This window comes from Aeromonas sp. HMWF015 (assembly GCF_963878965.1).
In the GTDB taxonomy this organism is placed as follows: Bacteria; Pseudomonadota; Gammaproteobacteria; order Enterobacterales; family Aeromonadaceae; genus Aeromonas; species Aeromonas veronii.
Genome location: NZ_CAWNZT010000264.1, coordinates 1 through 42,371 on the forward strand (window position 1 = coordinate 1; position 42,371 = coordinate 42,371).

The 42,371-nt window shown below is 57.1% G+C and carries 39 protein-coding genes, 1 tRNA gene and 1 riboswitch; of the genes, 13 read left to right on the plus strand and 27 right to left on the minus strand.

Annotated features, from left to right (window positions below; genetic code table 11):
* Together AACS18_RS13695 and tadA are read right to left on the minus strand one after the other, a co-directional pair.
* On the minus strand, nt 1–1,782 hold a 1,782-nt coding region (locus AACS18_RS13695), incomplete at its 3' end, for a phosphate ABC transporter permease (protein WP_108614423.1).
* A 202-nt stretch (nt 1,783–1,984) separates the two neighbouring features.
* The gene (gene tadA / locus AACS18_RS13700) at nt 1,985–2,536 is read right to left on the minus strand and encodes a tRNA adenosine(34) deaminase TadA (protein ID WP_108614424.1); all 552 of its coding nucleotides are present in this window, start codon (nt 2,534–2,536) and stop codon (nt 1,985–1,987) included.
* Nucleotides 2,537–2,791: 255 nt separating this feature from the next.
* On the opposite strand from tadA, the gene AACS18_RS13705 reads away from it, so the two are divergent.
* From AACS18_RS13705 to aceA, 4 genes are all read left to right on the plus strand, one after another.
* A tRNA-Pro gene (locus AACS18_RS13705) sits at nt 2,792–2,868 on the plus strand.
* Nucleotides 2,869–3,091: 223 nt separating this feature from the next.
* Nucleotides 3,092–3,232 (plus strand): hypothetical protein, encoded by a 141-nt coding sequence (locus tag AACS18_RS13710; protein ID WP_181363448.1) that lies wholly within the window; start codon nt 3,092–3,094, stop codon nt 3,230–3,232.
* 688 nt (nt 3,233–3,920) lie between these two features.
* The gene (gene aceB / locus AACS18_RS13715; protein ID WP_108614384.1) at nt 3,921–5,528 is read left to right on the plus strand and encodes a malate synthase A; all 1,608 of its coding nucleotides are present in this window, start codon (nt 3,921–3,923) and stop codon (nt 5,526–5,528) included.
* A 73-nt stretch (nt 5,529–5,601) separates the two neighbouring features.
* The gene (gene aceA, locus AACS18_RS13720) at nt 5,602–6,915 is read left to right on the plus strand and encodes an isocitrate lyase (RefSeq protein WP_005344572.1); all 1,314 of its coding nucleotides are present in this window, start codon (nt 5,602–5,604) and stop codon (nt 6,913–6,915) included.
* Between the two features lie 106 nt (nt 6,916–7,021).
* Here the strand turns inward: aceA and hda are convergent, their stop codons facing one another.
* From hda to upp, 3 genes are all read right to left on the minus strand, one after another.
* Entirely contained in the window at nt 7,022–7,723 is a 702-nt protein-coding gene (gene hda / locus AACS18_RS13725) for a DnaA inactivator Hda (RefSeq protein ID WP_013723920.1), read from the minus strand.
* Nucleotides 7,724–7,825: 102 nt separating this feature from the next.
* A complete protein-coding gene (locus AACS18_RS13730) occupies nt 7,826–8,845 on the minus strand; it encodes a DUF2066 domain-containing protein (RefSeq protein WP_108614385.1) in 1,020 nt (339 codons plus the stop codon).
* Between the two features lie 150 nt (nt 8,846–8,995).
* A complete protein-coding gene (gene upp, locus AACS18_RS13735; RefSeq protein ID WP_005334115.1) occupies nt 8,996–9,622 on the minus strand; it encodes a uracil phosphoribosyltransferase in 627 nt (208 codons plus the stop codon).
* 177 nt (nt 9,623–9,799) lie between these two features.
* Here upp and purM point away from each other — a divergent pair, with 177 nt between their 5' ends.
* Together purM and purN are read left to right on the plus strand one after the other, a co-directional pair.
* Entirely contained in the window at nt 9,800–10,837 is a 1,038-nt protein-coding gene (purM, locus tag AACS18_RS13740) for a phosphoribosylformylglycinamidine cyclo-ligase (RefSeq protein ID WP_108614386.1), read from the plus strand.
* Nucleotides 10,834–11,472, plus strand: coding sequence for a phosphoribosylglycinamide formyltransferase (gene purN / locus AACS18_RS13745; RefSeq protein WP_108614387.1), 639 nt, complete (start codon nt 10,834–10,836; stop codon nt 11,470–11,472). The genes purM and purN overlap by 4 nt, the downstream gene beginning before the upstream one ends.
* Before the next feature lie 239 nt (nt 11,473–11,711).
* Here the strand turns inward: purN and AACS18_RS13750 are convergent, their stop codons facing one another.
* The 5 genes from AACS18_RS13750 to AACS18_RS13770 all read right to left on the minus strand — a co-directional run bounded on the left by AACS18_RS13750 (nt 11,712) and on the right by AACS18_RS13770 (nt 17,664).
* Complete coding sequence (locus AACS18_RS13750) at nt 11,712–12,473, minus strand: Nif3-like dinuclear metal center hexameric protein (protein WP_108614388.1); 762 nt, start codon at nt 12,471–12,473, stop codon at nt 11,712–11,714.
* A 141-nt stretch (nt 12,474–12,614) separates the two neighbouring features.
* The gene (locus tag AACS18_RS13755; protein ID WP_108614389.1) at nt 12,615–13,958 is read right to left on the minus strand and encodes a sigma-54-dependent transcriptional regulator; all 1,344 of its coding nucleotides are present in this window, start codon (nt 13,956–13,958) and stop codon (nt 12,615–12,617) included.
* Nucleotides 13,955–14,989 carry a sensor histidine kinase gene (locus AACS18_RS13760; RefSeq protein WP_108614390.1) on the minus strand — a complete coding sequence of 345 codons (1,035 nt, stop codon included), beginning with the start codon at nt 14,987–14,989 and terminating at the stop codon, nt 13,955–13,957. The genes AACS18_RS13755 and AACS18_RS13760 overlap by 4 nt, the downstream gene beginning before the upstream one ends.
* A gap of 106 nt (nt 14,990–15,095) precedes the next feature.
* Nucleotides 15,096–16,517, minus strand: a complete 1,422-nt coding sequence (locus tag AACS18_RS13765; protein ID WP_042052960.1) for a sigma-54 dependent transcriptional regulator — start codon at nt 16,515–16,517, stop codon at nt 15,096–15,098.
* 268 nt (nt 16,518–16,785) lie between these two features.
* Nucleotides 16,786–17,664: a DUF2726 domain-containing protein gene (locus tag AACS18_RS13770; protein WP_108614391.1), complete on the minus strand. Its 879-nt coding sequence runs from the start codon at nt 17,662–17,664 to the stop codon at nt 16,786–16,788.
* Between the two features lie 196 nt (nt 17,665–17,860).
* Here AACS18_RS13770 and AACS18_RS13775 point away from each other — a divergent pair, with 196 nt between their 5' ends.
* The 3 genes from AACS18_RS13775 (at nt 17,861) to ppx (ending at nt 22,000) form a co-directional block, all read left to right on the plus strand.
* Nucleotides 17,861–18,376, plus strand: coding sequence for a glycine cleavage system protein R (locus AACS18_RS13775; protein WP_108614392.1), 516 nt, complete (start codon nt 17,861–17,863; stop codon nt 18,374–18,376).
* 74 nt (nt 18,377–18,450) lie between these two features.
* A complete protein-coding gene (gene ppk1 / locus AACS18_RS13780; RefSeq protein WP_005350671.1) occupies nt 18,451–20,520 on the plus strand; it encodes a polyphosphate kinase 1 in 2,070 nt (689 codons plus the stop codon).
* On the plus strand, nt 20,510–22,000 hold the full coding sequence (gene ppx / locus AACS18_RS13785) for an exopolyphosphatase (protein WP_064336818.1): 1,491 nt from the start codon (nt 20,510–20,512) through the stop codon (nt 21,998–22,000). The genes ppk1 and ppx overlap by 11 nt, the downstream gene beginning before the upstream one ends.
* Before the next feature lie 60 nt (nt 22,001–22,060).
* On the opposite strand, the gene mgtE is transcribed toward ppx, so the two are convergent.
* The 14 genes from mgtE to AACS18_RS13855 all read right to left on the minus strand — a co-directional run bounded on the left by mgtE (nt 22,061) and on the right by AACS18_RS13855 (nt 36,675).
* Nucleotides 22,061–23,404, minus strand: coding sequence for a magnesium transporter (gene mgtE / locus AACS18_RS13790; RefSeq protein ID WP_069555279.1), 1,344 nt, complete (start codon nt 23,402–23,404; stop codon nt 22,061–22,063).
* A gap of 122 nt (nt 23,405–23,526) precedes the next feature.
* Nucleotides 23,527–23,696, minus strand: a riboswitch (M-box (ykoK) riboswitch).
* 183 nt (nt 23,697–23,879) lie between these two features.
* The gene (gene flgL, locus AACS18_RS13795) at nt 23,880–25,088 is read right to left on the minus strand and encodes a flagellar hook-associated protein FlgL (RefSeq protein WP_108614393.1); all 1,209 of its coding nucleotides are present in this window, start codon (nt 25,086–25,088) and stop codon (nt 23,880–23,882) included.
* Nucleotides 25,089–25,092: 4 nt separating this feature from the next.
* On the minus strand, nt 25,093–27,096 hold the full coding sequence (locus AACS18_RS13800) for a FlgK family flagellar hook-associated protein (protein WP_108614394.1): 2,004 nt from the start codon (nt 27,094–27,096) through the stop codon (nt 25,093–25,095).
* A 3-nt stretch (nt 27,097–27,099) separates the two neighbouring features.
* On the minus strand, nt 27,100–28,173 hold the full coding sequence (flgJ, locus tag AACS18_RS13805; protein ID WP_108614395.1) for a flagellar assembly peptidoglycan hydrolase FlgJ: 1,074 nt from the start codon (nt 28,171–28,173) through the stop codon (nt 27,100–27,102).
* A 43-nt stretch (nt 28,174–28,216) separates the two neighbouring features.
* Nucleotides 28,217–29,314 carry a flagellar basal body P-ring protein FlgI gene (locus AACS18_RS13810; protein ID WP_005350664.1) on the minus strand — a complete coding sequence of 366 codons (1,098 nt, stop codon included), beginning with the start codon at nt 29,312–29,314 and terminating at the stop codon, nt 28,217–28,219.
* A gap of 8 nt (nt 29,315–29,322) precedes the next feature.
* Nucleotides 29,323–29,994, minus strand: a complete 672-nt coding sequence (gene flgH / locus AACS18_RS13815; protein ID WP_042080192.1) for a flagellar basal body L-ring protein FlgH — start codon at nt 29,992–29,994, stop codon at nt 29,323–29,325.
* A 14-nt stretch (nt 29,995–30,008) separates the two neighbouring features.
* Nucleotides 30,009–30,797: a flagellar basal-body rod protein FlgG gene (gene flgG, locus AACS18_RS13820; RefSeq protein WP_108614396.1), complete on the minus strand. Its 789-nt coding sequence runs from the start codon at nt 30,795–30,797 to the stop codon at nt 30,009–30,011.
* A gap of 15 nt (nt 30,798–30,812) precedes the next feature.
* The gene (gene flgF, locus AACS18_RS13825; protein WP_005334159.1) at nt 30,813–31,559 is read right to left on the minus strand and encodes a flagellar basal-body rod protein FlgF; all 747 of its coding nucleotides are present in this window, start codon (nt 31,557–31,559) and stop codon (nt 30,813–30,815) included.
* A gap of 145 nt (nt 31,560–31,704) precedes the next feature.
* Entirely contained in the window at nt 31,705–33,042 is a 1,338-nt protein-coding gene (gene flgE, locus AACS18_RS13830) for a flagellar hook protein FlgE (protein ID WP_021231059.1), read from the minus strand.
* A gap of 10 nt (nt 33,043–33,052) precedes the next feature.
* Nucleotides 33,053–33,793 carry a flagellar hook assembly protein FlgD gene (locus AACS18_RS13835; protein WP_042052947.1) on the minus strand — a complete coding sequence of 247 codons (741 nt, stop codon included), beginning with the start codon at nt 33,791–33,793 and terminating at the stop codon, nt 33,053–33,055.
* A gap of 15 nt (nt 33,794–33,808) precedes the next feature.
* Entirely contained in the window at nt 33,809–34,228 is a 420-nt protein-coding gene (flgC, locus tag AACS18_RS13840; protein ID WP_005350658.1) for a flagellar basal body rod protein FlgC, read from the minus strand.
* Nucleotides 34,228–34,626, minus strand: a complete 399-nt coding sequence (gene flgB / locus AACS18_RS13845) for a flagellar basal body rod protein FlgB (RefSeq protein ID WP_108614397.1) — start codon at nt 34,624–34,626, stop codon at nt 34,228–34,230. The genes flgC and flgB overlap by 1 nt, the downstream gene beginning before the upstream one ends.
* A 295-nt stretch (nt 34,627–34,921) precedes the next feature.
* Complete coding sequence (locus tag AACS18_RS13850; RefSeq protein WP_005350656.1) at nt 34,922–35,746, minus strand: CheR family methyltransferase; 825 nt, start codon at nt 35,744–35,746, stop codon at nt 34,922–34,924.
* Nucleotides 35,747–35,763: 17 nt separating this feature from the next.
* Nucleotides 35,764–36,675, minus strand: a complete 912-nt coding sequence (locus tag AACS18_RS13855) for a chemotaxis protein CheV (protein WP_005334174.1) — start codon at nt 36,673–36,675, stop codon at nt 35,764–35,766.
* Between the two features lie 144 nt (nt 36,676–36,819).
* On the opposite strand from AACS18_RS13855, the gene flgA reads away from it, so the two are divergent.
* The 3 genes from flgA to AACS18_RS13870 all read left to right on the plus strand — a co-directional run bounded on the left by flgA (nt 36,820) and on the right by AACS18_RS13870 (nt 38,328).
* Nucleotides 36,820–37,503, plus strand: a complete 684-nt coding sequence (gene flgA, locus AACS18_RS13860; RefSeq protein ID WP_076492058.1) for a flagellar basal body P-ring formation chaperone FlgA — start codon at nt 36,820–36,822, stop codon at nt 37,501–37,503.
* 91 nt (nt 37,504–37,594) lie between these two features.
* On the plus strand, nt 37,595–37,915 hold the full coding sequence (gene flgM / locus AACS18_RS13865; RefSeq protein WP_005334177.1) for a flagellar biosynthesis anti-sigma factor FlgM: 321 nt from the start codon (nt 37,595–37,597) through the stop codon (nt 37,913–37,915).
* Nucleotides 37,912–38,328 carry a flagella synthesis protein FlgN gene (locus AACS18_RS13870; protein ID WP_181363449.1) on the plus strand — a complete coding sequence of 139 codons (417 nt, stop codon included), beginning with the start codon at nt 37,912–37,914 and terminating at the stop codon, nt 38,326–38,328. The genes flgM and AACS18_RS13870 overlap by 4 nt, the downstream gene beginning before the upstream one ends.
* A 36-nt stretch (nt 38,329–38,364) precedes the next feature.
* On the opposite strand, the gene yfcE is transcribed toward AACS18_RS13870, so the two are convergent.
* Together yfcE and AACS18_RS13880 are read right to left on the minus strand one after the other, a co-directional pair.
* Nucleotides 38,365–38,907, minus strand: coding sequence for a phosphodiesterase (gene yfcE / locus AACS18_RS13875; protein WP_100646290.1), 543 nt, complete (start codon nt 38,905–38,907; stop codon nt 38,365–38,367).
* 10 nt (nt 38,908–38,917) lie between these two features.
* Nucleotides 38,918–40,555: a peptide ABC transporter substrate-binding protein gene (locus tag AACS18_RS13880; RefSeq protein ID WP_181363450.1), complete on the minus strand. Its 1,638-nt coding sequence runs from the start codon at nt 40,553–40,555 to the stop codon at nt 38,918–38,920.
* A 156-nt stretch (nt 40,556–40,711) separates the two neighbouring features.
* Between AACS18_RS13880 and AACS18_RS13885 the strand changes: the two genes are divergently transcribed.
* Complete coding sequence (locus AACS18_RS13885) at nt 40,712–41,611, plus strand: DMT family transporter (protein ID WP_108614399.1); 900 nt, start codon at nt 40,712–40,714, stop codon at nt 41,609–41,611.
* A 16-nt stretch (nt 41,612–41,627) separates the two neighbouring features.
* Here the strand turns inward: AACS18_RS13885 and rsuA are convergent, their stop codons facing one another.
* Entirely contained in the window at nt 41,628–42,320 is a 693-nt protein-coding gene (gene rsuA, locus AACS18_RS13890; protein ID WP_005359501.1) for a 16S rRNA pseudouridine(516) synthase RsuA, read from the minus strand.
* Between the last annotated feature and the right edge of the window lie 51 nt (nt 42,321–42,371).

The following is a 42,371-nucleotide window of genomic DNA, read 5'->3' on the forward strand; positions in this document are numbered from 1 at the left end:
GCGCTGGTCAAACTTGATGCCCATTTCGTGAGTCAGCCAGATGCGCGAATCGCCGTGCATAAAGGCATTCTCGATGAGCGGGCTCAGGGCGAAGGCCCCCCAGCCAATCAGCAGCAGCACCGGGATCAGCAGGATGGCGTGCCACCCTTCAGGCAGCCAGGACTTGCCGCGCTCCGGCAGATAGTTCCAGAGCAGTGCAGTCAGCAACATCCCCATAGGCAGCAATATCAGCAGCAGGATCACCCCGGGCAACGCACCCTCGATGATGGGCGCCAGCCACAGACCCGCCAGGAAGCCCAGGATAACGGTCGGCAGCGCCGCCATGATCTCGACCGTCGGCTTGACGTATTTGCGCAGCCCCGCCGACATGAAGTAGGCGGTATAGATGGCACCGGCCACGCCGAGCGGCACAGCAAACACCATGGCGTAGAAAGAGGCTTTCAGCGTACCGAATACCAGCGGCACCAAACTCAGCTTGGCTTCAAAGTCGTTGCTGGCGGAGGTGGATTGCCAGACATACTGGGGCTCCGGATAGCCTTCATACCACACCTGTTGCCAGAGGGCAGACCAGGTCACTTCGGGGTGTTCGTTCTCCACCGAGAAGAGCTTGAAGGTATTCCCTTGCTGCATCAGCAACAGGTTGTGACGGGGGGATATGGCCAGAGCAGAGAGTTCGCCCCCTTCCACCGTCTCGGTCAGCAGCTTGGTCTCGCCGGTGGCGTGGAAGAAGCTGATGATGCCGTCCTTGTCGGCACTGATGAAGCCTTTGCGAAAGTGCTCGGGAGTCAGCAGATCCACTGCGCCATCACCCTTGAAGTCACGAATTTGGGTGAACTGGCGTTTGCCATCCTTCGCCACTTCGAACCACTGGGAGATGACGCCGTTGTCATTACCCACCAGCAGTGAAGAGGCGCCGGAGAGCAGCTGAACCCGGGTCACATTGGCGTTGGGGGCATTGATCTCCAGCACGTTGCGCAGGGAGATTTCGCTCAGGTTATGAATGTCATAGACGGAGAGGCGATTGCCCTCGCGCACGAACAGGATCCGCAGATTGGGGGTCAGCAACATCTGATCCACATGGCGCGGCAGGGAGGGAATCGTGTAGTTTTCACTGCTCCACTCAATCTCGCCGGAGATGAAGTTCTCCTCACCGCTCATCACCGTCATCACGCCACGACCATCTTCGGTCACGGCGGCGGTCGCCATCTTGTCCTTGGTGGCTTCGAACACCATCAGTTGCAACGCCTTCCCTTGCGGGTCGATCACCACCGGCTCTTCGCCGAAGGGATATTGCAGGCTGGGTTCAATCACCCGCACATCGTTGGGATAGGAGACCTTGAACGCTGGCTGGACCACCTGCGCCTTGCCATCAGCAAAGCCGTAGGCGATCAGCCGCTGACCCGGTGCCGGGGTCGCTACCGTGGTGATGTCGCCAGCAACCTGGGCCTGACCCAGTGACTGGCCGACCTTGATCTTGTCATCTCCCTGCACCGCAAAGAAGTTGACCTGCCCTTTATCGCTGAAGCGATAGCCGATCTCGTTCTGCTCTTCCACGCCGAGCCAGGCGGTCTTCCCTGCGGCAGGCAGGGTAAACGAGGCGGTCGGCTCCATGGAGGCGCCATTGAAGATGGGTTTCACCACATAGAGCAGATAAAAGAAGATAAGCAGCAGCGCCACCAGTACCAGGGCTCCGCCTGTGGTAACGCCATATTTGGCCAATTTATCCTTGATCCGGCGTTTTCTACTGCCCGCCATGACCAGGTTTAACGATTCCGATGACATGCAAGACCTCAATGTAAGCTAGGCTTCGCGGCATTATATGGCGGTTGCATGACAGTTTTGTTACATCGAGAGCGCTTTAACAGAGGTTGTTAGCGGAAAAAACGCGGGGATTATGTCGAAGGAAGGTGAACGCAATATATTGTTTATAAAGGGATATTTATGAAGATAATCAGCAGGGCAGCCTACGCTGCCCCCGAATGATTCAGGAAAGGGCATCGTTTGATTGTTGCTGCGCCAGTTTGGCCGCCTTTTTCTCGGCGCGGCGGCGCTTGAAGAAGGCCGACAACTGAGCCGAGCAGGCATCGGCCAGCACACCGCCGGTCAGCTCGACGCTGTGATTGTGGCGCGAGTCCTGCAAGATCTCGAACACCGACCCCGCGGCACCGGTCTTGAGATCTCGGGCGCCGTAAACCACCCGCTTGACCCGGCTATGGATCAGCGCACCGGCACACATACAGCAGGGCTCCAGCGTCACATAAAGAGTGGTGTCGAGCAGCCGGTAGTTCGCCAGCTGCTGGCCCGCCGCCCGGATTGCCATCACCTCGGCATGGGCACAGGCATCGTGTTCGCTGATGGAGCGATTCCACCCCTCGCCCACCACCTGACCATCCAGCACCAGTACGGCACCGACCGGGATCTCGCCAATCCCTTCGGCCCGGGCAGCCAATGCCATGGCATGACGCATCCACTGTTCGTCCTGCTCGGGCTGACTCTGTGCCTGGCTCGGTATTTCTGGGACCTCTGATGGTTTCACGCCCATCCCCTCTTTATATTGTTCAATTGTGCTGTTTGCATTCCCGCTATCCACACCTGCCAGATGATTCCATAGATAGCAGGCATGATAGCTCGCGGTGGCAGGGCGGCGATTATGCCAAATCTGCACGTCAGACCCAAGCCGCATCCCGACTGAACAATAAAGAAGCAATCGGCATCTCTATGATAAAAAAGGAGTTGCACCCGTTTAGCCATGCTATTAGACTTCCTCCCCGTCAGCCGAGTCTGACTCCGTCGGTGTGTAGCGCAGCCAGGTAGCGCATCTGCATGGGGTGTAGAGGGTCGGAGGTTCGAATCCTCTCACACCGACCATTTTCCCCGAGAATAGCCCAGTCAAACGACTGGGCTATTTTTTTGCCTCCGATTTACCCTCCTGACAACGCCAGCCTACCAAGAACAAAAAACACTCAGAACCACTTGAATCTTTTTGCCGAACTCATTAAGATGCGCAACTTTCCGCCGGTAGACAACACAGGGAGGTGGAAAAACAAGTGAAGGGATCACTGTCCGGCTTGCGTGCAACACAGGACCAGGCATGAACCAGAACACCGATTTCGCACCCGCCATTACGCTTTATTCCGTTCCTCACGACACCCCTTGCCACACCGAAAACGAAAATGAACAGGTCATCCAGCTGGATGTGATCGATCTGGCCGAACCGGATGATGACTATTGAGCACGGCCAGATGGCCGCTCAATCACTGGGGCATCGCCTGTTCAACACACTCAGTTTCACACCCTTGGCGAGAAATCTGCAAAAAACGACAAACTGCTAATTCTATCAAGGATGGCAGTATTATTGACTGATGCGTCTCCCCCTTCCCTCTCCAGCATCCCCCCCGACAATTGATACAAACCTACGTTATTGCGCTTCACTTTCCATCGTTGCAACCGCTGGTGCCAACAGAGCCTGCATCACCAAGCCAAGTTTAAAACGCACGTTCACTAACTAGGTCTAGCAATAGCAAAACATTCATTGCCACATTCAAACGCACTTTATACGGCTGTTTTGGCAAAGCCTGGAGTTAGGTCGGGATTTGTTTTTGCATTTGTAATTTTATTACGTAATAAGTTACATAACGAGGCGCAGGGTAACGGCCCAAATTAGCCGTTGTTCGATGGGAAAAAGCAGGAGCATAACCATCTGCGTAGAGTTTTTATACCAATCAAATAAAGCAATAAAAAACATCAACTTAACCATATAGAAAAAACAGGCGTTTAAAAAAAACTGTTGACGTAATCAACAATATTTCGCACCTTATCAATCGTGTTACCCCGTTGTTGCGGGAACGTTTCAGGAACAGGGATTCGACTTTAGTCGTAGTTAGTAAGTTCAAAATGTAATTCTCAAAGGAGTGAACCTTATGTCGGCACCGGCTCAGACCCACTGCAGCGCCCGCCTTCGCATCCAGGGCGAGATGCTGCCCGAATACGCGCAAATTCTGACGCCGGACGCGGTGGCTCTGGTCTCCGAACTGGTGGAACGTTTTGCTCCCCAAAGAGGGGAATTGCTGAAACAACGTGTGGCACGCCAGGCCCGTATCGATGGCGGCGAGCTACCGGACTTCCTGCCGGAAACCGCCCACATCCGTGAAGGTGACTGGACTATTCGCGGCATTCCCGCCGACCTGCAAGACCGCCGTGTGGAGATCACCGGCCCGGTCGAGCGCAAGATGGTGATCAACGCCCTCAACGCCAACGTCAAGGTGTTCATGGCAGACTTCGAGGACTCACTGGCTCCCGCCTGGAATAAGGTGATCGAGGGCCAAATCAACCTGCGCGATGCGGTCAACGGCACCATCTCTTACACCAGTCCGGAAGGGAAGGCTTATACCCTGAACGCCAATCCGGCCGTCCTCATCTGCCGGGTGCGTGGTCTGCACCTGCCGGAAAAACATGTCACTTTCGATGGCGAGCCCATCCCAGGCGGCCTGTTCGATTTTGCTCTCTACTTCCTGCACAACTATCAGGCGCTGCTGGCCAAAGGCTCGGGCCCCTACTTCTACGTGCCCAAGTTGCAGAGCCATCTGGAAGGGCGCTGGTGGAGCGAGGTGTTCGCCTGGACCGAGGACAAGTTCGGTCTGCCACGTGGCACCATCAAGGCCACCGTGCTGATTGAAACCCTGCCAGCCGTATTCGAGATGGATGAGCTGCTCTATCAAATGAAGGATCACATCGTTGCGCTGAACTGCGGCCGCTGGGACTACATCTTCAGCTATATCAAAACCTTGAAGAACCATCCGGATCGCGTCCTGCCCGACCGCCAGGTGGTGACCATGGACAAGCCGTTCCTCTCCGCCTACTCGCGGCTGCTGATCAAGACCTGCCACAAGCGCGGAGCGCTGGCGATGGGCGGTATGGCTGCCTTTATTCCGGCCAAGGACGCAGCCGTCAACGAACAGGTGTTTGCCAAGGTCAAGGCCGACAAGGAACGCGAAGCCAACAACGGCCACGACGGTACCTGGGTCGCCCACCCTGGCCTTGCCGACACCGCCATGGCGGTGTTCAACGCCACCATTGCGGCTGGTGCCAAGAACCAAATCGGCGTGCTGCGCGAGCAGGATGCCCCCATCACCGCCGCCGACCTGCTGGCACCCTGTGAGGGCGAGCGCACCGAGGCAGGGATGCGCACCAATATCCGGGTTGCCCTGCAATATCTGGAGGCCTGGATCAACGGCAATGGTTGCGTGCCCATCTACGGTCTGATGGAAGATGCCGCCACCGCCGAGATCTCCCGCACCTCCATCTGGCAGTGGATACGCCACGGCAAGAGCCTGTCGAACGGCAAGGTGGTGACCAAGGCGCTGTTCCGCCAGATGCTGGCCGAGGAGCTGGAGGTGGTCAAAGCCGAGGTGGGCACCACGCGCTGGCAGACAGGACGCTTTGCCGAGGCAGGCGAACTGATGGAAGAGATCACCTGCGCCGATACCCTGATCGATTTTCTGACGCTGCCCGGTTACGAGCGGCTCTGAATCACGGGCCCCCAGCGGGGCTCGCCAATAACAAGTCAATGGAAACGTGAAATCAATGAAAGAGGGAACTGATATGGCACTGACCCGTGAGCAACAGATCCAGGCTATCGAGAAAGACTGGGCGGAAAACCCCCGCTGGAAAGGGATCAAACGCGGCTACAGCGCCGAAGATGTAGTGAACCTGCGCGGCAGCTTGCAGCCGGTGCACACCCTGGCCCAGCGTGGAGCCGACAAGCTGTGGGGTCTGATCCACGGCGACGCCAAGAAAGGCTACGTCAACTGCCTCGGCGCCCTGACCGGCGGTCAGGCGGTGCAGCAGGCCAAGGCGGGGATCGAGGCGATCTACCTCTCCGGCTGGCAGGTGGCGGCGGACAACAACTTGTCCTCCACCATGTATCCGGATCAGTCCCTCTACCCGGCCAACTCGGTGCCGTCCGTGGTGGAGCGCATCAACAACTCCTTCGCCCGTGCCGACCAGATCCAGTGGGCCAACAAGGTAGGGCCGCAGGATGAGGGCTTTATCGACTACTTCCTGCCGATCGTGGCCGATGCGGAAGCCGGTTTCGGCGGCGTGCTTAACGCCTTCGAACTGATGAAGGGAATGATTGAAGCGGGCGCCGCTGGCGTGCACTTCGAAGATCAGCTGGCATCAGTCAAGAAGTGCGGTCATATGGGCGGCAAGGTGCTGGTACCGACTCAGGAAGCGGTGCAGAAGCTGGTTGCCGCTCGTCTGGCAGCCGATGTATGCGGCACCACCACCCTGGTGATCGCCCGTACCGATGCCAACGCCGCTGACCTGCTGACCACCGACGCCGACCCGTACGATGCAGACTTCCTGACTGGCGAGCGCACTGCTGAAGGGTTCTACAAGGTACGTGCCGGTATCGATCAGGCCATCGCTCGCGGTCTGGCTTACGCCCCCTACGCCGACATGGTGTGGTGTGAAACTGCCAAGCCGGATCTGGACGAAGCGCGTAAATTTGCCGAAGCAATCAAGGCCAAGTTCCCGGATCGCATCCTGGCCTACAACTGCTCCCCGAGCTTCAACTGGAAGAAGAATCTGGACGATGCCACCATCGCCCGCTTCCAGCAGGAGCTCTCCGACATGGGCTACAAGTACCAGTTCATCACCCTCGCGGGTATCCACAACATGTGGTTCCACATGTACGAGCTGGCCTACCAGTACGCCCGTGGCGAAGGGATGAAGCACTACGTCGAGATGGTGCAGGAGCCGGAATTTGCCGCCGCCAGCCGTGGCTACACCTTCGTGGCACACCAGCAGGAGGTCGGTACCGGTTACTTCGACAAGGTGACCACTGTCATTCAGGGGGGCCAATCATCGGTCACCGCGCTGACCGGCTCCACCGAAGAAGATCAGTTCCACTGATAGGCAGAACTGTTTTGAAATAGCAAAACCCCGGCCTGAAGCCGGGGTTTCTGTTTATCTGCCATTCAAACGAAAGTCAGGCCACAACCGCACACCGCAGAGAGAATCAGAGCTCGAGGATCTCTTTGACAAAGGGGATGGTGAGCTTGCGCTTGGCGCGAAATGAGGCGTTGTCGAGCTGATTGAGAGTGGTGAGCAGGGTTCGCATATCGCGGGAGAGTCGGTTGAGCAGGAAGCGGCCCACATCGATGGGCAATTTGAAGCCCCGCAGCTCGGCACGCAGCTGCAGGGCACTGAGCTTGCCTTCGTCATCCAGTTCTTCGAGATGGAAACTCACCCCCCAGTCGAGGCGCGAGGCGAGATCTGGCAGCTGCAGCCCCAGTTTGCGCGGTGCGCTGCAGCCGGTGACCACCAGCGTCCCCTCGCCCTTCTCCTGCCAGCGGTTATAGAAATCGAACAGCGCCCGCTCCCACACGGCATTGCCGGCGATCGCCTCAAGGCTGTCGAGACAGACCAGCGGCAAGCTTTCGAGGGCATCGAGCATGCTGGGGTCGAGCTGTTCAAACTGATCGAGGGAGAGATAGGCCGCCGCCGCATCGCGGGCGTTGACCTCGGCACAGGTGGCGTGGAGCAGATGAGAGCGTCCGGATCCCTTGGCTCCCCAGAAATAGAGGAAAGGCGATCCCTGACCGATGGCCGCATTCTTGAGGGCGGTGATCAGATGAGCATTGTTGCCGGGATAAAAACTGACGAAGGTTTCATCATCCGGTAGTTGTACGGCTAAAGACAGTTGGGCCGGTTGCTTCACTCGTTGGGCTTTGACTGTGACATTTGTGGCTAAGTGTATCATCGCAAAGGCAGATAGAGAACCGCCCGGACAAGCCGGGCGGTCTACAAAAGCCTTATAAAATCAGGGCTGCGACCATTGGTAACGCAAACCGCTGCCATTATCGTCAACCTTGCGCAAACGACTCTCGAGCTGCAGTGCCCGCACCAGTTCGGCCTGATCCCCTTGCAGGGTAAAGTTGAAGGTGACCTGGTCCCCCTCCAGCTTGCCGATCGCCACCTTGCTGACGTTGGCCATCCCCTGCAGCATCTTCTGCACGGCGATCATGCTGTCCACTTCGGAGAGGCCATCCACCACCAAGGTCTGGCTGGTTGCCGGACCAGAAATGCGGGCACCGTAGTTTTTCACCAGCCAAGCCGCCAGGGTATCGGCAAACCCTTGCGCCACTTCGGCCTGAGTGCCGGTGCTATTGCCACGGGTCAGCTCGGTCACTTCACCGGCCGCTTTGGGGCCGTAGAGTCCCCAATCGATGCTCCACTTGTCACCTTCCGGTGTCAGCTTGCCCAACACCACCATCTCGGCGCCATAGCGCTGGCTTGCCTGCAAAATAGGGTCGGCAAAGCGTCCCCAGACGTCAGTGGCACTGACCGCCATGTTGTCATCGAGATCCATCAGCGGAATGCTGATGGGTAGCCCCAGCGTCTGGGCCTGCTCGCGCAAGGCTTGCGCCCAACCATCGCTGGATTGATCCGCCAGCAAGCGACGCTCACCCTGATCCACCACCAGCCAGATGGCCATCTGGGGACGCGCAGGGCCAAGCAGGGCAAACTGGCTCTCGGAGACCAGGCTGTTGACCTTGTCACTCTTGAACTCGGCTTTCAGATACTTTAGGGAGTCCTGATCCTGATAGCCATAGCTTTTGACATAGTCGCCCGGGGCCGCCAGCGCCTTGACCACCACCGGCTGGGTGAGGATGTCGCGCTTGCCGGTCACCTTGATCAGCACCTGACCCAGTGCCTGCCCTTGAGCGGCCACCATGTCGCCACTGGTCGGGGCCTTGCCCTGATATAGGTCGGTCACCTGAGCGGCCGAGGCCATGAATGACAAGCCGCAGCAGAGGGCGGTCACAACACGTTTGAACATGAACAGAGTCTCGAAATGGGAGAGTGTGCTTATGGTAGCGGCAAGGCGCATCCTGCGGCAAGGCTGGCACAAGCGGCCACAAACAGCAGAGCCGGCGATGCGCCGGCTCCGATCACCCCTTCCACATGGGAAGCAGGTTAAGGTGTCAACTTACTTGGTACCGAAGATCTTGTCGCCGGCATCGCCCAGACCCGGCACGATGTAGCCTTTCTCGTTCAGCCCCTGGTCGACAGAAGCGCAGTAGAGCTCTACGTCAGGGTGAGCGGCTTCCAGCGCCTTGATCCCTTCCGGCGCGGCAACCAGTACCAGCACCTTGATGGATTGGCAGCCTTTCTTCTTCAGCAGATCGATAGTGGCGATCATGGAGCCGCCAGTGGCCAGCATCGGGTCAATGACCAGCGCCAGACGCTCTTCGATGTTGCTGACGATCTTCTCGAAATAGGGAACCGGTTGCAGGGTCTCTTCATCGCGGTAGATACCGACCACGCTGACGCGGGCACTCGGCATGTGCTCCAGCACGCCATCCATCATGCCAAGGCCGGCACGCAGGATAGGTACAACGGTTACCTTCTTGCCTTTGATCTGGTCAACTTCTACTGGCCCATTCCAGCCATCGATGATAACCTTCTCGGTTTCGAAGTCAGAGGTCGCTTCATAGGTCAACAAACTGCCCACTTCTTTGGCCAGTTCACGGAAACGCTTGGTGCTGATATCGCCTTCGCGCATCAGACCGATCTTGTGTTTGACCAGGGGGTGTTTGACTTCAACGACTTTCATTATTATCTCCTCTAACCTGCCGCAAAAAAAATCGCGGAATCATACAACAAAAGCCACCGCTTGTAGAGCATTTCCGCGCAAAAACGCGCAAACGATTTCCTTTCTGGTTTTTCACCGCCACTGTTAGAATACGCCCCGAATTTTACCCTCCACTTCTTTACATGACGGGGAATACTCGTGACTGACAAAACCTCACTGAGCTACAAGGATGCTGGCGTAGATATCGATGCCGGCAATGCACTGGTTGAACGTATCAAGGGCGTGTCAAAACGCACTCGTCGTCCTGAAGTCCTTGGTGGTCTTGGCGGCTTTGGGGCCTTGTGTCAAATCCCTGCGGGCTACAAGGAGCCGGTACTGGTCTCCGGTACCGATGGTGTGGGCACCAAGCTGCGGCTGGCCATCGACCTGAAGAAGCACGACACCGTGGGCATCGATCTGGTGGCCATGTGCGTCAATGACCTGATCGTACAGGGCGCCGAGCCGCTGTTCTTCCTCGACTACTATGCAACCGGCAAGCTGGACGTGGACACCGCAGCCGCGGTAGTCACCGGGATCGGTGCCGGTTGCGAGCAATCAGGCTGTGCCCTGGTGGGCGGCGAGACCGCCGAGATGCCGGGTATGTATGAAGGGGAAGACTACGACATCGCCGGTTTCTGCGTCGGTGTGGTGGAGAAGAGCGAAATCATCGACGGCAGCAAGGTCGGTGAAGGGGATGCCCTGATCGCCCTGGCTGCCAGCGGCCCTCACTCCAACGGCTTCTCCCTGATCCGTAAAATTCTGGAAGTCTCCAAAGCCGACGTGCATCAGCCGCTGGGTGACACCACTCTGGCCAACGCCCTGCTGGAGCCGACCCGCATCTATGTGAAACCTGTGCTCAAGCTCATCAAGGAGTGCGAGATCCACGCCCTCTCCCACATCACCGGCGGTGGCTTCTGGGAGAACATCCCCCGTGTCCTGCCCGCCAACACCCAAGCGGTGATCGATGAGCAGAGCTGGCAGTGGCCGGCGGTGTTCAGCTGGCTGCAGCAGGCTGGCAACGTCACCCGTCACGAGATGTATCGCACCTTCAACTGCGGCGTCGGCATGATCATCGCCCTGCCCGCCAACCAGCTGGAGAAGGCGCTGACCCTGCTCAAGGCAGAAGGCGAGAACGCATGGCACATCGGTCATATCGCCAAGACAGCAGACGGTGAGGAGCAGGTCGTCATCAAATGATGCGGATCCTCGTCCTAATCTCTGGCAGCGGCAGCAACCTGCAGGCGCTCCTCGACCACTGCGCCAGCGGCAAGATTGCCGGTGAAGTGGTCGGCGTTATCAGCAACAAGGCCGATGCCTATGGTCTGGTTCGCGCCAAAGAAGCGGGGGTGGCGACCTCCATTCTGGCCCAGCAGCAGTTTGCCAGCCGGGAGGAGTATGACGCCGCCCTGCTGGCGCTGATGGCAGACTATCAGCCGGATCTGGTGGTGCTGGCCGGGTTTATGCGGATATTGAGCGGCGATCTGGTGCGCCATTTCGCCGGCAGAATGATCAATATCCACCCCTCCCTGCTGCCCAAGTATCAGGGCCTGCACACCCACCAGCGCGCTATCGATGCCGGTGATAGTGAGCATGGCGCCAGCGTCCACTTCGTCACCGAAGAGCTGGACGGGGGCCCGGTTATCCTGCAGGCCCGCGTGCCCATCTTTGAAGGGGACACTGCGGACGAGGTAGCGGCACGGGTACAGGCGCAGGAGCACAGCATCTACCCGCTGGTGGTGCGCTGGTTCTGCGAAGGCAGGCTGCAGATGGTAGATGGCGCCGTGCAACTGGATGGCGCCCTGCTGGGCCCCGCTGGCTACGCCTGCGAGTAAGCAGACGTCTTGTCGAAATGTGAAAGAGGAGGCCGATGGCCTCCTTTTTATTTCCTGAATTTTCCCACCACAGGCACAGGCTTAAACCTGTTCACGACCTGCAGCGAGAAACCGTCAACAAGGTTACAAGCTGCCCAGGAACCGGAGCGTATAGACATACGTGAGCACTCTTTGCTGTCTACATAAGCGAGCAGCACATGAGCCTTGATCACGGTTTCGTAGCCAGATCGTGGACAGGTTTAGACCGGATTGTCGATATCGATAAAGGTGACATCCAGCCCATGCACGGTCGCCAGCCACTCCCCCAGCGCCTTGACGCCGTAACGCTCGGTGGCGTGATGGCCCGCGGCGTAGAAGTGCATCCCTATCTCGCGGGCGGTGTGAATGGTCTGCTCGGAGGCTTCACCGGAGATAAAGGCATCGATGCCCTGCTCCGCCGCCAGATTGATGTAACTCTGACCGCCGCCGGTGCACCAGGCCACGGAACGGATAAGCTCGGGGCCGCTGTCGCCACAATAGAGTGGTTCGCGACAAAGGCGCTCGGCAATCAGCTTGGCAAAATCGCGGCCGCTCATCGGCTCTTCCAGCTTGCCCACCATGGCAACGCTCTTGCTGTTCCACGGCTCCAGACCGCGGCATACCTTGATGTCGAGCAGCTTGGCGAGCTGGGCGTTGTTACCCACCTCGGGATGGACATCCAGCGGCAAATGGTAGGCAAACAGATTGATATCGTGGGTCAGCAGGGTCTTGAGACGACGCTGCTTCATGCCGGTGATCTGGGCCGGTTCACCGCTCCAGAAGTAGCCATGATGGACCAGAATGGCATCGGCTTCGGCAGCCACCGCCGCGTCAATCAGCGCCTGACTGGCAGTGACACCGGTCACTACCTTGCGAATACGTTCGCGCCCCTCCACTTGCAGGCCGTTAGGGCAGTAATCCTTGATGGCGTGCGGTTCGAGCAGATGGTTCAGTACGGTTTCGAGTTTTCGATGAGAGATCATAGGGGTCCCTTATTAAGGCTCGGTCCCCTGCTTTACCAATAAAAACAGGGCCCAGGCTCAAAGCGCCAAGGGCCCCATGATAATCGAGCCGGGCCGCCAAGACCATGACAGCCCCCACACAGTGCGGTTTCCCTCCCGGCCTCAGGCTGGCAGATCGATCCCCGCCTCCCGCATCTGGGCCAGTTTGTAGCGCAGGGTGCGCGGGCTGATGCCGAGTCGGTCGGCCACCGCCTTGCGGCTGCCGTTACAATCTTGCAGGGTGTCGAGGATGATCTGGTGCTCCTGCTGCTTGAGCTCGCTGCCGAGGCGATCGCCGCCATAGCTGCGCTCCACGCTGACAAACTCCATCTCCTGCTCGTCCAGCTCCTCCAGAATGAGGTGGTCACAATCAATGATCCCGTCGGGGCTGAGGATCAGGGCACGCTGTACCACGTTATCCAGCTCCCGCACATTGCCGGGCCAGGGGTGGGCCAGCAACCGCTCCCGCGAGGCATCTGTCAGCTGTGGTGTCGGCAGCCCCTGCTGACTGGCATGGAGCGCCAGCAGGTGCTCCGCTAGCGGCAGAATATCCCCAGGCCGCTCACAGAGGGCAGACCAGCGCAGCGGAAAGACGTTGAGGCGATAGTAGAGATCTTCGCGAAACAGGCCATCCTGCACCGCTTTTTTCAAATCCCGGTTGCTGGTGGCGATGACCCGCACATCCAGCGGGATCATCTTGCGACTGCCGAGCCGCTCCACCTCTTTCTCCTGCAACACCCGCAGCAATTTGGCTTGCAGCCCCTGATCCATCTCGGTGATCTCGTCAAGCAGCAGGGTGCCTCCCTGCGCTTGTTCGAACTTGCCGGGGCACCCCTGCACCGCGCCGGTAAATGCCCCCTTCTCATAGCCAAACAGGGTCGCCTCCAGCATGTTTTCCGGAATGGCGGCGCAGTTGATGGCGACGAAGGGCTGCTCGGCGCGGCTGGAGTTGTCATGAATGTAACGGGCCAGCACCTCTTTACCCGTCCCGCTCGGGCCGGTCACCATCACGGTCGCTTCGCTTCTGGCCACCCGGGTCGCCAGCTGGAACAGCTCGGCAGTTTTGGGGTCCCCGTAAACCACGGCGCGCTTCTCCACCTTCTGGGCGGGCACATAGCGGCTGACCTGATTGAGCAGCACCTCCGGTGAGAACGGCTTGGCCAGATAGTCGATGGCCCCTTCACGCATGGCGCGCACCGCGCCGTCGATGTTGGCGTAGGCGGTCATCAGCAGCACAGGTATCTGCGGATATTGCTGGCGGATGGTGGCCAGCAGGGTGAGGCCGTCCATCCCCCCCATTTGGATATCGGAGATCACCATGTCAAACGGCTGACGGGAGAGGGCCAGCAGAGCCCGCTCGCCGCTGTCCGCTTCACGGCACTCATAACCGCCGAGCAAAAGGGTATCCACCAGCGCTTCGCGCAGGCCATTGTCATCTTCAACTACCAGGATCCTGGCCTGTGTCATGCTACACCTCCAAGCTGCATCGGTTGCTGGTGCAGGGGGAACGACAGAGTAAAGCAGGTGCCTTCACCAGGAACCGAGGCCACACCGACCTCCCCCTGATGGGCACGCACTACAGATTGCACCACCGCCAGACCGAGACCAGTGCCCTGGGAGCGAGTGGTAAAGAAGGGTTCGAATACCTGACCGAGCTGATGGGAAGGGATCCCCTTGCCATTATCGATGACCCGCATCTCCACCCGGGCACCACTGCGCACCGCGCTGACCAGCAGCGAGGTGGCCCCTGCCTGCTGGGCATTGGCAATCAGGTTGTTGATGGCTCCCGCCAACGCACTGCTGTTGGCCAGCAGACAGAGATCGGGCTCCGGCGCCTCCATGTGCAACTCGCAGCCCTGCTGCTGGCAGAAGGCCTCGGCTCCGGCCTGCACTTCGGCCAGCAGCCCTTGTACCGAGATGGGGGTGACCACCTGATTGTCGCCATTGCGGGCAAACAGCAGGATGTCGTTGATCTGCTTCTCCAGATCCTGCAAACGGGCCATCAGCTTTTGCTGAAACTGAGAGCGAGATTCCGGCTTGAGGGTGCGGTTGGCCAGATTGGCGGCATAGAGCATGGCGGCAGAGAGCGGAGTACGGATCTGGTGGGCGAGCGAGGCCGCCATATTGCCCAGCGCCGACAGCCGCTTCATGTGGTTGATGCGGTCTTGCAGTTTACGGGTTTCGGTCAGGTCATTGATAAAGACCAGCTGGCCGGGCTGATCCGGCAGCGGTTGGGTCGAGAGCTGCACCCGGCGCCCGTCACGCAGGGAGATCTCGTGGCCATCATCCTCGCGCGGCTCGAAGCAGCGGGCAATGATGTGGCGCCAGAGCTCCCCTTCCAACGGCTCCCCCAGCAGGGAGATGGCCGCCGGATTCGCGCGGGTGACCACCCCTGCCCCGTCAAGCAGCAGCACCCCGGTGGGGAGCGCCTTGAAGATGGCATAGAGCTGGCTCACTTCGTGGGACTGGAGTGGCATGTCCTGCTGCTGGATTGTCATAAACCTGACCTCAAACTGGCTATTGGGTCAGGTTATTCAATTTCCATGCCACTAAATTATATTAACTAAAACAATGGATTGCGTATTGGTGTCAAGGCTTTGACCATTAGACGTCCTTGCTCATCCCGTACTTTTTCATCTTCTCTACCAGGGTGGTACGGCGCATACCGAGCAGATCGGCGGCGCGGGCCACCACCCCGTCCTGAGACTCCAGCGCCTGACGGATCAGCTCCACTTCGAGGTCGGCCAGCATCTCTTTGAGGTTGACTCCCTCCTCCGGCAACTGCATGGTGCGGGCCGAAGCGAGGGAGTGATCCAGCTCGGGCGGATCCTGAAACACCGCCGCCAGCGCATCCCGCTCATCCATCTCGGTCAGCCGCTCATCCCGCGGCTCGCTCGGCAGCAGACGATAACGGCTCGGCAGATCGGCCACATCGACGATCTGGTGCGGGTAGAGGATCAGCAGCCGCTCCAGCAGGTTGGAGAGCTCGCGCACGTTGCCGGGCCAGGGGTACTGCATCAGCGACTCCAGCGCACGCTGGGTCAGCCGGATAAAGCCATGGTGCTGCTCGGCATGGCGGTTGAGCAGCTCCTGCAGCAGCAGCGGAATGTCGTCGATACGATCCCGCAGCGGCGGCGTCTCAATGGGGAAGACGTTGAGGCGGTAGTAGAGATCTTCACGGAAACCCTGAGTGCGGATCATCGCCTCCAGATCCCGGTGGGTAGCCGCTATGATGCGCACATCGGCCTGAATGGGTTTGCCGCCACCGACCCGGTCGAACAGCCGCTCCTGCAATACCCGCAGTAGTTTGACCTGCATCGGCATCGGCATGTCGCCGATCTCGTCGAGGAACAGGGTGCCCCCCTGCGCCAGCTCGAAGCGACCGCGACGAGCCGCGATGGCGCCGGTAAACGCCCCCTTCTCGTGGCCAAACAGTTCACTCTCCAGCAATTCGGCCGGAATAGCGCCGCAGTTGATGGGCACGAAGGGGCCTTGGCTTCGGGAAGAGAGTTCGTGGATAGCGCGAGCCACCACCTCTTTACCGGTACCAGACTCCCCGAGGATCAGCACGTTGGCATCGGTCTCGGCCACTTGGCTGATGAGGCGGCGTACCTCCTGGATCCCCTTCCCTTTACCCACCAGCAAGCGCAGCAGGGCCTGACCCTTGTCATGGGTCTGCTGACGAGGATGCAAGGAGACGAACGCCTGACAGAAGTGCAAATGACGGGTAAGGGATTCATAGGTAAAGGGCGAGAGCGCGACCCCGATAAAATTGCTGTTGGGCAGATCGGCCTCAACCAGCGAGAGGAAGGGGGTACGGGGGAAGGCTGCCAGCAGCTCTGACAAGGGACGGTCGGTCAGCTCACCCACCAGCACCCCTTGCAGCGGACCGGAGGATTCGATGGCTACATCCATATCGCTTTGTGCCACCTCCTGCCACGGGATCCCCATAAACGAGAGCACGGTTCCCAACTGTTGGCGCCGCTGCGCATCGGCATCAACAATCAACACGCCCATCTCCACCATATCCATTCCTCGCGATGTCCTGAACTAACTTATTGTTTTATTTGATGATAAAACAGCTACCAACTGTCTTTTTGCTGGCACACAAAGTGCCAAAATTCCGACACATTGTCAAAAATTGTCGTATTCAGGCTAAGTGTATCGACAGAAACGGGAGATTAGATAAATTTTGCCGAGGAATTTTCTGCATTGGCGCCGTTAACAAACGCAGCCAATAGCGGAAAGAAAACTGCCCTCGTCAGAGGGCAGCATGGGGCACGGTGAAGCGCTCTCAGTGGCGATTATGGTGGTGCGGCGCCGCGTAACGACACTCGGGAAAACGGCTGCAAGCCAGAAAGAGTCGACCGGCGTGGGGGCCTTTTTTCGCCACCCTCTCCACCAGCGGCGCATCGCAGCGGGGGCAGTGGTGTACCTCGTGCTCTTCATCATCCTCCACATCGGCGAACAGGCTATCGACCAGCTCACCCTCACTCTGTGGCGCCTCCACCATCCCCTCGGGCTGGATGGCGGGCTCGCGGAGCGACGCAGGCGAGATAGCCTCGGCATGGGCAGTGCGGCCACGCATCCCGGCACCGACATCCACGCCGTCCAGCAGCAGAGGGTTGAAGGTGGGCTCGCGGCGCGCCCCGTGCGGCAGATCGTCGATCACCGGTTCGCTGGTTTTGACCAGCAGCGGCAAGATCTGTTCGCGCAGCTCTTCCACCAGATAGCTGGCACTTGCCGGGATCTGCAGCAACGGCAGACCGGCGCTGTCGCAGGCGGTTTTCAGAAAGAGATCCCGTGCCTTGCGCTTCTGGTGACGGTGGGAGCTGTCATCGAGTTCGATGGCACAGATAAAGGAGAGATCAGCGGGGTGGCAAAGCAGATAGTCGAAATGCTTGGCGCTGATCTTGTTGAAATACTGCTGCCATTTGCTTTTGCCGATCCCGGCCTGCGGCGTCAGCACATCGGCCACCCGCACCTTGGCAAAGACCCGAGCCTTGTCACCCACCGCCAAATCCAGCACCCCAAGGAAGGATCGCTCGGCGGGACTGAACAGGGTCTCCTGCACATCATAGGGCAGGCGCTTTTGCTGTCTGCCTCTGCTCCAGAAGATCGCCAGCACAAGCAGCGCCAGCAACAACAATCCCGATAGGACAAGGGTATTCATGAGAGCACGATCCAGTTCACGACACGAAAGGGGAATTACTTTACCACAGCCGCCACGGAGCAAGGCAGCAGACCCGTGTATGGAAAGTGAAAAGTCCCGTCTTTTTATCTATTTGTCAGCAGGCGGGGGTTCATATGACCAGTCCCAGCAGGCACAATAGGGATAGAGCAAGAAATCCCATTTCAAGGAGAGCAGGATGCAAAAGCAATTGGTGGTCACCGTGATCGGTGCAGACAAACCCGGGATCGTCGAGAGTCTGGCTGCCGTCATCAGCCGCGAGCTGGGCAACTGGCTGGGCAGCGCCATGAGCGAACTGGCGGGACAGTTTGCCGGTATCCTCCATGTCTCTGTCCCCGATGAGCACTATCGCAGCCTGTGCGAAGCACTGGCCCTGCTACCGGGTCTGACCATCAGCTTTGCCGAAGGGACACCGACCACCGAGCCAGCCCATCAAGTCATGATGACGGTGACCGGCAACGACCGCCCCGGTATCGTCCATGAAGTAGCCAGCATCCTGCGCCAGCTCGAGATCAACGTGGCCGATCTCACCACTGGCTGTGAACCGGCTCCCCACTCCGGCGCCCCGCTCTTCTATGCCCATGCGCTGGTTGCCCTGCCCGACGGGCTCGCGATGGATACGCTTATCACCGCGCTGGAATCCCTCTCCGACGATCTGGTGGTCGACATCGACGAAGCGTTCAGCGAGCAGTAACAATACTGTCATTTATTTGTCATATATTAACGCCATAACTGCCGCGCAGACGCGACCTGAAACAGAGGCACAAGATGAGCACCGACAAGCAGTATGAAGAGAAAGAGCTGAGCTGGCTCTCATTCAATGAACGGGTGTTGCAAGAGGCAATGGACAAGACGGTGCCCCTCATCGAGCGGGTTCGTTTTCTGGGGATCTTCTCCTCCAACCAGGATGAGTTCTTCAAGGTACGGGTATCGGACGTCAAGCGTCGCATCCTCATCAATGAAGTACATGGTGGCGACGATGAAGCGAAAGTGCTGCTGCGCGCCATCCAGCAAAAAGTGATGGCGCTCGGTGAAGCGTTCGACAACACCTATAAAGAGCTGTTGATTGCGCTGGCCCGCCACAACATCTTCCTGGTCAACGAGAACCAGCTCTCCGATGCCATTCAGAAGTGGCTGCGGGTCTTCTTCAAGGAGAAGGTGCTGCGTCACATCATCCCGATCCTGCTCAACAAAGAGGTCAATCCGGTCAAATTCCTCAAGGATGAGTACACCTATCTGGCCATCGAGATGAAGAAGAACGGTCAGGTGATCCAGTACGCCCTGGTGGAAGTGCCGACCGACGACCTGCCCCGCTTCTTCCAGCTGCCGCCGGAAGGGACCCGCCGCAAGAAGCAGATCATCATTCTGGATAACGTCATCCGCTTCTGCCTCGACGAGATCTTCAAGGGCTTCTTCGACTACGACGAGATTGCCGCCTATGCGGTGAAGCTGACCCGGGATGCAGAATATGATCTCTCCGACCAGCTGGACTTGAGCCTGGTGGACAAGATGAGTGACGGCTTGAAGCAGCGCCTTACCGCCATGCCGGTGCGCTTCGTCTACGAGCGGGAGATGCCCGCCGCCATGATAAGCTTCCTCAAGCTCAAGCTGCAGATCAGCTCTTACGATGCCATCATGCCGGGTGGACGCTATCACAACTTCAAGGATTTCATCGGGTTCCCCAACGTGGGCCGTGACTATCTGGAGAACCCCAAGCTGCCGGCCCTCGATTGCCGCGATTTTGACGGCTTCGTCAACGCCTTCGATGCGATTACCAAGCAGGATATCCTGCTCTACTACCCGTACCACAAGTTCCACCACTTCACCGAGCTGGTGCGCCAGGCGGCGTTCGACCCGGCGGTGAGCGCCATTCGCATCAATATCTACCGGGTGGCCAAGAAATCGCGCATCATCCACTCCCTCATCGATGCAGCCAACAACGGCAAGAAGGTGACCGTGGTGGTCGAGCTGCGCGCCCGTTTCGACGAAGCGGCCAACATCGACTGGGCCAATATTCTCACCGATGCCGGGGTCAAGGTGGTGTTCGGGGTGCCGAGCCTCAAGATCCACTCCAAGCTCTGCCTCATCACCCGCCACGAAAATGGCGAGGCGGTGCGCTACGCCCATATCGGCACCGGTAACTTCAACGAGAAGACCGCCAAGATCTATACCGACTTCTCGCTGCTGACCCGCAATCCGGACATCACCGCCGAAGTGGAAGGGGTGTTTGAATACATCGAGTACCCCTATAAGCGTTACAAATTCAACCACCTGCTGGTCTCCCCCATCAACAGCCGCCGTCAGCTCTACCGTCTCATCGACAACGAGCTCTCCAACGCCAAGGCGGGCCAGCCGAGCGGTATCATCCTCAAGATCAACAATCTGGTGGACAAGGATCTCATCAACCGCCTCTATGCCGCCGGGCAGGCGGGAGTACCGATCCAGATGATCATCCGTGGCATGTGCGCCCTGCGCCCAGGTGTGCCAGGTCTCAGTGACAACATCAAGGTGATCAGCATCATCGACCGCTTCCTCGAGCACCCTCGGGTGATGGTGTTCCACAACAAGGGCAACCCCCAGCTCTATATCTCCAGCGCCGACTGGATGAGCCGCAATATCGACGGCCGTATTGAGGTGGGCACCCCCATTTATGATGAGCGCCTCAAGCAGCGCATCATGGACATTCTCGAACTACAACTGAGTGATACCTGCAAGGCGCGGGTCATTGATGCCGACCAGCAGAACGAATATGTGAAGCGGGGCAACCGCCGCAAGATCCGCTCTCAGGTGGCGATTTACGACTATCTCAAACGTATCGAGTCAAACAATGGACAATAGTCTCTATGCCGCCGTGGATCTCGGCTCCAACAGTTTTCACATGGTGATCGCCCATCTGAGCGAAGGGCGTTTTCGCATCGTCGATCGCATTAAGGAGCGGGTGCGGCTGGCGGAAGGGATGGATGAGCAGAAGCGGATGAGCCCGGAGGCGATGGAACGCGGCCTCGCCTGCCTGTCGCTGTTTGCCGAGCGGCTCACCAACATCAAACCGGATCAGATCCGCATCGCCGGTACCTACACATTGCGCCGTGCCAGCAACGCCCGCGAATTTGTGAGTGAAGCAGCCAAGGTGCTCAACCACCCTATCGAGATCATCAGTGGCCAGGAGGAGGCACGCCTCATCTATCAGGGGGTCGCCCATACCCAGCATATCGAGGGCCAGGTACTGGTCATCGATATCGGCGGCGGCAGCACCGAGCTCATCATCGGTGAAGGGTTTGAACACAAGGCCCTCACCAGCCGCAAGATGGGCTGCGTCAGCTTTACCCAGAGCTTCTTTGCCAGCGGCAAGCTGAGCGACAAGCACTTCACCAATGCCGTGCTGGAGGCGCAGCACCAGCTCGCCCCCATCGTCAACCAGTATCGCAAGCTGGGCTGGCAGAGCTGCCTTGGCAGCTCAGGCTCCATTCGTACCGTGCGCGACGTGCTGCAGGGTGAAGGGCTGACTGACGGCAGCATTACGCTGGAAGGGCTGGAGCGGCTCAAGGCGCTGATGATTGAGCGCAAGCGAGTCGATAACCTCAAGCTGACAGGGCTTACCGAGGAGCGTCAAGAGGTGTTTGCCGCCGCGGTCGCCATCCTGCTCGGGCTGTTTACCTCGCTGCCCATCGAGCGGCTCGACTACTCCGATGGTGCCCTGCGCGAAGGATTGCTGTATGAGTTCGAGGAGCGCTTGCAGCACCACGATATTCGCGAGCGCACCGCACAGGCGCTCGGTACCCACTACCGGATGGACAAAAAACAGGCAGCCAGGGTGGAGCAGAGCGTGCTGACGCTGTTTGATGCCCTGCAAGAGCCCTGGCAGATGGAAGTAGAGCCCTATCGAGCCATCCTCGGCTGGGCGGCCCGGCTGCACGAAATTGGCCTTGCCATCAACTACAGCGGCATTCATCGCCACTCCGCCTATATCCTGCAACACACCGACCTGCCTGGCTTCAACCAGGACGATCAGGCCCTGCTGGCGGCGCTGGTACGCTTTCAGCGCAAGGGGCTCAAGCTCTCCGAGCTGCCGCCCCTGCCCAACCACGACATGCAGACGGTGCTGCGCTGCATCCGCATCCTGCGCCTCGCGGTCGCCGCGCACCACAAGCGCCAGGACAACCTGCTGCCTGAGTGGAAAGTCGCGGTACAAGGGGATCAGCTGGTCGTGACCCTGCCGATCGACTGGTGCGAGGAGAACCGTCTCCTGATGCAGAATCTGGAGAAGGAGCATCGTTATTGCCAGGAGCAGGGCTGGCCACTGTTGTTCCAGCTCGGCTAAATCGGAAAGATAAATTAAAAAGGCAGCCCACTGGCTGCCTTTTGCATCTCAATCTCCCGGTTACTGCAACTCGGGCAACAACCACTTAGCCATCTCGAAGTAGATGATAAGGCCGGTGCCATCCACCAGTGTCGCGATGAATGGCGCAGAGACCACCGCCGGATCGATGCGGAAACGACGCAGCACCATGGGAATAATGGATGCGACCGTGGCACTCCAGAGCACGATGGCGATGATGGTAAAGGTCACCACCATGCCAATCTGGGGACCGACGCCGAGACTCCATGCCCGTACCCAGGCCGCCATGGCAATGGCACCCGAGATGAGCAGACCGGTGGAGAGCTCCTTTTTCAGCACGGTGCCGAGATTGCGCAGACTCACCTCCCCGACCGCCATGGCTCGTACTATGGTGGTGGTGATCTGGGTGCCGCTGTTACCACCAGTACCGATCAGGAGCGGAATGAAGAAGGCCAGCGCGATAGCCGCTTCCAGCTGCTCCTCGAATGCCCGCAACACGGTGCCGGTGTAGGCTTCCGCCACAAACAGGATCAGCAACCAGCCCACCCGTTTGCGCCACAGCTGCCAGGGCGTCGCCTGCAAGTAAGGGGTATCGAGTGGCGATGAGCCCCCCTGCATCTCGGCATCCTCGGTGGATTCGAGCTCCAGAATATCCGCCGCATCATCGACATGGAAAATACCGACCAGTCGCCCCTGATCCTCGACCGGCAATACTGACAGGTCGCGGTCGATGAGCAGGCGTGCTGCCAGCTCCTGATCGGCTCGGGCATTGATCCGTACCGTCTCCCGATCCATCAGGGTCGCGACACTGGCCAGCGGGTCGGCGATCAACAAGGTCTTGAGGGAGAGGCTCCCTTGCAGACGACCATCCCCGTTGACCACATAGATATGGCGAAACAGCTGGGCATTATCCCAGGCATCGTGGATCAGCTGTTTGGCGTGACCGACCGTGTCCTCCTCCCGCACCGCCAGATATTCGTGGCGCATGTTGGCCCCCACCGACTCGGTGGGCCAATCCAGCAGGGAGTAGTAGATGGCCTGCGCCTGGGTCGGGAAGCGAGCCAGCAACATGGTGCGATCCTGACGACTCAGTTTGCGCAGGATGGCGACCATCTCACGGCGGGGAATGGCCTCCTGCAACACGCTGACGATGCTGCCATGGAGCCGCTGCAACAGACGCCCGGCACTCTCGGCCGAGAGTGAACCAAGCAGTTCGGCCCCTTGCGGGATTGGCAGGGTATCAAAGATGCAGTTGAGCTCTTCCGGACGCAGGGTCAGCAGTTGATCGGCGCGCTGAACCGGATCCAGATTATGTTCCAGCCAACCCTGCAGGGCGGCCAGATCGAGCAGTTGGTGACGGTTAAGAATGGTATGTGTTTTCTTCATCACAGATATCCTCATGTGATTTCAGGCGAGCCTGAATGCCTCCGGAAATAGCCGGATGCAACGACAAGAAAACAGCAATTTGATTGACGAGTAATAGGCAGGAAATGACGCCGTTCGGCGTGTCATCATCCCCACGTACCAGCTTTAGCACTGTATAACGTATCCGGCATGCCGGAAGCCACTTGGGTTTACACCTTAATCCGATGAAAACTGTCCTGATCTTGGGCGTCTCTGGACGTCGTGAGATCAGTGGCCTGTGTTTATACAGGAGCCTCGCCTAACGAGATGCTGCAATTAAACTTGCACAACGCTCTGTTGTGCGGGCGGCATGATTATCCAATCCCGCAGGGAGGTCAACCCCGCAGTCCCCATTAAATGGGCAACGGCAACAGCTTGTTACAATTGGCAGGAGATGACACTGAACCAATCTACAAAACCTAGATAAAAGAAAAGGCCCCAAAGGGCCCCTTATTTATTAGCGAATATAGTCAAATAGCGTCAGACGGCTTATTTTGCTGAAAGAGAGTTGCGAGGCACTCAATGCCGCATCCTCTTTTGACAGCGCGGAAATCACTTCATAGAGATCCGCTTCCGATACCTTGGCTCTCGCCTCGGCGTTGAGGGTACTCAACCCCTCGTTAGAATCCGTGACTGCCTCGAGACTATTCATCCTGCCACCCAACTCCCCCAACCCATGATCGATATTCAGGCGAGCATTTTTCATATGGACGGTAGCATCGGCTACTTCCAGCGCAAAGTTGTCAGCGGTAATAGCGGGGTCACGCAAAGCGGTAATAAAATCCGACATACCATTCAATATGTTGTCATTCTTCGGTGGATTAAGGTCAAACTGCTGAGCCGCACCACCTGCAGGCAAATCAAGGGTCAACTCCAGACCATTGAAGGGGATCTTGGTGCCAGCAGTGTAGTTACCCGTTTGCAGGGTAGTACCACCGGCATCCTTGATATCATAGGTATCAGGCGGACCGATGGTGGTTGATACGGTATAGGTGTTGCTGGGCAGTGCCGAGTTATAATTGGACTTATAGAAATTATCAAAGTTACCCTGATCGCCGACCCCGACCTTGATATTTGCAGTGGTTGCACTGGCAGTTCTTCTGGTCGCCACGATTTCAAACAGATCCTGCCCGGAATCATTGGCAGCAATTTGTACTGTGGGTGAGACCTGAATATTTCGCTGACCAGGGTCTCCCTGATAAATATATTTTCCGTTAGCGTCTTTTATATATGGCTGGGTCTTGCTCTGATTGCCGCCGAATATAAATTCACCCGAGGAGTTTTTGCTATTCATCAGGTCAAACATCTGCTGCTGCAACCCTTCCAGCTCGCTGGCGATGGCCTTGCGATCATCCATGCTGATAGCGCCATTATTTGACTTCTGGATCAGAGTCTGGGCACTAAGCATCGCATTGTTAATCGACGTTAATACCGTCTCCTCATGCCCCAGGCTGTTTTCCAGCAAGCTGCCATTGACACTGTACTGCTTGAACAGGTCAATCTCCTTGGTCAGTGCCATCTTCTGGCTCATCCCCGCAGGATCTTCGCCGGCAGTCTGAAATTTATTGCCGGTTTGCAGCTGTTGATAGGCAGTATTCAACCGCTCGTTGGCACTGTTGAGGGAATAGATATTCCGGTCGTAGATCATGTTGGTGGTGATGCGCATGACGTTACCTCACGGAAGAGAGCAGTGTATCGAAAATGGTTTTGGCCGTGCTGACGATTTGCGCCGATGCCGCATAGGATTGCTGGAAGCGGATCAGATTGGCCGCCTCCTCCTCCAGATTGACCCCTGACACGCTTTCAAAGATGCCGGTACTCTGGATAAGCTTGGACTCATTGGCCTTGAGCAACGTTTTTGCCTGACTGGTATTGTTACCCACTTCCATCACCAACCCGGAATAGGCCTGATTGAAGGTCATCTTGTCGTTGGTCGTCCCGCCATTGGTGCTCTTCCGCACCAGATCCTTGTTTTGCAGCTCGGCCAGAACCAGGCCATTGCTGTTATCGGCAAAGCCATTGCTGTTGTAACTGAGCTTGAAGCTGTCAGCAGCATCCACCGTGCCGGTGATACTGAACTCGTAGCCGGGGGCCTGTTTCGGGTTGGCATAGACTGCAGCTCCGGCGGGGAAAGGGTTAACGATAGCCGACATCAGGTTTTGCCCCTTGCTGCTCGCGGGGGCCGTGCCAATCAAGGTAGTGCCATCGGCTTGAAACACCTGATAGTTACCACTGCCATCGATTTTGACCACCTGAGGCGCTGTCGGGCTCAGACTATTGGTACCAAAACCTGACCCCGCACCTGTATTGAATACGCCACCCAGTTTGATATCCGCCCCGCCGCCATTATTGGTGGTCTTTTCCGCTTTAAGCGGAGAGGCCAGGGCCAAATCTTCCGGCCGGGTGATCAGCTGACCCAGACCGGCGGCCGCACTTTTGGTGGGTTGCAGCAACAGTTTGTCACCCGCAGCCGGCGTGCCGGTGAGATCGATCGAGATCCCGTGCCCAGTCAGCTCAAAGGTTGTTGGTGGGGTAGCCCCCGCTGTGATCAAGGTACGATTGCCAGACTTGTCGAGCGAGAACACCTCATAACCGGTAGCACTGCTAAATTGCACTTCGTAATCAAACGGAGTCACTGATGTCCCCTTGCCCGGCACGAAGCTGACATTCGCCCCGACCGTCCCCGTGTTATTGCCGTAGGGTAAGCCCTTGCTGGTAGGCAGGGTGAAGATATCACCGCCAATCTCGTTATCCAGATCCATCCCGAGGCGGTTCTGCTGGTTCATCGCATCCGCCATCGCCACGGCCAGCTGCCCCAGTTCGCGCTTGGTCGGCTCAAGGTCGGTACGCGCCTTGAACAGCCCCCCCATGGCACCACCAAACGTATCGTGATCGATGGTTGCCTTGTTCGCCCCCAGGGTCAGCTGCAGCTCCTGATCCCAGGAGTCAGGATCTCCTGCAATCACCTTGAACTGGGCAACGCCCCCATCGAGGATCAGCGAATGGCCGGTGCTCATATTGACCAGCATGCTGCCGTTGGGTTGGGCTACGGTGCGAATATCCATCTTCTCCGACAGCTGGCGGATCGCCTCATCCCGCTGATCAAACAGCATCAGGTTCTCTTCGGGTGACCCCTGGGTGCGGATGATGGCCTGATTAAGATCATTGATGCTGGTGAGCAGGCTGTTGACCTGCTTGGTTTCATCTTCAATGCGGGTGTTGAGGGTATCGCTCTGCTTGTCGAGCTGCGCCGAGAGGGTATGAAAACGGTTGACCATGCCACTCAACTCCGTCATCACCACCTTGCGCCCACCAATCTCGGCAGGCGATTCATTGGCAGAGTGAAATGACTTGAAGTAGGAGGTGATGGCCGCCCCCACGCTGTTGCTGGTATCCCCAAGCAAGCTGTCAACGCCAGCCAGCTGTTCATAATGGGTCAGGGAGGCATGATAGGCGGAGGTATCACGGCGCACCTCCCCCTGCATATAGTCGTTGATTACCCGCTCGGTCTTGATGTCACCGGTCCCCAGACCGATGGTATTGGTATACACCAGCGTACGCTCACGCACATAGCCCTGGCTATTGACGTTAACTATGTTGTTACTGGTGGTCTGCAGCAGGCGTTGCTGTGCCAGCACGCCCGATGAACCAATCCCAAGCAGGTCGCTTGCCATACGTTACAGCTCCATCTCGTTGTATTGGGCAATGGCGTCACTGCGCAATACCTGTTTCAATTTTCTGGCGTAGTGCGGGTCGGTGGCATAACCCGCCTGTTGCAGCGCCTCAAAGTAGCGATCAGGACTATCCACCTTCGCCAGGGCTCCCTTGTAGCGAGAACCGGAAGTGAGGAAGTCCACGTAGTCGTTGAAGCTCTCTTCAAACGACTCATAGGAGCGAAATGCCGCTTTCTGGCGGGAGGCGACGCCTTGCTCATACTCGAGCGTGCTGACCACAGCCTTTGGCCCTTCCCAGCGCGGATCGGCCTTGATGCCAAACAGGTTATGGGTCACCTGCCCCTCGCCATCCTTGATCACCCGCTTGCCCCAACCGCTCTCCAGTGCCGCCTGGGCGACCAGTACCGCCGGGCTTAACCCCAGTTTGTCGGCCGCTTTCTTGGCCAGCGGCATCAGGCGATTGACAAACTCTTCCGGCGTATCGAACTCCTTGCCCCCACTACCGGTGGCACTGCCCTCTTCGCTGGCCATGCGCCCCATGGGCGGAATGCTGCGGTGCGGTCGACGGGGCATAGTGAGTGTGTGACTCTCCTTTGCCCCCTCGACCATCTCTTTTTCAGCAAAATCTTTGCCAACTTTTGATACCGCGATCAAATCATCGGCAGCCGCCGTGGGTGGCTGATAGGGTTTGTAGGTCCTTTCGGTGCGCTGCGGCATCTTGAGCACCCGTCCATCCTGATGGGTAAAGGTCTCGGGAGAGAGCTGCTTGGCCACCATATCAGCCAATCCCAGCCCGCCCTTGCTGGACATGTCGGCAACCCGCTGCTCATCCAGCATCCCTTCATAGAACTGGGTATAGCTGCTGTTCATCGGGTTGTCCTGAGTCAACACCCCGTTGGCCTGACGCATGCTCTGAAACAGCATCTGGGTAAAGATTGACTCGAACTGGCGTGACGCACTCTTGAGCGCTTCGGCCTGCCCCTCTTTGCTTTGGCTCATCTGGCGCAGACGATCCAGGTTCTTGATGTCCTGTACCATCCCGAGATTCATGCCGCTGTTGCTGTCAAACTCCGCCATTTTGCTTACCTCATTGCCACCCGTGGCAACCACTTGCCGCTTGTTACAATATGACCAGTTGCCCCTCGATGGCGCCTGCCTGCTGCAGCGCCTCAAGGATGGCCATCAAATCACCGGGGGCGACCCCGACCTGATTGACCGCCCGGACCAGATCGTCCAGGGTCGCACCGGTATCAAACTTGAACATCCGCCCCGGCTCCTGCTGGACATTGATGGTCGAGTTGTTGGTCACCGTCGTCTCTCCTCCCGCCAGCGGGTTGGGCTGGGAGACCTGCTGGTTTTCGGCGATGGTCACCGTCAACCCGCCATGGCTGATGGCCGCCGGTTTGAGCTTGACTTGACTGCCGATCACTATGGTGCCGGTGCGGGAGTTGACGATGATCTTGGCCGCCTCGTTGGCCGGATCCACCTCCAGATTCTCGATGGTGGCGAGATAGGAAACGCGCTGACCCGGATCCCGCGGGGCATAGACCTTGACCGAGGTAGCATCGAGCGCCTGAGCGGTATTGGGCCCCACCAGATCGTTGACCACATCGGCCAGACGGCGCGCAGTAGTAAAGTCGGGTCGGTTAAGGTTGAAGGTGATGGTGTCCCCCTGACTGAAGGAGTTGGGCACCTCCCGCTCCACGGTCGCACCGTTGGCAATCCGACCGACGGTCGGGGTATTGATCACTACCTTGGAACCATCAGCCCCCTCGGCCCCCAAACCACCAACCACCAGACTGCCTTGGGCAACCGCATAAACCCGGCCATCGAGCCCTTTCAGGAAGCTTTGCAACAGGGTGCCGCCCCGCAGGCTCTTGGCCTCGCCAATGGCAGATACCGTCACGTCGATGGTCTGGCCCGGCTTGGAGAAGGGGGGCAGGTCGGCATGGATCGCCACCGGAGCCACATCCTTGATCTTGGGCTTGATGTTGTCCGGCACCTTGATGCCAAAGTTGTTGAGCATGGTACGGAAGGTCTGCTCGGTGAAGGCGTTGTTCTTCTCGCCAGTGCCGGGCAACCCCACCACCAGACCGTAACCAATCAGCTGGTTGTTACGCACCCCTTCAACCGAGCTGATGTCCTTGATCCGGGCCGCATTGGCCACACCCAAGGGCAGCAGACAGCAAAGCAGAGTGACAAGACGGAGTGACTTCATAACATCTCCTAGAGCGGCCACCAGGGACCATTGAAAAAGCTGGTAAGCCACCCTTGCTCCTGGCTATTGGCCAGATCGCCGGTACCACCGTAGTAAATGCGGGCATTAGCCACTTTCTGGGACGAAACGCTGTTGTCAGACGTCACATCCTCCGGGCGAATAAGGCCGGTGATCCGGATATATTCATTGCCATTATTAAGCATGATCCACTTCTCGCCGCGCACCACCAGATTGCCGTTGGGCAGTACCTTGGCCACGCTGACCGAAATATTGCCCTGCAGGCTGTTGCTCTGATCCGCCTTGGCCTGGCCCTTGAACGCGCTGTCTTGAGCAATGGAGGCTGAGAGATCATAGGGGCTGGCGGTCACGGGCACGCCACCCAACTTGACCGGGTCCAGATTGAACTTGTTATTCTTGCCACTCTGGGTATTGGCCTTTTTCGAGGCGGAGGTCGACTCCGCCAACTCGATGGTAATGATGTCGCCTACCTTGTGTGCCTTGATATCCGAATAGATGCCATTGACCTGATCCGGCTGGAAAATCGCCCCTGTCGGTCGCACCGACACCGGCTCCGACTCCCCGTAGACGGGGGAAAACTCGGGATCATCAGGCTTGGGCGTATTAGGAGTGCTGCTACACCCTCCCAGCACCAACAATCCCAGCATCCATACGGCTTTCATCATGCACCTCCTAATTAAGTACGCTGGATCAGGAAGGACATCATGCCGTCCACGGCGGAGAGCACCTTGGAGTTCATCTCGTAGACCCGCTGAGCCTGAATGAGGTTTACCAACTCTTCGGTCACGTTGACGTTGGAGGTCTCCAGCATCCCCTGCTTGATCACCCCCAAGCCATCGGCACCGGCAGTCCCCTGAGCGGCAGCACCGCTGGACTGGGTCTCGACAAACATGTTCTCCCCCATCGGCTGCAAGCCGCTGGCGTTGACGAAGTCGGAGATGTTGATCTGACCGACAACCTGAGACACGCCATCGCCCTTGAGCTGCACCGAGACCTGGCCATCTTCACCCACCGTAACGCTCTGGGCGTTTTCCGGGATCTGGATTTCCGGTTGCAGCGGGTAGCCATTACCCGGGGTCACTATGGTCCCTTCATCGTTGAGGGTGAACTGACCGTTGCGGGTATAGGCTGCACTGCCATCCGGCAGCTGAATTTCAAAGTAGCCACGACCACTGATCATCAAATCGAGCGAGTTGTCAGTGGTTTGTACGTTGCCCTGGCTGTGGTTTTTCTGGGTCGCCACCACCTTGGCACCCGCCCCCAACATCAGGCCGGAGGGGAGCTCGGTATCGGCAGAGGAGCGGCCACCGGGCTGATTGATGTTTTGATAAAGCAGATCTTCAAAGATGGCCCGTGACTTTTTGAAGCCCACGGTGCTGGCGTTCGCCAGGTTGTTCGAGGTGACCGAAATATTGGTCTGCTGTGCATCCAACCCGGTCTTGCTGATCCAGAGTGCAGGATTCATAGTGTAACTCCTTGATTAGCTGATTCGCAGCAGTTGGGTTTGAGCTTCATCATTCTCTTCGGCCGTCTTCATAATTTTGACCTGAGTTTCGAACTGGCGTTGCAGCCGGATCAGGTTGGTCATCTCATCCACCACATTGACGTTGCTCCCCTCAAGGGAGCCGGCAATCAGGCCAACGTTGGCAGAGGCGGGTTCATTCTGGCCATCTTTGCGGCGAAACAGACCATCTTGCCCCTTCTCCACCGCATCGGCGGCCGGGTTGACCAGCTTGATCCGCTGAAAATCTTCCGGCAAGTTGGCGGCAGCCCCCTCAGGACGGCCGCTGATGGTGCCATCCCGATTGATCTCGAGTTTCTCCATCGGCATCGGCAACACGATTGGCTGACCGCCGTCATCCACCACATTCAGACCGGTCGAGGTCTGCAAGTTGCCGGTCGCATTGACCTGCAAATTCCCCATGCGGGTATAGGCTTCACCGCCCTTGGGATCCTGCACGGCAATCCAGCCAGGACCATCTACCGCCACGTCCAGATCCCGTCCGGTGGTCATCAGCATGCCATGCTGCAGGTTCTGACCTGGGCGCTCAGCCATGGCAAAGACCCGGCTTGGCAAGCCCTCTCCGAACGCCTGCATGCTTCTGGCCTGCTCAAAATCGGACTTGAAGCCGGTGGTATTGGCATTGGCGAGGTTGTTGCCCCGAACAGCCAGGCTGTTCATGGTCTCTTTGGCCCCGGACATGGCGATATAAAGCAGGTGATCCATGGAATTCTCCGTCAAACAGATGACTCTGACAGGAGAAATGCAATTAGAGTGCCAACAGCAGAAATATGGGGGGATAAGGAGGATGGGAATGCGACAGAAACAGAGAAGGGGGCCAAGCCCCCTCTCATTATCATGTATTGCGCGATTAACGGATCTGCAGGATGGTCTGCTGCAGCGAACTGTTGACCTCCAGAGAACGGGAGTTGGCCTGGAAGTTACGCTGGGCCGTGATCAGGTCCACCAGCTCGGATGTCAAATCCACGTTGGACTGCTCCAGCGCTGAAGATTTTATACTACCAAACGTACCTGAGTTAGGAGTACCAGGCAATGCATCCCCTGAGAGCAGGGACTGCCGCCAGGATGTATCACCAACCTGAGTCAATCCTTGCGAGTTCGCAAACTTGGCCAGCGCAACCATAGCCACTTTTAACGTCGTAGCATTACTGTACGTGGCAGAAACAACACCGTCCGGCGTAATTTCAACCTTTGTTAGACGGCCCACTGTCGCACCATCCTGAGTCAATTTGTTGACTTCAAAAGGTGAGTTGTATTGGGTAACAGTCCCAAGACGAATTTCCAACGTCTGAGTCGGATCTGCACCATTGTTGATAATCCCTGCTCCACCGGCGCCATTGCCCAACGCAACAGTCTTGATAGGCGCAACCGGTATTGTTGTATCCAGTTTACCCGAAGGAGTAAATGTCATCTGCAGACCTGTGGGAATACCTGCACCTGGACTCGCCGTACCACCATTAATATTTATAGGCTTGTCTCCTTCATACATGAACATACTCCAAGTTCCCGGGTTCAAAGGCTGCCCCGCATTGGCCGGATCTTCATGGCGGACAAAATACTTGGTGATTGTATGGGGAGCACCAAGGGAATCATAAATAGTTACAGATGTTGAATGAGCATATGTTGACGAGTTAGTGCGATCAAAATTAGCGGGTAAAGTAGGCTTTGTTTTACTATCGATACTCAAGTTAAAACTTGCCTCCACCAATGAAGTCATTTTAGGCTCACCAGCCCTATCAGGTATTTGAATCGGCTTAGTCGCATTAATACTGACGGCCTTGGGCGTACCATCAGGATTAATTTCATAGCCTTGCAGGTAATGGCCCTGATTGTTGACCATATAGCTATTTTCATTGAGCTTGAAGGCGCCGGCACGGGTATAGGTGCGATCCAAGTTGGTCAGGCCATCGGAGGTCACAAAGAATCCATTCCCCTGAATCGCCAGGTCCAGCGCGTTATTGGTAAATTGCAGCGCCCCCTGGTGGAACTGCTGGGCAACCGCACCGGTCGCCACACCGTTACCGACCTGAGTCTTGGCATTGACAAAAATGGAGTTGGCGTAGACATCCGCAAACTCGGCACGGGACTCTTTAAAGCCCATGGTGTTAACGTTGGCAATGTTGTTGGCGGTGACGTTCAAGTCTTTTTGTGCCGCGTTGACACCGCTCAAGGCATTGTTAAATGACATATCCAGCTCCTTAGATCGATGCTGTCGACGTGGTTTTTGACGGTGTAACCGTCGGATTTGAATTGGTTCCCGAAATTTGCAGAATATTGTTCAGATATTCGCTCCCAAGCCCTCTCAAGTTGAGGCGTGTCGGGTTGGTGGCATTGCCCAAGGCAACGCTATCCACTTTGGCATAAGCGTATGCAGCAATATTTTCCGACTTGCCATCAAGAGTACCGCTGGCTTTGACGACATACTTGCCTGCAGAAACTCGGTTACCAGCCTTGTCTGTACCATCCCAAGCAACTTCTACGTTACCTTTTTGCTCTCCTTCCAGAGGAAACTCTTTGATAACTTGTCCTTTTTCGTCTTCGATAGTGATTTTGATATTCGCATATTTATTAGTAGTACCAACCGCTACGACTGCTGATAGTGGCCCCTCTTTGTCTAAATAGCTTATATTGCTTGGCAGTAGCACATTTTGACCTACCAAAGAGGATGCTTGCAGGGCTTGACTGGAAATCATCTGGTCATTGAGTTTCCCCATCTGGGTAGACAGACTACTGATCCCCTCCGACGTAGACATGGAGGCCATCTGTGAGAGCATCTGGGCATTGTCGACCGGCTTGAAGGGGTCCTGATACGACAGTTGCATGGTCAGCAGCTTCATAAATGAAGCCTGATCCAGCTCTTTCTTCGGCGCCGTTGTGCTGCCTGTCGTCTGGGTCGTGGTACGGCTGATGCCGTTCACATTATTTGTTGTATCGACCATGCTGCATCCCTCCTATCAGGATTTGCCAAGCTGGAGCGTCTGCTGCAGCATCTTCTTGGCCGAATCTGCAACCTGTACGTTGGTCTGGTAGCTGCGCGAGGCGTTGATCATGTCGGCCATCTCTTCAACCATGTTGACGTTTGGCTTGAAGATAAAACCGTCTTTATCCGCCATCGGGTGGTTGGGGTTGTACTCCTTGAGCAGTGGCGCCTTGCTCTCGACAATCCCCTTCACCTCAACTCCGACCGAGCCCTGCTTGTCAGACATCGCCTGATCGAGCTGGGCGGCAAAGACTGGCCGCCTGGCGTGGTAAGTATTTTCCACACTGGAGCTGACGCTGTCCGCGTTGGCCATGTTGCTGGCAACCGTGTTGAGGCGCACTGACTGTGCGCTCATAGCCGAGCCTGCTATGTCAAAGACCTTGAACAAACTCATCACTGCTCTCCTTTCAGGGCCTTGAGCAGGCCACTGATCTTGCTATTCATAAATTCAAGGGAGGTTTGATACTCGAGGCTATTGCGCAGAAATTCGCTGCGCTCCTGCTGCACATCGACTGTATTGCCGTCACCGGTATCCGGTTGCAGCGGGTTGCGATATTGCACGGTACCTGAGGCGTCCATATTCAAGGCAAAGTGCTTTTCGCTGGTCGTTGCCAAACCAAACCCCTGATGCGACTGGGCCTCCTGCAATGCCTGAGCAAAATTGATGTCCCTAGCTTTGAAGCCCGGGGTATCTGCGTTGGCAATATTGCTGGAAAGCACCTCAGCACGCTTGGCGCGAACGCTTATGGTGTGTTGATGCACACCGAATGCCTTGTCAAATGAAAGAGCCATAGCACACCTCCTGCTTGGTTTATTTTGTTTGCAAGAGGTGTGCCATAAGCAAATCTCTCAGATCGATGGTTTGGGTATGAGCACATTGCAAACCGAAAACGGCAGGAGCATCTCGTGCCTTGAGTCAGACGGCATCATTTGGCCACCTTAAGGCTTCAACCACTTTTGCAGTGGCGAGATATGGTAGGTAAATAGAAAGACTGAGCTGTAGATAAAGAAAGAGGGAAGCTCATAGCTTCCCTCTTTGCATGAACTGGCAATATTCGGCAGACCCCGAATATCAAGGCCATCAAGCCTATTTGACCTTGTAGACAATCCCCGGATTACAGCGGATCATCTCGAACCGATCGGTCAACCCGGCCAGTGACTCCGACGCTCCCAACATCAGATATCCACCGGGGTTGAGACTGGCAGCAAACTGGTTGAGGATCTTCGACTTCACTTCCGGCGCAAAATAGATGAGCACGTTACGGCAAAAAATAATGTCGAACTTGCCGAGCAGACTATAACTCTCCAACAAGTTGAGTGGCCGGAAGGTGGTCAATTTTCTGACTCGCTCGGCAACCCGCATCTTGTTGTCACCGTAGGGCTCAAAAAACATCTTCTTGCGCTCCGGTGACAAACCGCGCGCCAGAGCAAGGCTATCGTAAACGCCTTCCTTACACTGATTGAGCATGGTCGTCGAAATATCCGTCCCGACAATCTGCACGCCACCAGGCAAGGTCCCCGGCTTTTTCATCTGCTGCTCCAGTGCCGTCATGGCAATGGAATAGGGTTCCTGACCTGACGAAGATGCGGCAGACCAGATCTTGATGGGTCGGCCACTTTTCCCCAACTCGGGGAAAATCTTGTCAGTAAGAAGCTGAAACGGATAGGTATCACGAAACCAGAGGGTCTCGTTGGTCGTCATGGCATCCACCACGGCCATTTTCAGGTCACGCTCTCGCACACTCATTGCACGGGTAACCAGATCAGACAGACTCTCGATGCCAAACTGAGCCATCAAAGGTGAAAGACGGCTCTTCACCAGATACTGTTTGTTATCCCCCAGCACAATTCCGCTCTGTACCGCCAGAAAGTTGCTGAACTGTTTGTATAAGTCGTCCGAAAGTGTCTTCATGCAGCTGTTCTTCTTTATTAAAGTGCGTTTTGTACGGCCTTGGCCAATTCATCAGGCTGGAACTTGGCGATAAAATTGTTCGCACCAACTTTCTGCACCATTGCCTGGTTGAATACTCCACTGAGCGAGGTATGCAGAATAACATGCAAATCCTTGAGATTGGGATTATTCCGGATCTCGGCAGTGAAGGTATAGCCATCCATTTCCGGCATTTCGATATCCGAAATAACCAGCGCAACCTGATCCTTGATAGGACCATTTTTGGTCATTTCCAGCAGCATGTTCAATGCTTCGCGGCCATCTTTTGCCAACACACACTCGACACCGATGGCCTCAAGCGCACGTTGCACCTGTTTGCGTGCCACTGAGGAGTCATCCGCAACAAGAACAGGACGCCCCAGAGTCGGGTGGTCGACACTGGCCTGAACCAACTCCTCACTCACATCCGTTGCAACCGGCGAAATTTCGTTCAATATCCGTTCAACATCAAGGATTTCGACCAACTCGCCATCGACTTCAGTCACGGCTGTCATGTAGTTGATGCGACCCGCACCTTTGGGCGGAGGCAGGATGGATTCCCAATTCATATTGATGATGCGCTCGACCGAATGCACCAAAAAGCCCTGAATAGAGCGGTTGTACTCGGAGATGATAATGAAGCATTTGCTCAGATCATCAATCGGGCGTTTACCAACCGCCATGCTGAGGTCGATGACCGAGATAGTCTGGCCACGAATATGAGCCACCCCACGAATGCAGGAGTTCAATTTTGGCATCACGGTCAAGGGGGGACACTGCAACACTTCACGCACTTTGAATACGTTGATGCCAAATCTTTGACGTCCATTGAGACGAAACAACAACAACTCCAGCCGGTTTTGCCCCACTAGCTGGGTACGTTGGTTGACCGAGTCCAGGATACTGGCCATAAACACTCCCTAAAAACGCTTGGCATTAATCATGCATGCGTGATGGATTGCGTCAGACTATCGATGTGACAACGAAAAGATTCTGAAGCAATCATAGTTAAATATGGTGATATGCGTGAACAACTTATCGACCAACGAGCGAAAATGATTAACCGACTTTTACTCATCAGCCTCTTTTTTGGCAGCATATCTTCCAGCTACGCCTCGGACGTCACTACTTATCTTCAAGAAAAGGCACAAGAGTTCGTTTACAGCCAGCTGGATATTCCGTTGGATGCCAGAGCCGAGGTCACCTCTGCCACGCTGGATAAACGGCTCCCACTGACCCGCTGCGAAGATCTGCTCACTATCAGCTTACCAGCAAAAATGGAAATTCGCCGTAATACAACAGTTTACCTTAAATGTGAGGAAGAGAGGCCCTGGGACGTCTATCTCCCGGTACGGGTCAGCATTCAAAAGCCCTATGTCACTGTGACCAACCCCATCGCCAAGGGGGACCTGCTAAGTGAAAGCCAACTGGTGTTGGCCTATCAAGATCAGACCCTCATCCGCGGCGACTACCTGACTGACACAGCCCCTCTTGTCGGAGTACGCAGCAAGCGGGAGCTAAAACCGGGGCAACCCATCCGCTTAAGCCAGGTTTGTGTAGTGTGCAAAGGGGATCAGGTCACCCTGACGGCAGAAAACAGCAACTTCCAGATCAAAACCATGGCCCGAGCCTTGCAAGATGGCAGCTTCGGAGAGATCATCAAACTCGTCAATATTCGCTCCGGCAAAACCGTTGAGGGTAAAGTCAGTGCGGTAGGTGCCGTATCGGTCACTTTTTAAATCCGGATCCTTGACAACTTTTTTCTAAAGTTTTGATCTGCCGCACCGATAAACAGGTAAGCAAACCTTAAAGCAGACGAAGGTAACTAAAATGGCCATCAACAATATCAACAACTTGGCGAATAATCGGTTGCAAAATACCGCTAATAGCCAGGGGACAGGCAGCAAGTCAGTCACCTCATCGCCCGAAAACAAAGCGGCTACTGTCAAGCTGGACTCCGTCTCCTTGACCAGTGAGGCGCAACAATTGCAAAAGATGCAACAAAACCTCAATACCGCCTCGACCGGCAATGAGAGCAAGGTCGAACGGCTGAAAAAAGCCGTCGCTAGTGGCGAATATCAGGTTAACAGCGACGCTGTGGCCAAGAAGATGTTCAGTTTCGAGGCCAATCTGGACAAAGTTCTGGGATGATGGATTTACCTTCGTTACTGCACACCCAAGATGATTACCTCAGCCAGATGCAAGGCATTCTGGAAGAGGAGTTCAGCTTGCTCGAACAGCATCAGGCACTGGCCCTGCCCGCACTGACCGAGCGCAAACAGCAGTTGCTTGCTGCGATAGAAACGCTGGACAAGACCCTCGCAGAGATGCCGGAACTGGCACTGCAGCTGGCAGCCTATCCCGACGAGATGGTGCAGCTTCGTGCAAAACTGGATGCCTGCCAGGCACAAAATGATATCAACGGTCGCTTGCTTGAATTGAGCATCGTCTCAAACCGTCGTCTGGCAACCTTTCTGAGTCAGCTGCGCGATCGCAACAGCCTGACCTATGACGCCAAGGGTAACACTCGCTCTGGCACCCGCTCCTACGGTATCAAGGCCTGACATCTCTTATCAGGCCTTGCATTTTTGCACTCCGTTTTAAAGCACCAGTCGCAACAACTCTCGCCCGTCCTCACACGCATTGACGCGCAGTACCCCGTCCTCATAGCTCCCGTAACTGGCAGGCAACTCGCCGCGCGGGAAACAGATCGACCCCGGGTTCATCAATACCCGCTCCCCCTGCCACTCCAGCACCGGCACATGGGTGTGGCCGCTCAGGAACAGACTACCCGCCGGAAGCTGAACCTCGTCCGGGCGATAAAGATGGCCATGGCTGACAAACCAGCGCCGCTCATCAATCAGCAACTGGTTGTAGGGGGCTGTGATGGGAAAGCGCAACAGCATCTGATCCACTTCGGAATCACAATTGCCCCGCACCGCGATGATCTGCGGTGCCAGCTCGTTGAGCCGATCAGCCACGGCGGCCGGATTATATCCCTCCGGCAGAGGATTGCGCGGGCCATGGTTGAGCAGATCGCCGAGCAGCAGGTAGTGATCCGGCTGCCAGGGCTCAAGTTGGGTCAGCACCCGCTCCAGCGCAATGATGCTGCCGTGGATGTCGGAAATGATGGCAAGTTTCATGAAATGCTCCTCACTGCGGGCTGAAGTAGAGATCCTTGGTGGCAATCGTCCCTTTCAAATTCTGGCTGGGCAGTCCTCGCAGCGCGGGATCGACCAGTCTCATCTGATTGTAATGATACACGGGGAGGATCGGCGCCTCCTCAAGCAGCAACTGTTCGGCATGCCGGTAGAGCTCAACCCGGCTCGCGCTGTCCAGCGTATTGGCTGCCTGCTCCAGCAGCAGATCAAAGTCGGGATTGCAGTAGCCGCTCTCGTTGCGCAGGTCCTGACAACGGAAGCTGCCCAGCATGGCAGACGGCTCCACGTAATCGCCAAACAGGAAGCTTCTGGCCACCTGGAAATCACCGCTATCCTTGGCCACCTGATAGGCGCCCCACTCCAGACTGTTGAGGGTGACCTGCACCCCCAACTTCTGCCACATGGCAGCAATGGCCATCGCCATCTGCTTGTGGGTTTCTGCGCTGTTGTAGGTAATGCTCAGCTTGAGTGGATTGGCACTGTTATACCCGGCCGCTGACAACAACGCTGCCGCTTTGGCCTGGCGGGTCGGCATATCTTCAAACGCCACAGGCAATATCACCCGGGGGTAACCCGGCATCTCCGGCAACAGCGACCATGCCGCCTGTTCATCCTGCCCGCTCACCGATTCAATGAGCAACTGTCGATCAACCGCCATGGAGAGCGCCTGACGCACCCGCACATCCTGCAGTTCGGGGCGCTTCAGATTGAACGCATAGAGATAGGTGCCAAACAGCGGCAAGCCCCAGAGCCGCTCCGGAGATTCGCGCTTCATCTTCTGGTAATAGCCGAGGGAGACCTTGTTGGTGAGCTGGATTTCACCAGCCTCATAGCGCAGCCGTTCGGCATGTTGCGAGGTGATAGGCAGATAGGTGACCCGTCCGATACGGCTGTGAAGGTCATCCCAGTAGTGGATATTGCGCTCGGCTTCGATCAGCTCGTTCGGCGTCCAGCTTGTCAGCCGGTACGCCCCATTGCTCACCAGCTTGCCAGGCTCGGTCCACTGTTTGCCAAACTTGGCTATCGCCTTCTGATTGATTGGCACAAAGGGGCGCTGACTGATGAGCTGCAGGAAATAGGGAGCCGGCCGCTCCAGAGTGATTTTCAGGATCTGATCGCTTTGCGCTTCAATGCCCAGATTGCCGAGCTCCAGCGCACCGGCATAGATGGATTGCGCATTGTTGATCCCCGTCGCCAGCAGCAATCCAGCAGAAGGGGAGTTGATGGCCGGATCGAGCAGACGGCGCCATGCATAGACAAAATCAGCGGCCACCAGCGGCTCGCCATTGGACCATTTCAGTTGAGGGCGCAGGAAGAATCGCCACTCCAGCCCATCGTCACTCACCTCCCAGCGCTGGGCCTGAGCAGGAACGATATGCCCCTGACCATCTTCGCTGACCAGCCCTTCAAACAGATCGACCAGCACGGCCTCCCCCGGAAAACCGGAGCGCACCAGAGCAGGATCCAGCGACTCCGGCTCGGCACCGTTGCCCTTGACCAGGGTTTGCCGATCGGCAAGCAGAGGCTGCTGCTCAACGGTGGTGGCATGGGCCAGGGGCCCTGCCAGCACGGCAAGCAATAGCGGGGAGAGCCAGCGTTGCGCCAGCTTGGGGAAGAAACCATACCTCATGACAAAACCTCGAATAACACCACTGCAGGAGGGGAAGGCCGACGGCGCGCCTGATGAATGCCTGATGCCGCTCTTGTTATCCCCGAAAACGCCCCGTATTGTATCGGGCTTGCCCGGGAGATGGAGTCTTTCGGGTTAATTTTTTCAGGAGTTTTTATGGGTTATGAGTGGCTGGCCCTCGCGTCGGCCAGTTTATGGGCAGTTGCAGCGCTAATTTCGGTCAAACCGGCCCGTCATCTCGGCGCATTTGCCTACAGCCGCTGGCGCATGTTTCTGGTCAGCCTGATGCTCGGCACCATGAGTCTGCTCACCGGTGGCTGGCAATCCCTCACCGCAAGCGCCCTGCCCCTGCTCGCCATCTCGGGGCTGGTCGGCATCTTCGTGGGCGATACCGCGCTGTTTGCCTGCATGAACCGGCTGGGGCCAAGGCGCAGTGCCCTGCTCTTCTCCTGCCATGCGCTGTTTTCCGCCCTGCTTGGGCTCTGGCTCTTTAATGAACAGCTGACCGGCTGGCGACTGCTGGGGGCCGTGCTGGTCTTTGCCGGCGTGATGCTGGCGATCCTGTTTGGCAGACGCAGTAACAGCAACGAGTGGGAGCAGATCCGTGGCAATCTGGCGCTGGGAATTGGCCTTGGCCTGACAGCGGCACTGTGTCAAAGCGTGGGAGCCATCATCGCCAAGCCAGTGATGATGAGTGGTGAGGTGGATGCAGTGAGTGCATCGGGTATCCGGATGGGCAGTGCCCTGCTGGCCCACTGCGTCCTGCGGCTGGGGCGCTTGCCGCTGGCCATGCCGCTCAAACCGGTCAATCGCCAGATCCTCGCCATGATTGCCACCAACGGTTTTCTGGCGATGGGGCTGGGGATGACGCTGATCCTGATGGCGCTGCGGCAGGGCGAGGTGGGCATGGTGGCCATTCTCTCCTCCACCACGCCGGTACTGCTGCTGCCTCTGTTGTGGTGGCACTCGGGGGAGCGGCCATCCATTGCCGCTTGGGCGGGTGCACTGATTGCCACCCTGGGCACCGCGCTGGTGCTGGGTTTCAGCACTCACTGACACCCGTCCCCCCTGATCAGAACAGGGCAATCTCCTCTGCGGTCAGCTCACGATATTCACCGGGTGCCAACTCTTCATCCAGCGTCAGGCCACCCACCCGCTCGCGATGCAAGCCAACGACCTTGTTGCCGATGGAGGCAAACATCCGCTTGACCTGATGGTACTTGCCTTCGTGAATGGTCAGGCGGGCCTCGCACTCGCCGAGAATTTCCAGCTGGGCAGGACGGGTTTTATCGGTCTCGTTACGCAGGTAGACCCCTTCGGCGAACAGCTCGATTGCATCCGGGCTTACCGGATCGGCCAGCCAGACGTGATAGGTCTTGGCACACTCGTGGCGCGGCGAGGTGATGCGGTGGGACCATTGACCGTCGTCGGTCACCAGCACCAGACCCGTGGTATCGAGGTCGAGGCGCCCCACTACATGCAGCTTGCCCATCGCCGGTTCATCCATCAGGAAGAAGACAGTCGGGTGATCCGGATCCTCGTTGGAGCAGACATACCCTTCCGGCTTGTGCAGCATGAAATAGCGGTTGCGCTGCTCCAGCGTCAGCAGCACGCCGTCAAACTCGATCTGGCTCTGCTCATTGATATGAAAGGCGGGCTGCTTGACCACAATGCCATCCACCATGACCTCGCCCTGACGGATCAGTTTGCCTGCCAGCGAGCGGGTCAAATCGGAACAATCGCACAGAAATTTATCAAGCCGCATTCACAACCTCGGAGTCCAACAAGTAAAGGGGCGTCATTATATCGGGCGGGG

What these genes read in the sequence shown, in the direction of transcription:
- AACS18_RS13710 (WP_181363448.1), top strand. Translation starts at nt 3,092, where the DNA reads ATGAACCAGAACACCGATTTCGCACCCGCCATTACGCTTTATTCCGTT.
- aceB (WP_108614384.1), top strand. Translation starts at nt 3,921, where the DNA reads ATGTCGGCACCGGCTCAGACCCACTGCAGCGCCCGCCTTCGCATCCAG.
- aceA (WP_005344572.1), top strand. Translation starts at nt 5,602, where the DNA reads ATGGCACTGACCCGTGAGCAACAGATCCAGGCTATCGAGAAAGACTGG.
- AACS18_RS13730 (WP_108614385.1), bottom strand. Translation starts at nt 8,845, where the DNA reads ATGTTCAAACGTGTTGTGACCGCCCTCTGCTGCGGCTTGTCATTCATG.
- upp (WP_005334115.1), bottom strand. Translation starts at nt 9,622, where the DNA reads ATGAAAGTCGTTGAAGTCAAACACCCCCTGGTCAAACACAAGATCGGT.
- purN (WP_108614387.1), top strand. Translation starts at nt 10,834, where the DNA reads ATGATGCGGATCCTCGTCCTAATCTCTGGCAGCGGCAGCAACCTGCAG.
- AACS18_RS13750 (WP_108614388.1), bottom strand. Translation starts at nt 12,473, where the DNA reads ATGATCTCTCATCGAAAACTCGAAACCGTACTGAACCATCTGCTCGAA.
- AACS18_RS13755 (WP_108614389.1), bottom strand. Translation starts at nt 13,958, where the DNA reads ATGACACAGGCCAGGATCCTGGTAGTTGAAGATGACAATGGCCTGCGC.
- AACS18_RS13760 (WP_108614390.1), bottom strand. Translation starts at nt 14,989, where the DNA reads ATGACAATCCAGCAGCAGGACATGCCACTCCAGTCCCACGAAGTGAGC.
- AACS18_RS13765 (WP_042052960.1), bottom strand. Translation starts at nt 16,517, where the DNA reads ATGGTGGAGATGGGCGTGTTGATTGTTGATGCCGATGCGCAGCGGCGC.
- AACS18_RS13770 (WP_108614391.1), bottom strand. Translation starts at nt 17,664, where the DNA reads ATGAATACCCTTGTCCTATCGGGATTGTTGTTGCTGGCGCTGCTTGTG.
- AACS18_RS13775 (WP_108614392.1), top strand. Translation starts at nt 17,861, where the DNA reads ATGCAAAAGCAATTGGTGGTCACCGTGATCGGTGCAGACAAACCCGGG.
- ppk1 (WP_005350671.1), top strand. Translation starts at nt 18,451, where the DNA reads ATGAGCACCGACAAGCAGTATGAAGAGAAAGAGCTGAGCTGGCTCTCA.
- ppx (WP_064336818.1), top strand. Translation starts at nt 20,510, where the DNA reads ATGGACAATAGTCTCTATGCCGCCGTGGATCTCGGCTCCAACAGTTTT.
- mgtE (WP_069555279.1), bottom strand. Translation starts at nt 23,404, where the DNA reads ATGAAGAAAACACATACCATTCTTAACCGTCACCAACTGCTCGATCTG.
- flgL (WP_108614393.1), bottom strand. Translation starts at nt 25,088, where the DNA reads ATGCGCATCACCACCAACATGATCTACGACCGGAATATCTATTCCCTC.
- AACS18_RS13800 (WP_108614394.1), bottom strand. Translation starts at nt 27,096, where the DNA reads ATGGCAAGCGACCTGCTTGGGATTGGTTCATCGGGCGTGCTGGCACAG.
- flgJ (WP_108614395.1), bottom strand. Translation starts at nt 28,173, where the DNA reads ATGGCGGAGTTTGACAGCAACAGCGGCATGAATCTCGGGATGGTACAG.
- AACS18_RS13810 (WP_005350664.1), bottom strand. Translation starts at nt 29,314, where the DNA reads ATGAAGTCACTCCGTCTTGTCACTCTGCTTTGCTGTCTGCTGCCCTTG.
- flgH (WP_042080192.1), bottom strand. Translation starts at nt 29,994, where the DNA reads ATGAAAGCCGTATGGATGCTGGGATTGTTGGTGCTGGGAGGGTGTAGC.
- flgG (WP_108614396.1), bottom strand. Translation starts at nt 30,797, where the DNA reads ATGAATCCTGCACTCTGGATCAGCAAGACCGGGTTGGATGCACAGCAG.
- flgF (WP_005334159.1), bottom strand. Translation starts at nt 31,559, where the DNA reads ATGGATCACCTGCTTTATATCGCCATGTCCGGGGCCAAAGAGACCATG.
- flgE (WP_021231059.1), bottom strand. Translation starts at nt 33,042, where the DNA reads ATGTCATTTAACAATGCCTTGAGCGGTGTCAACGCGGCACAAAAAGAC.
- AACS18_RS13835 (WP_042052947.1), bottom strand. Translation starts at nt 33,793, where the DNA reads ATGGTCGATACAACAAATAATGTGAACGGCATCAGCCGTACCACGACC.
- flgC (WP_005350658.1), bottom strand. Translation starts at nt 34,228, where the DNA reads ATGAGTTTGTTCAAGGTCTTTGACATAGCAGGCTCGGCTATGAGCGCA.
- flgB (WP_108614397.1), bottom strand. Translation starts at nt 34,626, where the DNA reads ATGGCTCTTTCATTTGACAAGGCATTCGGTGTGCATCAACACACCATA.
- AACS18_RS13850 (WP_005350656.1), bottom strand. Translation starts at nt 35,746, where the DNA reads ATGAAGACACTTTCGGACGACTTATACAAACAGTTCAGCAACTTTCTG.
- AACS18_RS13855 (WP_005334174.1), bottom strand. Translation starts at nt 36,675, where the DNA reads ATGGCCAGTATCCTGGACTCGGTCAACCAACGTACCCAGCTAGTGGGG.
- flgA (WP_076492058.1), top strand. Translation starts at nt 36,820, where the DNA reads ATGATTAACCGACTTTTACTCATCAGCCTCTTTTTTGGCAGCATATCT.
- flgM (WP_005334177.1), top strand. Translation starts at nt 37,595, where the DNA reads ATGGCCATCAACAATATCAACAACTTGGCGAATAATCGGTTGCAAAAT.
- AACS18_RS13870 (WP_181363449.1), top strand. Translation starts at nt 37,912, where the DNA reads ATGATGGATTTACCTTCGTTACTGCACACCCAAGATGATTACCTCAGC.
- yfcE (WP_100646290.1), bottom strand. Translation starts at nt 38,907, where the DNA reads ATGAAACTTGCCATCATTTCCGACATCCACGGCAGCATCATTGCGCTG.
- AACS18_RS13880 (WP_181363450.1), bottom strand. Translation starts at nt 40,555, where the DNA reads ATGAGGTATGGTTTCTTCCCCAAGCTGGCGCAACGCTGGCTCTCCCCG.
- AACS18_RS13885 (WP_108614399.1), top strand. Translation starts at nt 40,712, where the DNA reads ATGGGTTATGAGTGGCTGGCCCTCGCGTCGGCCAGTTTATGGGCAGTT.
- rsuA (WP_005359501.1), bottom strand. Translation starts at nt 42,320, where the DNA reads ATGCGGCTTGATAAATTTCTGTGCGATTGTTCCGATTTGACCCGCTCG.